This window comes from Neorhizobium sp. T25_13 (assembly GCF_002968675.1).
Lineage (GTDB): Bacteria > Pseudomonadota > Alphaproteobacteria > Rhizobiales > Rhizobiaceae > Neorhizobium > Neorhizobium tomejilense.
Window position 1 is genome coordinate 334,897 of record NZ_PVBI01000002.1, and the last position, 54,462, is coordinate 389,358.

Consider the following 54,462-nt stretch of genomic DNA (forward strand, 5'->3'; position numbering starts at 1 on the left):
GCATCAATGGCGTCAAGGCCATGGAGCAACAGCTCAACGACAATATCGAGCTCATCGAACTCGGTGAGGAAGAGGGCGACGAAGCGATCGTCAAGGAAGCCGAGGAGGCGCTGAAGGCGCTGATGGCGGAATCCGGCCGGCGCCAGGTCGAGGCCATGCTGTCGGGCGAAGCGGATGGCAACGACACCTATGTCGAAGTCCATTCCGGCGCCGGCGGCACGGAAAGCCAGGACTGGGCGAACATGCTTTTGCGCATGTATACCCGCTGGGCCGAACGCCAGCGTTTCAAGGTCGAGCTTCTGGAAGTGCATGACGGCGAAGAAGCGGGCATCAAGTCGGCGACCATCCTCGTCAAGGGCCACAATGCCTATGGCTGGCTGAAGACCGAATCGGGCGTCCATCGCCTGGTCCGCATTTCGCCCTATGACAGCAACGCCCGCCGCCACACGTCCTTCTCGTCCATCTGGGTCTATCCGGTCATCGACGACTCGATCAACATTGAGATCAACGAAAGCGACTGCCGCATCGACACCTACCGTTCGTCGGGCGCCGGCGGCCAGCACGTCAACACGACCGACTCGGCGGTGCGCATCACGCACATGCCGTCGGGCATCGTCGTGCAGTGCCAGCAGGAACGCTCGCAGCACAAGAACAAGGCCAAGGCCTGGGACATGCTGCGTGCGCGGCTCTACGAAGCGGAATTGAAGAAGCGCGAGGACGCGGCGAACGCCGAGGCGGCTTCCAAGTCCGAGATCGGCTGGGGCCACCAGATCCGCTCCTACGTGCTGCAGCCCTACCAGATGGTCAAGGACCTGCGCACAGGCGTGACCAGCACTGCGCCGGACGACGTGCTGGACGGAGATATCAATCCGTTCATGGAAGCTGCCCTGGCGCATCGTATCAGCGGCAAGCCGGATGTGGATGTCGCTGACGTCGATTGACGATCCGTGGAAGAATCACAAACGAAAGCGGCCGGACTTGGCAAAGTCCGGCCGCTTTTTTGTTGGGTGGATAGGCTGGTTATTCCGCCGCGGCCGCCATGGCGCCTTGGCGGCTGCGCAGCACCACGAGCGACAGCAGGAAGACCACCACCGAGCACAACGCGATGACCGTGACCATCGGCAGCGAAGTTCCGTCGACGAACATGCCGCCGAGGCCGATCACGACCGCCGAGGTCACGAACTGGATCGTGCCCATCATCGCCGACGCCGTGCCGGCGATCCGGCCGTGATGTTCGAGCGCCAGCACCGCCGCCGTCGGGATGACCATGCCGAGGAAGCCGTAGCCGCCGAACAGGAAGGCGGCCATCACATCGAGGCGGTCGATGCCGAGCGAGGTGACGAGCGCCAGAAGGACCATCATCGTGGAATACCCGAACACCGCGCCGCGGATCACTTTCCGCAGCCCGATCTTGCGGGAGAGCCAGCCGTTCAGCTGCGACATGCCGATGAAGGCAACCGCATTGCACGAGAAGACGATGCTGTAGAACGTCGGCGACAGGCCGTAATGCTCGATCAGGACGAAGGACGAATTTGCCACGTAGATCATGTAGCTCGACATGCCGAAGGAGGCGATCAGCACCAGCCCGAGATAATAAGGATCCCGGAGCAGCGTACCATAGGACCTGAGCGCGCCGGCGAGACTGCTTTCGCTGCGTGCAGCCGGCAGGCGGGTTTCCTCGAGGAAGAACACCGCAACGACGGCCCCGACGGCACCGGCGCCGACCATGACCCAGAAGATCAGCCGCCAGTCGCCGAACACGGTGACGATGCTGCCGGCAAGCGGAGCGAGGATCGGCGAGACGCTGAACACCAGCATCAGCCGCGACATCAGCTGGGCTGCGGCCGGACCGGTATGCAGGTCGCGGACGATGGCGCGGGAGATGACGACGCCGGCGCAGGCGCCCATGCCCTGCAGGAACCGGAAGGCGATCAGCCACTCGATCGACGGCGACAGCGCGCAGCCGATCGCCCCGATGGCATAAAGTGCGAGACCGACATAGAGCGGCTTCTTGCGCCCGAACATGTCGGAGACCGGGCCGTAGACGATCTGCGAAACTGCCATGGCGACGAAGAAGGAGATCAGGCTCGCCTGCACCTCATGGCTGTCGGCATTGAGGTTTACGCTGATGGTCGGCAATGCTGGGAGATACATGTCGAGGGCAAAAAGCCCGATAGCGGAGAGCAGCCCGAGCGAAAGGGCATGCGAAGGAGCTCTGCTTTGCATTTGGAAAAAACCTTTCCCGTCACCACATCTGCCGTGGTAACGGCAGGGCGAAGACGATTATGGGAGATGAATATGAGAGCCGGCCGCGTTTGGGAGGATGGACCTAAGCAATCATGTAAAATATTCTGGACACAATTGTCCAATTCATCAAGCCCCGCTATAGTGATGTCATGAAAAATTCGTCTGCCGAACTTCCGCGCGATTACGACACCTGGCCGCCGGCGCAGAACAAGCGCCAGGCGATCCTCAACGCTGCAGCCGATGTTTTTGCCCAGGAAGGCTTCGGGGGAGCCAGCATCGATGCGATCGCGGCAAGGGCAGGGGTGTCGCGCCAGACGATCTACAATCAGCTGGGCGACAAGGATAATCTTTTCAAGGTCGTGGTCGCCGAAATCACCGACCGCTCCAGCGCCGGTTTCTTTCGCGTGCTCGACACTTTCCCCGTGGCGCCGCAGGATATCGAGACGGAACTGACGCAGTTTTCGGCCCAGCTGCTGCGCAAGGCGATCTGTGACCCGAACGGCCGCTGGCTGCGCAAGGTGGTCGAAACCGAAGGCGCCCGCTTCCCCGAGCTTTTCGAAACCTGGAAGGAATACGGGCCCGGCAAGAAATATCCGGCGATTGCGGCCCGCCTGGCGCAACTCGCCCATGGGGGGCATCTCGAGATCGATGACCCGGCGCTTGCCGCCCGCCAGTATATGGCGCTTCTGGCGGCCGACCTTCGCTACGACCAGCAGATGGGCCGCCAGACGCCGGAGTCGGAAATCGACCAGATGGCGGCGAACGCCACCCGCACTTTTCTGCGCGCCTTTAGCCCGAAGCGCTGAGCCTCACGCGAGGGCAACAGGTTTCATCTGCGTGAGCTGACGCTGAGTCAGTTGTTGAACTGCTCGGCGAGAATCCGGTCGGACCAGGAATGGTTGGGATCGGACAGGATGCGGGCGGTGATTTCAGTCGATTGTGCCACCCGCACCTTCAGCACCGACTTTACCTCGGTATTGTCGGCAACCGCGTTGACCGGCCGCTTTTCCGGTTCGAGGATGTGGATATCGACGCAGACGTGGTTCGGCAGCAGCGCGCCGCGCCAGCGCCGCGGGCGAAATGCCGAAACCGGCGTCATGGCGAGCAACGGCGCCTCCAGCGGCAGGATCGGCCCGTGCGCCGAGAGATTGTAGGCGGTCGAACCGGCGGGCGTGGCGATCATCAGCCCGTCGCAGATCAATTCCTCCAGCCTTACATGGCCGTCGATCTCCACCCTGAGCTTGGCCGCCTGATAGGATTGCCGGAAGAGATAGACCTCGTTGATGGCGAGGGCCACCGACGTCGAGCCATCCTCGTTGACCGTCGTCATCTTGAGCGGATGAAATTCGTTCTCGATCGATTCGGCCACCCGCTCATGGAGTTTCTGGGCGCGATAATCGTTCATCAGGAAGCCGACCGAACCGCAGTTCATGCCATAGACGCTTTTGCCCGTATTGATCGTGTCGTGCAGTGTCTGCAGCATGAAGCCGTCGCCGCCGAGCGCGACGATCACGTCGGCTTCCGCAGTGGGCACGTTGCCGTAGAGCCTCACGAGTTCCTCCAGCGCGGATTGTGCTTCCGGGGCCGTCGAGGCGATGATGGAGAGCTTGTTCGTCTGAGACGACATGAACGGGCCTTTAAGGATGCCGCCGCCCGAGGGGCCGCGCAAGGGACGCTGAAACCATTTGAGCTAACACGAGCCTATGACAGGACCATGCCGGCCGGACGGCATTAAGTACAGGAAAAACAGGCTTTTGGACAAGCGCCTTGCGCCATCGCCGGTGAGCGAAACAACGCAGCTCGAATGCAGGCTATCTCATGTTGCAGCGATTTTCTCTTTACAGGAGGGGAAAATCTGGTAACTCCGCACTCGAAAGTGCCCTTGTAGCTCAGTTGGTAGAGCACCTGATTTGTAATCAGGGGGTCCCGGGTTCGAACCCTGGCGGGGGCACCATTCCTTTCCTGGCATCTGGCATCAATTTCTCCTCATCGAGGTCTCCGTGGCGTCTGCGGCGGACCTGGCCGATGCCTGCGGCAGCGCCGGCTTTTTGCCCCGCCATCGTCAGCAAGCCTGAGAGGTCTGCGCAGAACGTTGGAAACCTTCTGCGGTCGGCGGGGTTAGACGGCCGTAGGGCATGTTTGGAAAGTCCCACGAGAGGAAACCCAATGTTTGTAAAGATATTCACCGTTGGCGCATTGTCGCTCGGTCTCGCCACTGCCGCAGTCGCCCAGTCGGGCTCGGGAACCGGATCAGGATCCGGCGGCGCTACTGGCTCAGGTTCTGCGGGAACCAGTGGAGCCGTTCCGGGTTCGGGCGCCAGCGGCTCCGGTTCCGGCTCCGGCACGCTCAACGGCAATACCACGACTCCGCTGAATGGCGGCGGATCAGGCGCGCTTGATTCCAATACGACCGGCAGCACGACCGGCGATTCCGGCGGTTCGAAATGCCCGCCCGGCACTCTGCCGCAGGGTACCGGCTCCGCCACGACCAACAATCTGCCGCAGGGTCAGGGTACCGGCTCCGCAACGCCCAATGCGGACGGAACTCTGGCGCCCGGGCAGGCACAAAACTGCTGATCGGGAATCATGTGCGGCGAGCGGAAGGCCTGCCTTCGCTTGCCGCATGCCGCTTCAGTTTCTGAAAACCGTGCAGGGCACCGCGTGTGCCCTGATCTTCGTACACAAATCGGTCGCCTCGGCTCTAGTGGCGCGGCCGATCCGCGCCGCATAGCGCGGGCGATAGCCGAAATTGCCTCGTTTCTGCCGCACGACGAGCGCCCGTTCCGCGTTGAGCGGCGCCGGCAGCCGGCTGATCGTGTTGGCAAACAGCTGGCTGGCGATATTCGGATTGTAGTGCGCGGAAAGCTGCACGCCCCATGGCGCCCAATCCGCCGATGCGATCAGCACGGTCTCGTTGAGACGCCTCGTGGCGGCGAGCTGTATGCATCCGTCGATGAAGTTTTTTTGCGGTACGAGGGCCTGAGCCGCCGTTTTCGGCGGATTGTCCCTCCATGTCTCCGCCGAGTGACCGGTGATCGCAAACACGTAGTCGCGCGTCTCGATCGGCAGCCGGCCGGCCTTCAGGAATGTTTCGAGCCCTGCTTCGCCGGCATTATAGGCCGCGGCGGCGAGGCCGAGATTGCCGAAACGGTTGCTCAGGTCTCTCAAATAGAGCGAGGAGGCGGCAAGGGCTTCGATGACATCGAAGCTGTTTTGCAGGCCGCGGATCTTCGCGGTCGCCGGCATGAACTGGGCGATACCCTGCGCGCCTTTCGGGCTCACCGCGTTCGGCCGAAACAGGCTTTCCCGCCAGATCAGGCGCGCGAAGAATTCCGGCGGCAGCCCGTTCGTTACCGCCAGCTGCTCCATGACGTGGCAGAGATCCTCGTTGTAGGCGTCGGGACGGATGCACAATCGGCCGATCTCATCCGACGCCGCACGCTCATATCGGCATTCGGGGGCGGCCGTCTCTTCCGCGGCATGGATGCTCCCGCCAAAGGGAGCGACGGCCAAAGACAAGCCCAAACCTGTTTGGCCCAAACCTGTTTGCATGAGACGGCGAAACATCATCGACATGCAATATGCCCAATCCCGTCGCGGCTTGAAAGCCTTCGGCGGTCGGAACAGGCGACCGGAACGCCTATCGCCTGGATTGCTCCAGTAGAGATTGGCAGGACTGATCCAGCGCGACGAAATCCGCTTCCGCCATCGCTTGCGTCTTTTCCAGCATCTGCTGCGTCGGTCTCTCGAAAAGCGCCGTCGTTTCGTTCCGCGGATAGTGATTGTCCTGCAGGATCACCAGCGCGGCATGCATATGCTCTTCGTCGCGGGAAACGGTGCCCTGGGCCGTGTCGCTCTTGCCGAACTCCTTGGCCATGATCTTGCGCATCGAATAGAAGGCCGAACACGATATGTGTTGTTCGGCAGAGCGTACCGGCTGGGACTGGGTCTGGGTCTGGGCCAGCGCCGCCGGCGATGCGGTCAGCACCGCGGTCATGGCCCAGATGATTTTCGCTTGCGTGGTCATGCGACACAATCCTTGGGCTGAGCCCGAGGTTCCCGCCGGCCCGCCGTCTTGGCGGCTATTCTAGCGCAGTTTTCCGACGCCGGAATAGGCAAAGCCGTGCGCTTCGACTTCCGGTGCTCGATAGACATTGCGCAGATCGACAAGGACGGGGCTCTTCATGACGGACTTCAGGCGTTCGAGATCGAGCGCGCGAAACTCGTTCCATTCGGTCACCAGAACCGCCACGTCCGCACCCTCCGCTGCCTGGTAGGGGCCGCTGGCGAATTCGATATCCATCATCTGCCTGGCGTTTGCCATGCCTTCCGGATCGTAGCCGGACACGATCGCGCCTGCATCCTGCAGCGTCTGGATGACGGCGATCGCCGGGCTGTCGCGCATGTCGTCGGTGTTCGGCTTGAAGGTCAACCCGAAGACGGCGACCTTCTTGCCGCGCACATCGCCGCCGGCAGCCGCGATCACCTTGCGGCCCATGGCGCGCTTGCGGGTATCGTTGACGGCGATGGTGGTTTCAATGAGGCGGACAGGGCTGTCATAGTCCTGGGCGGTCTTTGCGAGCGCCAGTGTGTCCTTGGGAAAGCAGGAGCCGCCATAGCCGGGGCCGGCATGCAGGAATTTCGAGCCGATGCGCCCGTCGAGGCCGATGCCGCGCGAAACGTCCTGGACGTCGGCGCCGACGCGCTCGCAGAGGTCGGCCATCTCGTTGATGAAGGTGATCTTCATCGCCAGGAAGGCGTTTGCGGCGTATTTGATCAATTCGGATGTGCGGCGGCTGGTGAAGAGGAGCGGCGACTGGTTGAGATAGAGCGGACGGTAGACTTCCGTCATCACGCCGCGGGCGCGCTCGTCGGAAAGGCCGACCACGATCCGGTCAGGACGCTTGAAGTCCTCGATAGCAGCGCCTTCGCGCAAAAATTCCGGGTTGGAGACGACGGCGAAATCCGCATCCGGATTGGTTTCGCGGATGATCCGCTCCACCTCGTCGCCGGTGCCGACCGGAACGGTCGACTTGGTGACGATGACGGTGAAGCCGGTCAGCGCTTCGGCGATTTCGCGTGCTGCGGCATGGACATAACCGAGATCGGCATGGCCGTCGCCGCGGCGCGAGGGCGTGCCGACCGCGATGAAGACGACATCGGCATCGGCCACTGCGGGGCCAAGCTCGGTGGTGAAGGAAAGGCGCCGGGATTTGACGTTCGATTCGACCAGCGCCTCGAGGCCCGGCTCGAAGATCGGGATGACGCCTTGTTTCAGCGCCTCGATCTTTTCGGCGGCCTTGTCGACGCAGATCACGTCATGTCCGAAATCCGCAAAGCAGGCTCCCGACACGAGGCCGACATAACCCGATCCAACCATCACAATACGCATCAATAATCCTCATCCTTATCCGGCAATCTCACGCGCAGCGGTTTCCTAGGCGCATCCGAAAGGGAATGCAACGCGTCGGCTTGGCTGCCTGTCACGACTTGGGTCGGGCTTACCCCCGGCAGTCCGCCGTGGCTGACCAATGTTACCGGGTGATGACAATAGGACGACGGCTAGGAGTTTCCAGGCCGCGCCCCCCAGGCGATGAAATCGGGGTTGGCGAAATCCAGCATGTCCGCGCGGCCGGTCTTGCCATAGGTAAGCCGCGCCCCGTCGAGCGTGACCGTGCTGCCGCCGGCGGCACGGAGCACGGCGTCACCAGCGGCCGTGTCCCATTCCATGGTCCGGCCAAAGCGGGGATAGAGGTCGGCGGCACCCTCCGCCAGCAGGCAGAATTTCAACGAGGAACCAATGCTGCGGATGTCGGCGGCGCCTGATTTTTCGAGGAAGGCCTCGGTCTCGGCGGAATTGTGTGAGCGGCTGGCGACGCAGATCGGCCGGCTCCCGACCGGCCTTGCGACGATCGGCTCCCGGCTCGTCACCGCGAAATCGTCGTTGACGACGAGTTTTTCCGCCCGTCCGCCGCCGCCGAGATAGGCGACCTTAAGGGCGGGGGCATAAACGGCCCCGAGGATCGGGACGCCACCCTCGATCAGCGCGATGTTGACCGTGAAATCCTCGCGGTTGTTGATGAACTCCTTGGTACCGTCCAGGGGGTCGACGAGGATGAAGGAGCGCCCTTCGATCGACGGGATGCGTCCCATCGCCACCGATTCTTCCGCGATGACAGGAAGCTCCGGAAAGGCTCGGGCGAGTTCGGCGAGGATGATCTCCTCAGCCCGCTCGTCCGCCTCCGTGACCGGGGACCGATCGGCCTTGTAGCTGGTGCTCGGCCCAGCCCTGTAGATGTCCAGGATGGCCTTGCCTGCGAGCAGCGCGGCTTTTTCGAATGTAGCGAGCATGAATTCCATGGCGGCTGGTCACGTCGGTTGCGTAAGACTTCCCATGACACGTTTGCCCCGCGCTTGGGAGTCTTAAACGGCGCAGGTCAACCGACCTTGGCGAGATGCTGCTGTGTCGCGTAGAGCGCGATCGCGGCGGCGTTCGAGACGTTGAGCGACTTGATGGCGCCCGGCATGTCGAGACGGGCAAGCGCGTTGACCGTCTCGCGGGTCTTCTGCCGCAGGCCCTTGCCTTCCGAACCGAGCACCAAAGCGATCCGGCCGCCGGCAAACGTGCCTTCGAGCGGGGCGGGGCCTTCCGAATCGAGCCCGATCGTCTGGAAGCCGAGCCGGTGCAATTCCTCGATCGCATCGGCGAGATTGGTAATCTGTATATAAGGTATCAGTTCCAGCGCCCCGGAGGCGGATTTGGCGAGCACGCCGGATTCGGTCGGGCTATGTCTCTGGGTGGTGATCACCGCGCCGGCGCCGAAAGCGACCGCCGAACGCATGATCGCCCCGACATTGTGGGGATCGGTCACCTGGTCGAGGACGAGGAGAAGCGGGCTCTCTTTCAGGCCTTCCAGCCGGCGGACGGGCAGGGGGCGTGTTTCCAGCATCACGCCCTGATGGATGGCCTCGGGGCCGAGCACCTTGTCGATATCCTGCGGCGAGACGAATTCGACCGGAAAGGACAGCGTCTCCGGTTCGCCGATATCGAGCCGCGCGAAGGCGTTCTGGGTCACCGACAGCTTGATGAGCTTGCGCTCGGGATTGTCGAGGGCGGCGCGCACCGTGTGCAGGCCATAAAGGAAGACCTGTTCCGGCTGAAGCTGCGGCGGCTTCCAGTCCTTGTTGGATTTCGGCCGTTTCAAGGGCGGCGTCGGAATTTCTCCGCGCTCGCGCTTGGAGTCGCGCACCGCGCGCCGAAGCGTCGCATAATGGGTGTCGCGGGTGGATTTGTCTTGTTTGTCGTCCTTGCTCATCAGGCCTTATAGCCATCCTCGCTCTCCGGGCAAAGCCCTCGACGGGGAGGCGGATCGAAAGAGCGACTGATTTATTTTCGTCATTTTTGCTTCTTCCTCGTGTTGACAGACGAGAACGAGGCGGTCATATACGCGGCGCAGATCAAGGGGCGGCAAGCTTCAAGGTCTGACGAACTTGGTCTCACGATCCGGACGAAAAACTGGAGAGATGCCCGAGTGGTTAAAGGGGACGGACTGTAAATCCGTTGGCTCAGCCTACGTTGGTTCAAATCCAACTCTCTCCACCATTCGTCTCTGATCGGACACCACACCGCGGGTATAGCTCAATGGTAGAGCAGCAGCCTTCCAAGCTGAATACGCGGGTTCGATTCCCGCTACCCGCTCCATAATCTCAACGATTTACAATAACGGTGTGCCAGTTGGTGCAACGCTTTCCTGTATCCCTGTCGAAGCGGGTCCGGCGATCGCGCGGCTTGCGCGATGCTGTAAGACACCAGAAGCTTCCATCGACCGGAACGAGGCATGTTTCCCCGCATCGTTTTGAGCCGCGCATCCGGTGCGAGGGGCCGCCGGTAGGTACGGCAGCTGACAAACGATCCCGGAACAAACTTCTATGTTATACTGGCGTCATCAAGGCGGACCTGGAGCCCCGCGGCCTTACCCGGCCGCGGGGCTTTTTTGCGCCTTCGGCGCTCGTCAATTCGCTGCAGCCCGAAGTCAGGGCCGGTCTGGATCTTGAACTGAGCGCGTGCTGAACGGGCCGCCCCGGGGCATTTTCAAGCCGATTTCGCCTGCTCCCCTTGTCCGGGCGCGCGTCGTAATTATGTCTTGCGCATTCTAGTGGAAAGCCTTAAACGGCGACACCAAACCCGGTCGCCGGGTCCACCCTTATGTTCACAGGAAGCATTCAATGGCAAAGAGCAAGTTTGAGCGCAACAAGCCGCACGTCAACATTGGCACGATCGGTCACGTTGACCATGGCAAGACGTCGCTGACGGCCGCGATCACGAAGTACTTCGGCGAGTACAAGGCCTATGACCAGATCGACGCGGCTCCTGAAGAAAAGGCTCGCGGCATCACCATTTCGACGGCGCACGTCGAATATGAGACGCCGGCCCGCCATTATGCCCACGTCGACTGCCCCGGCCACGCCGACTACGTCAAGAACATGATCACCGGTGCAGCGCAGATGGACGGCGCGATCCTGGTTTGCTCGGCAGCCGACGGCCCGATGCCGCAGACCCGCGAGCACATCCTGCTCGCCCGTCAGGTCGGCGTTCCGGCGATCGTTGTGTTCCTGAACAAGGTCGACCAGGTCGACGACGCCGAGCTTCTCGAGCTCGTCGAGCTGGAAGTGCGCGAACTTCTGTCGTCCTACGACTTCCCGGGCGACGACATTCCGATCGTCAAGGGTTCGGCGCTGGCCGCTCTTGAAGATTCCGACAAGAAGATCGGCGAAGATTCGATCCGCGAGCTGATGGCCGCCGTCGACGCCTACATCCCGACGCCTGAGCGTCCGATCAACATGCCGTTCCTGATGCCGATCGAAGACGTGTTCTCGATCTCGGGTCGTGGCACGGTCGTGACCGGCCGCGTCGAGCGCGGCATCGTCAAGGTTGGCGAAGAAGTCGAGATCGTCGGCATCCGCCCGACCTCGAAGACGACGGTGACCGGCGTTGAAATGTTCCGCAAGCTGCTCGACCAGGGTCAGGCCGGCGACAACATCGGCGCTCTCGTTCGCGGCGTGAACCGTGACGGCGTCGAGCGTGGCCAGATCCTCTGCAAGCCGGGTTCGGTCAAGCCGCACAAGAAGTTCATGGCCGAAGCCTACATCCTGACGAAGGAAGAAGGCGGCCGTCATACGCCGTTCTTCACCAACTACCGTCCGCAGTTCTACTTCCGCACGACGGACGTGACGGGCATCGTCTCGCTGCCGGAAGGCACGGAAATGGTCATGCCGGGCGACAACGTCACCGTTGAAGTCGAGCTGATCGTTCCGATCGCGATGGAAGAAAAGCTGCGCTTCGCCATCCGCGAAGGCGGCCGTACCGTCGGCGCCGGCATCGTCGCCTCGATCATCGAGTAATCGATAGCGGCATCAAATAGCAAAGGCCCTGCCGGCAACGGCGGGGCCTTTTGCTTTCAAGCCCTGACCTTGAGTCAATCTGGTGGCTCACCCTGAGTCAGTTTTTGAAAAAGCTCGCTCTCGCAACGGAAACGACTTTTGCCGCGGGGCATGCACATCGCAGACTGCCGAGCCTCACGCAATGCCAGGCGCGCTGCAGCCAGACGCTTGTCAGGGCCCCCACGGCATTGGCGGGCGCCGGCAGGGGAGGTGGGCAAACATCCACCTCAGCCTACAAGTCTCCGCAAGGTGACTCATTGCGGAAGAAGCGTAAATGCGCGTCCGCGATTGATTCTACTGGTGTAAGCGCGGCGCCATCGATTGTTTCCTGTCGCGAATCGCTTCCCGACCGACCCCGGGGAGGAGCCTCTGTCGATCAACCGGAAGCCATCGCGGATCGGTCGTCCGGGCAAGGAAATCAGCGCAGGTGGCGCCGGAACGGCGCTTTCGGGCGCTCGCCTTGCCGAAGCGCCTGACGGGTCCGGCCGAAAGCTCGGGTAGAACGGTCCGGATATCAAAAATGCTCTTGCAAAGCGCAGCGCATCCCCTTAAAGGGAGCGCCTAGCCAGTTGGCGGCGAGGCCGAGTTTCCGGTTTTACGTTCCGCCAAGGTTGAAGGGGTGTAGCTCAGTTGGTAGAGCGGCGGTCTCCAAAACCGCAGGTCGTCGGTTCAAGCCCGGCCGCCCCTGCCACTTTCAGATGATTGGCGCGAGATTATCCGCAGCGGAATTGTCGGGAAATGGCCGCCGTGCAAAACGGCGAAATTTCATCGAACACTGTTTTCCCTCTTGTGTAAAGGGGAAGGGGTGTTTATGTAGGTCAAAACAGACACGCGGTGCGTGGGGCTGAGCAAGTTCAGCTTTACGCGCCGTAATTGCGTGGGCAATCAATGGCATCCAAGACCAATCCAGTTACGTTTCTGCGCCAGGTTCGATCCGAAGCGCTGAAAATCCATTGGCCGTCGCGTCGCGAGACCATGATCTCCACGGCCATGGTTCTGGTTATGGTTGTGTTCGCTGCGCTGTTTTTCTTCGCTGCAGACCAGCTCATGGGATGGTTACTCCGTCTCGTACTGAACGTCAGCGTTTGATTTCTGGAGAATAAAGATGGCGGCGCGTTGGTACATCGTCCACGCATATTCTAATTTTGAGAAGAAGGTGGCTGAGGACATCGAGAACAAGGCTCGCCAGAAGGGGCTTGAGCATCTGTTCGAGAAGATCCTCGTGCCGACCGAAAAGGTGGTCGAAGTGCGTCGCGGCCGCAAGGTCGATTCCGAGCGCAAGTTCTTTCCGGGTTACGTCATGGTCCGGGCCAACCTGACCGACGAAGCCTACCACCTGATCAAGAACACGCCGAAGGTCACCGGCTTTCTCGGTTCCGACAACAAGCCGGTTCCGATTCCGGACTTCGAGGCCGAGCGTATCCTCGGTCAGGTGCAGGAAGGCGTCGAGCGGCCGAAGTCGTCGATCACTTTCGAGATCGGCGAGCAGGTTCGCGTATCGGACGGTCCGTTCGCGTCCTTCAATGGCACCGTTCAGGACGTCGACGAGGAGCGTTCGCGCCTCAAGGTCGAGGTTTCGATCTTCGGTCGTGCGACCCCGGTCGAGCTGGAATACGCTCAGGTCGAAAAGGTCTGATCAGTTTCGAATTGAGGCCTGCCGTTTATTCGGTGGGTCTCGCGCGGCGTTTGCCGCAAGCGCGTGGGAGGAATGGTGCCTTAGCCGGGCATTCTGACCGAACCACGCAACCGCAGCCGCCGGCGAAAGCCGGCATATCGGACCGGGAAACCGGTCTCTAATGAGCCGGGTAACCGGTCTCTCGAAAGGCAGAGAGTTATGGCTAAGAAAGTTATGGGCCACCTCAAGCTGCAGGTAAAGGCAGGGTCGGCCAATCCGTCCCCGCCGATCGGTCCTGCACTTGGTCAGCGCGGCATCAACATCATGGAATTCTGCAAGGCATTCAACGCCGCCACGCAGGAAATGGAAAAGGGCATGCCGATCCCGGTCGTCATCACCTATTTCCAGGACAAGTCCTTCACCTTCGCGATGAAGCAGCCTCCGGTCAGCTACTGGCTGAAGAAGGAAGCGAAGATCACCTCGGGTTCCAAGACCCCGGGCAAGGGCGCCAAGGCTGGCACCCTGACCAAGGCTCAGATCCAGACCATCGCCCAGGCGAAGATGAAGGATCTGAACGCGGCCGATCTCGAAGGCGCAATGGCCATGATCGAGGGCTCTGCCCGCGCCATGGGCCTGGAAGTGGTGGCTTAACATGGTAAAGCTTGCAAAGCGTATTCAGAAGATCCGTGAAGGCGTGGATCCGACCAAGCTCGTAGCGCTCACCGACGCCATCTCGATGGTCAAGGAACGTGCGATCGCCAAGTTCGACGAAACCGTTGAAATCGCGATGAACCTCGGCGTCGATCCGCGTCATGCAGACCAGATGGTCCGCGGCGTGGTCAATCTGCCGAACGGTACCGGCCGTGACGTTCGCGTTGCCGTTTTCGCACGTGGCGTCAAGGCTGACGAAGCCAAGGCAGCCGGTGCGGATATCGTCGGTGCTGAAGAACTCGTCGAAATCGTCCAGGGCGGCAAGATCGACTTCGATCGCTGCATCGCCACCCCGGACATGATGCCGCTCGTCGGCCGTCTCGGTAAGGTTCTCGGCCCGCGTGGCATGATGCCGAACCCGAAGGTCGGAACCGTCACCATGGACGTCGCGGGTGCCGTCAAGGCTTCCAAGGGCGGCGCTGTCGAGTTCCGCGTCGAAAAGGCCGGCATCATCCACGCCGGTATCGGCAAGGCCTCCTTCGAAGCCAAGGCTCTCGAAGAGAACATCAAGGCCTTCGCTGACGCAGTCATCAAGGCCAAGCCGGCTGGCGCCAAGGGTAACTACCTCAAGCGGGTAGCGATCTCCTCGACCATGGGTCCGGGCGTCAAGATCGATCCGTCGACGGTGACGATCTAAAAGTTTCGTCCGGAGCCTTCGGGTTCCGGACTGCATGAATTCCCGGTCCTTCGGGGCCGGGAGTTTCCCAGGGAAACCTGGGAATTCCTGTCCGAGATTGCGGGTGGTTTCGACCTTAATCACTTGATGCCTGCATGAGACGGGTAAGACCCGAGATTTATAAAGTGCCTCGCACTTTTGAGTTCGGTTCGAGCCTAGTGTGCCTTGTGCCTGGAGCCCCTGTGGCGACAGTGCGAGGGGACAGGATCCTCAAGCGTCGCTTGGGGTCCTAATCAAGGGATCCCTTGAGGCAAAGGCAACCCGATGGGGCCTGCAGGATTGCGGTCCCGTCAACTGGAGACAGACAGTGGAAAGAGCGGAAAAGCGCGAATTTGTCACGGAGCTGAACGAAGTCTTCAAGGCTTCTGGTTCGGTTGTCGTGGCCCACTATGCTGGTGTCACAGTTGCGCAGATGAACGATTTTCGTTCGAAGATGCGCGCTGCTGGCGGCACCGTCAAAGTCGCGAAGAACCGTCTGGCCAAGATCGCTCTTCAGGGTACGGAGTCGGAAGGGATGTCGAATCTCTTCAAGGGTCAGACGCTGATCGCATTCAGCGAAGACCCGGTAACGGCTCCGAAGGTCGTCATGGATTTCGCCAAGACCAATGACAAGATCATTGTTCTGGGCGGTTCCATGGGTGCAACCACGCTCACTGCGGATGCGGTCAAGTCGCTTGCGACCCTGCCTTCGCTGGACGAGCTTCGCGCCAAGCTGCTGGGCCTCTTGAATGCCCCGGCTACCCGCGTCGCTACGGTTGTTGCAGCACCGGCAAGCCAGCTTGCCCGCGTGTTTGCGGCCTACGCCAAGAAGGACGAGGAAGCCGCTTAAGGCGGTTTTTCGCTGTTCATACCCAAATCAAGTTCGAACCGAATATAAGGAACTATCAAAATGGCTGATCTCGCAAAGATCGTTGAAGACCTCTCTGCTCTGACCGTTCTGGAAGCTGCTGAGCTTTCCAAGCTGCTCGAAGAGAAGTGGGGCGTATCTGCAGCTGCTCCCGTAGCCGTTGCTGCTGCTGGCGGTGGCGCTGCTGCTGCTGTCGTTGAAGAAGAAAAGACCGAGTTCGACGTCATCCTCGCTGATGCCGGCGCCAACAAGATCAACGTCATCAAGGAAGTCCGCGCCATCACCGGCCTGGGCCTCAAGGAAGCCAAGGATCTCGTTGAAGCCGCTCCGAAGGCTGTCAAGGAAGGCGTCAACAAGGCTGAAGCCGCTGACCTCAAGAAGAAGCTTGAGGACGCCGGCGCCAAGGTCGACGTTAAGTAATATCGGAATGCGGCGGGAGGGGTCTCCTCTCCCGCCCATTTCCTCCGAACGTATTACCCAGGAACCGTCAAAACGGTTCCTGGGTAATGGGTTCTCAAGAGGATGGTCCCGAATCGAACAGAAAAGGCAATCCGGCCTGGCGTGTTCGAGAGGTGGGACGAGATTGAGAATACCCATTGATCGACGGGATCGACTGGCCAGCGAACCCCGTCCGTTGCAGGCCCGGATGCAATTTTGAAGGAGCGACGATGGCTCAGACCCTTTCCTTTAATGGTCGCAGGCGCGTACGCAAGTTTTTTGGAAAAATCCCCGAAGTCACAGAGATGCCGAACCTCATCGAGGTTCAGAAGGCATCCTATGACCAGTTCCTGATGGTTGATGAACCGAAGGGCGGTCGTCCGGACGAAGGTCTGAACGCTGTCTTCCGGTCGGTCTTCCCGATCACCGATTTTTCCGGCGCCTCCATGCTCGAATTCGTGTCCTACGAATTCGAACTGCCGAAGTTCGACGTGGAAGAATGCCGTCAGCGCGATCTGACCTATGCAGCGCCGCTGAAGGTGACGCTGCGTCTCATCGTGTTCGATATCGATGAGGATACGGGCGCCAAGTCCATCAAGGACATCAAGGAACAGTCCGTCTACATGGGCGACATGCCGCTCATGACCGACAACGGTACGTTCATCGTGAACGGCACCGAACGCGTGATCGTGTCCCAGATGCACCGTTCGCCGGGCGTCTTCTTCGACCACGACAAGGGCAAGAGCCACTCTTCCGGCAAGCTGCTCTTCGCAGCCCGCGTCATCCCGTATCGCGGTTCCTGGCTCGACATCGAATTCGACGCCAAGGATATCGTTTACGCCCGTATCGACCGCCGCCGTAAGATCCCCGTGACCTCGCTGCTGATGGCGCTCGGCATGGACGGCGAAGAAATCCTGTCGACCTTCTACACGAAGTCGTCCTACCAGCGCGACGGCGAAGGCTGGCGGATTCCGTTCCAGCCGGAAACCCTGAAGGGTGCGAAGACCCTTTCCGACATGATCGACGCCGATACCGGCGAAGTGGTTGTCGAATCCGGCAAGAAGCTCAACCCGCGTCTTCTCCGTCAGCTGACGGAGAAGGGCTTGAAGGCCTTGAAGGCGACCAATGACGACATCTACGGCAATTATCTTGCCGAAGACATCGTCAACGCGGCAACCGGCGAGATCTACCTCGAAGCCGGCGACGAAATCGACGAAAAGACCCTGCCGATCATCCTGAGCGCCGGTTTCGACGAGATCCCGGTTCTCGGCATCGACCATATCAATGTCGGCGCCTACATCCGCAATACGCTTTCCGCCGACAAGAACGAGAACCGTCAGGACGCTCTGTTCGACATCTACCGCGTCATGCGCCCGGGTGAACCGCCGACGATGGAATCGGCCGAAGCCATGTTCAACTCGCTGTTCTTCGATGCGGAGCGTTACGACCTCTCCGCCGTCGGCCGCGTCAAGATGAACATGCGTCTCGACCTCGAAGTCGCCGATACCGTTCGCACGCTCCGCAAGGACGACATCCTGGCCGTGGTCCGGATGCTGGTCGAGCTGCGCGACGGCAAGGGCGAAATCGACGACATCGACAACCTCGGCAACCGCCGCGTCCGTTCTGTCGGCGAACTGATGGAAAATCAGTATCGTCTCGGCCTGCTCCGCATGGAGCGCGCCATCAAGGAACGCATGTCGTCGATCGAAATCGACACCGTCATGCCGCAGGACCTGATCAACGCGAAGCCGGCAGCTGCCGCGGTTCGCGAATTCTTCGGCTCCTCGCAGCTGTCGCAGTTCATGGACCAGGTGAACCCGCTTTCGGAAATCACCCACAAGCGCCGTCTTTCGGCACTTGGCCCGGGTGGTCTGACCCGCGAGCGCGCAGGCTTCGAAGTCCGCGACGTTCACCCGACCCATTACGGCCGTATTTGCCCGATCGAGACGCCGGAAGGCCCGAACATCGGTCTGATCAACTCGCTTGCCACCTTCGCCCGCGTCAACAAGTACGGCTTCATCGAAAGCCCGTACCGCAAGATCATCGACGGCGTCGTGACGAAGGAAGTGCTTTACCTTTCCGCTATGGAAGAGGCGAAGTATTACGTGGCACAGGCGAACGCCGAGCTGGATAAGAACGGCTCTTTCGTGGAAGAGTTCGTTGTTTGCCGTCATGCCGGCGAAGTCATGCTGTCCCCGCGCGACACCATCAACCTGATGGACGTCTCGCCGAAGCAGCTCGTTTCGGTCGCGGCCGCTCTGATCCCGTTCCTGGAAAACGACGACGCCAACCGCGCTCTCATGGGCTCGAACATGCAGCGTCAGGCCGTGCCGCTGGTGCGTGCTGAAGCTCCGTTCGTCGGCACCGGCATGGAACCGGTCGTCGCCCGCGACTCCGGTGCGGCTATCGCTGCCCGCCGTGGCGGTGTGGTCGACCAAGTCGACGCGACCCGTATCGTTATCCGCGCCACCGAAGACCTCGATCCGTCGAAGTCGGGTGTCGATATCTATCGTCTGCAGAAGTTCCAGCGTTCGAACCAGAACACCTGCGTCAACCAGCGCCCGCTGGTCGCTGTCGGTGATATCCTGAACAAGGGCGACATCATCGCCGACGGTCCGTCGACGGACCTTGGTGACTTGGCGCTCGGCCGCAACGCGCTCGTCGCGTTCATGCCCTGGAACGGTTACAACTACGAAGACTCGATCCTGCTCTCCGAGCGCATCGTGTCGGACGACGTGTTCACTTCCATCCACATCGAGGAATTCGAAGTGATGGCGCGTGACACCAAGCTTGGTCCGGAAGAAATCACGCGCGACATTCCGAACGTTTCGGAAGAAGCGCTGAAGAACCTCGACGAAGCCGGCATCGTCTACATCGGCGCCGAAGTCCAGCCGGGCGACATCCTCGTCGGCAAGATCACCCCGAAGGGCGAAAGCCCGATGACGCCGGAAGAAAAGCTTCTGCGCGCCATCTTCGGTGAAAAGGCCTCCGACGTCCGCGACACCTCCATGCGCATGCCTCCGGGCACGTTCGGCACGGTCGTCGAAGTCCGCGTCTTCAACCGTCACGGTGTGGAGAAGGACGAACGCGCCATGGCGATCGAGCGTGAGGAAATCGAACGCCTCGCCAAGGACCGCGACGACGAACAGGCAATTCTTGACCGCAACGTCTATGGCCGTCTGACGGACATGCTGCGCGGCCAGATGTCGGTTGCCGGTCCGAAGGGCTTCAAGAAGGGCATCGAGCTCACCAACGCCGTCATCTCCGAATATCCCCGCTCGCAGTGGTGGATGTTCGCAGTCGAGGACGAAAAGGTGCAGGGCGAAATCGAAGCGCTCCGCGGTCAGTACGACGAATCCAAGTCGCGCCTTGAACAGCGCTTCATGGACAAGGTCGAAAAGGTCCAGCGCGGCGACGAAATGCCTCCGGGCGTCATGAAGATGGTCAAGGTCTTCGTCGCTGTGAAGCGCAAGATCCAGCCGGGCGACAAGATGGCCGGCCGTCACGGCAACAAGGGCGTCGTGTCGCGCATCGTTCCGGTCGAGGACATGCCGTTCCTCGAAGACGGCACGCATGTCGACATCGTTCTGAACCCGCTCGGCGTGCCTTCGCGCATGAACGTCGGTCAGATCCTCGAGACGCACCTGGCCTGGGCTTGCGCAGGCATGGGCAAGCGTATCGGTGCGCTGCTCGAAGATTACCGCAGGTCGAACGATATCACCGACTTGAAGAAAGAGCTGACGGAAGCCTATCAGAGTGAGGCAAACGCCGAAGTTGCAAGCTTCGACGACGACTCTCTCGTTCGTCTGGCCGAGCAGTCCAAGCGCGGCCTTTCGATCGCAACGCCGGTCTTCGACGGTGCGCATGAGCCGGACGTCGCAGCGATGCTGACCAGGGCAGGCCTCGATCCGTCCGGTCAGTCGGTCCTCTACGACGGCCGTACCGGCGAACAGTTCGACCGCAAGGTGACTGTCGGCTACATGTACATGATCAAGCTGAACCACCTCGTGGACGACAAGATCCACGCGCGTTCGATTGGTCCGTACTCGCTGGTTACCCAGCAGCCGCTCGGTGGCAAGGCGCAGTTCGGCGGCCAGCGCTTCGGCGAAATGGAAGTCTGGGCGCTCGAAGCCTACGGCGCCGCCTACACGCTGCAGGAAATGCTGACCGTGAAGTCGGACGACGTAGCTGGCCGTACCAAGGTCTACGAAGCGATCGTGCGCGGCGACGACACGTTCGAGGCAGGCATTCCGGAGAGCTTCAACGTTCTCGTCAAGGAAATGCGCTCTCTCGGCCTGTCCGTCGAACTCGAGAACTCGAAGATCGAGGACGCGAACGCCGGCCAGCTGCCCGACGCAGCCGAATGATCATAACAAGGCGCGCGCCGTTTGAAGGCGCGCGCCGCTCCCTCCGCCGGTATCCGCCGGCAGGATAGGGAAACTTTCGCCGCATTTCGCGGCTAATACCGTTTTAAAGCATCGGACGGTCCGTCCCGGGAATTTGGACTGTTCCGATCGCAAGCCGAGGGCTTCCGCCCCTAAAGGAGATAGGCATGAACCAAGAGGTCATGAATCTTTTCAATCCGCAGGTGCCTGCACAGCACTTCGACTCGATCCGTATCTCGATCGCGTCTCCGGAGAAGATTCTCTCCTGGTCCTACGGCGAGATCAAAAAGCCGGAGACCATCAACTACCGTACCTTCAAGCCTGAACGCGACGGCCTTTTCTGCGCCCGCATCTTCGGGCCGATCAAGGACTACGAGTGCCTGTGCGGCAAGTACAAGCGCATGAAGTACAAGGGCATCATCTGCGAAAAGTGCGGCGTCGAAGTCACGCTGTCGCGCGTTCGCCGTGAGCGCATGGGCCATATCGAGCTCGCAGCTCCCGTCGCCCATATCTGGTTCCTGAAGTCGCTTCCGTCGCGCATCTCGACCCTTCTCGACATGACGCTGAAGGATGTCGAGCGCGTTCTCTATTTCGAGAACTACATCGTCACTGAGCCGGGTCTCACCTCGCTCAAGGAAAACCAGCTTCTTTCCGAAGAAGAATACATGATCGCCGTCGACGAGTTCGGCGAAGATCAGTTCACGGCGATGATCGGCGCCGAGGCCATCTACGAGATGCTGGCCTCGATGAATCTCGAAAAGATCGCCGGCGACCTGCGTTCGGAACTTGCCGACACCACGTCGGATCTGAAGCAGAAGAAGCTGATGAAGCGCCTGAAGATCGTCGAGAACTTCATGGAGTCGGGCAACCGTCCGGAATGGATGATCATGAAGGTCGTCCCGGTCATCCCGCCGGACCTGCGCCCGCTGGTTCCGCTCGATGGTGGCCGCTTTGCGACCTCGGACCTCAACGATCTCTATCGTCGCGTCATCAACCGTAACAACCGTCTGAAGCGCCTGATCGAACTGCGCGCTCCGGGCATCATCATCCGCAACGAAAAGCGCATGCTGCAGGAATCTGTGGACGCGCTGTTCGACAACGGCCGTCGTGGCCGCGTCATCACCGGTGCCAACAAGCGTCCGCTGAAGTCGCTGTCCGACATGCTGAAGGGCAAGCAGGGCCGCTTCCGCCAGAACCTTCTCGGCAAGCGCGTCGACTATTCCGGCCGTTCGGTCATCGTGACCGGTCCGGAACTGAAGCTGCACCAGTGCGGCCTGCCGAAGAAGATGGCGCTCGAACTGTTCAAGCCGTTCATCTACGCCCGCCTCGACGCCAAGGGTTACTCCTCGACCGTCAAGCAGGCCAAGAAGCTGGTTGAAAAGGAAAAGCCGGAAGTCTGGGATATCCTCGACGAGGTCATCCGCGAGCATCCGGTTCTCCTGAACCGTGCGCCGACGCTGCATCGCCTGGGCATCCAGGCCTTCGAACCGATCCTGGTCGAAGGCAAGGCTATCCAGCTGCATCCGCTCGTCTGCACGGCCTTCAATGCCGACTTCGACGGCGACCAGATGGCCGTTCACGTGCCGCTGTCGCTCGAAGCCCAGCTCGAAGCCCGCGTGCTGATGATGTCGACGAACAACATCCTGCATCCGGCAAACGGCGCACCGATCATCGTTCCGTCGCAGGACATGGTTCTCGGTCTCTACTATCTGGCGATCATGAACCAGAACGAGCCGGGCGAAGGCATGGCCTTCTCCGACATGGGCGAACTGCACCACGCTCTGGAAAACAAGATCGTCACCCTGCATGCCAAGATCCGCGGCCGCTTCAAGACCGTGGACGCCGAAGGCAAGCCGGTTTCCAAGATCTATGAGACGACCCCCGGCCGCATGATCATCGGCGAACTTCTGCCGAAGAACGTCAACGTGCCGTTCGAGACCTGCAATCAGGAAATGACCAAGAAGAACATCTCCAAGATGATCGACACGGTCTACCGTCACTGCGGTCAGAAGGACACGGTGATCTTCTGCGACCGCATCATGCAGCTCGGCTTCACGCATGCGTGCAAGGCCGGCATTTCGTTCGGCAAGGACGACATGATCATTCCTGAAACCAAGGCCAAGATCGTTGGCGACACCGAAACCCTGGTGAAGGAATACGAGCAGCAGTACAACGACGGCCTGATCACTCAGGGCGAGAAGTACAACAAGGTCGTCGACGCCTGGGGCAAGGCCACCGAAAAGGTTGCAGAAGACATGATGGCCCGCATTAAGGCCGTCGAGTTCGATCCGGAAACCGGTCGCCAGAAGCAGATGAACGCCATCTACATGATGTCCCACTCGGGTGCCCGTGGTTCTCCGAACCAGATGCGCCAGCTGGGCGGCATGCGTGGCCTGATGGCCAAGCCGTCGGGTGAGATCATCGAAACGCCGATCATCTCGAACTTCAAGGAAGGCCTGACCGTTAACGAGTACTTCAACTCGACCCACGGTGCCCGTAAGGGTCTCGCAGACACCGCCTTGAAGACCGCGAACTCCGGCTACCTGACCCGTCGTCTCGTCGACGTGGCGCAGGACTGCATCGTCAACCTGGTCGATTGCGGCACCGAAAGCGGCCTCACCATGACGGCGATCGTTGACGCCGGCCAGGTCGTGGCTTCCATCGGCGCTCGTGTGCTTGGCCGTACCGCACTCGACGATATCGATCACCCGGTCACGGGTGCCCGCATCGTCGATGCCGGCAAGATGATCCTCGAGCCGGATGTCATCGAGATCGAAAAGGCTGGTATCCAGTCGATCCGCATCCGTTCGGCACTGACATGCGAAGTTCAGACGGGCGTCTGCTCGGTCTGCTACGGCCGAGATCTGGCCCGTGGTACTCCGGTCAACATGGGCGAAGCCGTCGGCGTCATCGCGGCTCAGTCGATCGGCGAGCCGGGAACCCAGCTCACCATGCGTACCTTCCACTTGGGCGGTACGGCAAACGTGGTCGACCAGTCGTTCCTGGAAGCATCGTACGAAGGCACGATCCAGATCAAGAACCGCAACATGCTGCGGAACTCCGAAGGCGTTCTCGTCGCGATGGGCCGCAACATGGCGGTCACCATCCTTGACGAGCGCGGCGTCGAGCGTTCCTCGCAGCGCGTCGCTTACGGTTCGAAGCTGTTCGTGGATGATGGCGACAAGGTTCGTCGCGGTCAGCGTCTGGCAGAGTGGGATCCCTACACACGCCCGATGATGACGGAAGTGGAAGGTACGGTTTACTTCGAAGACGTGGTCGACTCGATCTCGGTTTCGGAATCCACCGACGAATCCACCGGCATCACCAAGCGTCAGGTTATCGACTGGCGTTCGACGCCGCGTGGCATCGACCTCAAGCCGGCGATCGTCATCAAGGACGCTTCGGGCACCATCCTGAAGCTTGCCCGCGGTGGCGAAGCCCGCTTCAACCTGTCGGTCGACGCCATCCTGTCGGTCGAGCCGGGCAGCAAGGTATCGCAGGGCGACGTTCTCGCCCGCGTTCCGCTGGAAAGCGCCAAGACCAAGGACATCACCGGTGGTCTGCCGCGCGTCGCCGAGCTCTTCGAAGCCCGTCGTCCGAAGGATCACGCCATCATCGCTGAGATCGATGGTACGATCCGCCTCGGCCGCGACTACAAGAACAAGCGTCGCGTCATGATCGAGCCGGCGGAAGACGGTGTCGAACCGGTCGAATACCTGATCCCGAAGGGCAAGCCCTTCCATCTTCAGGAAGGCGACTACATCGAAAAGGGCGACTACATCCTCGACGGCAATCCTGCGCCGCACGACATCCTGGCGATCAAGGGCGTGGAAGCACTCGCTTCCTACCTCGTCAACGAAATCCAGGAAGTCTACCGCCTGCAGGGCGTTGTCATCAACGACAAGCACATCGAGGTGATTGTCCGTCAGATGCTTCAGAAGGTCGAGATCACCGATGCCGGCGACAGCCAGTATATCGTCGGTGACAATGTCGACCGGATCGAACTGGACGAAGCCAACGAGCGTCTTGCCGAAGAAGGCAAGAAGCCCGCTTACGGCGAACCGGTTCTGCTCGGCATCACCAAGGCGTCGCTGCAGACCCCGTCCTTCATCTCGGCCGCTTCCTTCCAGGAAACGACCAAGGTGCTGACGGAAGCTGCGATCGCCGGCAAGACCGACACGCTGCAGGGCCTCAAGGAAAACGTCATCGTCGGCCGTCTCATCCCGGCCGGTACGGGCGGCACCATGACCCAGATCCGCCGTATCGCCACCTCGCGCGACGAGCTGATCCTGGAAGAACGCAAGAAGGGTTCGGGCGCATCGTCCGCCACCCCGATGCTTCAGAACCTGAACCCCGAGAACACGCCTGCGGAGTGATCCGCCGGCACGTCGGTCAGAACGAAAAAACCGCCCGGAGCGATCCGGGCGGTTTTTCCGTTTCAGGCGGCGAGAGGTGAGCGGACATTAAAAAAGCCGCCGAAACTGTTCGGCGGCTCGTGCATGGTTTGGTGAAGTGCTCAAAGACCGGGCGCGCAGCTCTACTGGTGAGGTGGGGAGGGACAAGCCGGGAGCGGAAGGACGGCATTCCTGCAGCCGCCGGCGGGAGGAGGCGAGGGCGGTCAGGCCTCTTCCAAGATCGAGACTACTCGAACCGGATGATCGCCACTTCGCCTTCGAGCGCGCCCTGGTAGGCCGAGGCGTGCGGTTCCTCGGTGGGTTCGTCGGTCAGGACCCCGATCTGGTCGAGGTCGGCCTCGATGAAGCCTTCTTCCGAGAGGGCGTTGAGCGCCTCGCGGACGGCGGAATCGTCGTCGGGCGCGCGCAGCATGATATGCAGCTCGATGCCTTCGGTGCCCTTCGTCTCATAGCCCTTGCCGATGATGATGAAGACCATCGGCCCGTCGAGGTTGTTGTCATTGTCGGGTGTGGCGATCATGGTCATCTCCGCGAGCGAATCCCTAGTATCGTCCGAAGACGAGGCGGAACGGAAGGTTCCCGCACTCTTTAGTGCGATCAGCGGTGATTCCCAAACATTATCCGCGAGGGTATCTCATATTTCTGGAAACCCTGTCCCGAAACCCTCCGTTTGGCCCCGAAACCAAGGGTTTGGGGCAATAATTTAGGATTTGGTCTTGACGGGCAGGGGGGAAAACAGTAAACGCCCCGCATCGGAAGCGATGTGAGGCTTGCCCGTTCGGAACGACTCGTTCCGGAGTACGCCTCAGACACGGTTCCATACGCACGTTGAAGACACGAATGCTGCACGCACGACGCATGAGGAATGCGTCCTCTGCTTTTTGTGGTCCATCCGAAAAGCGGATCGGGCCACGTTTTGCGCATGAGGAAATGTGTGTGCCGCCGCCGGAAACGGCATCAGATCGGCCCGAAAGGGTACTGAGAAAAACGTAAGGGATGGTTGAATGCCTACCGTAAACCAGCTGATCCGCAAGCCTCGCCAGGCGAACGTAAAGCGTAACAAGGTTCCTGCTCTGCAGGAAAACCCCCAGAAGCGCGGCGTTTGCACCCGCGTTTACACGACGACCCCGAAGAAGCCGAACTCGGCTCTGCGTAAGGTTGCCAAGATCCGCCTGACCAACGGCTTCGAAGTCATCGGCTATATCCCGGGTGAAGGCCACAACCTGCAGGAACACTCCGTCGTGATGATCCGCGGCGGCCGCGTCAAGGACTTGCCGGGCGTTCGCTACCACATCATCCGCGGCGTTCTCGACACCCAGGGCGTCAAGAACCGCAAGCAGCGCCGTTCCAAGTACGGCGCGAAGCGTCCGAAGTAATTCGGCATTCTGATTATCCGGCGCTGCGCGAGGTTCTCCGCGTGGTAAAGCGCCCGCAACAATTGAGAGACGAGAAGTATGTCCCGACGCCATAGTGCAGAGAAGCGTGAGATCAACCCGGACCCGAAGTTCGGCGATCTGGTCGTCACGAAGTTCATGAATGCGATCATGCTCCACGGCAAGAAGTCCGTAGCTGAAAACATCGTTTACGGCGCGTTCGACGTCGTGCAGGGCAAGGCCAAGGCCGACCCGCTGGGTATCTTCCATTCGGCGCTCGACAATGTCGCGCCGCATGTCGAAGTTCGTTCGCGCCGCGTTGGTGGTGCGACCTACCAGGTTCCGGTCGACGTTCGTCCTGAGCGCCGTCAGGCTCTCGCGATCCGTTGGGTGATCGCTGCTGCCCGCAAGCGCAACGAAACGACGATGGTCGATCGCCTTTCCGGTGAACTTATGGATGCTGCAAACAACCGTGGCAGCGCCGTCAAGAAGCGTGAAGACACGCACAAGATGGCCGACGCCAACCGCGCATTCTCGCATTACCGTTGGTAATCTTCACTCGATCGAATTTCGAAAGGCAGTCCTATGGCTCGCGAATATAAAATCGAAGACTACCGCAATTTCGGTATCATGGCGCATATCGACGCCGGCAAGACCACGACCACCGAGCGTATTCTTTATTACACCGGCAAGTCGCACAAGATCGGCGAAGTTCACGACGGCGCAGCCACGATGGACTGGATGGAGCAGGAGCAGGAGCGTGGCATCACGATCACTTCCGCTGCGACCACGACCTTCTGGAAGGGCCGCGACGGCAAGATGCGCCGCTTCAACATCATCGACACCCCCGGCCACGTCGACTTCACCATCGAAGTCGAACGTTCGCTGCGCGTGCTCGACGGTGCAGTTGCTCTTCTCGACGCCAATGCCGGCGTTGAGCCGCAGACGGAAACCGTCTGGCGTCAGGCCGACAAGTACAACGTCCCGCGCCTGATCTTCTGCAACAAGATGGACAAGACCGGCGCCGATTTCTATCGCTCGGTCGAGATGATCAAGACGCGCCTCGGCGCGACTGCGGTTGTCTGCCAGTTGCCGATCGGTGCCGAAACCGAGTTCAAGGGCATCGTCGACCTGATCGAGATGAACGCTCTCGTCTGGCGCGACGAATCGCTCGGCGCTATGTGGGACGTCGTCGAAATCCCGGAAGACCTGAAGGCTCGTGCCGAAGAATTCCGCGAAAAGATGATCGAAACGGTTGTCGACATCGACGAAGAAGCCATGGAAAACTATCTGAACGGCGTCATGCCGGACAACGATAAGATCCGTGCGCTCATCCGTCGCGGCACCATCGACGTCAAGTTCTTCCCGATGTTCTGCGGTTCTGCTTTCAAGAACAAGGGCGTTCAGCCGCTCCTCGACGCGGTTGTCGAATTCCTGCCGTCCCCGGCAGATATTCCGGCGATCAAGGGCATCGACGTCAAGACCGAAGCCGAAATCGACCGTCATCCCGATGACACCGAGCCGCTTTCCATGCTGGCGTTCAAGATCATGAACGACCCCTTCGTCGGTTCGCTGACCTTCTGCCGTATCTATTCGGGCAAGCTCGAAAAGGGTTCTGCACTGCTGAACACGGTCAAGGAAAAGCGCGAGCGCGTCGGCCGCATGCTGCAGATGCACTCGAACTCCCGTGAAGACATCGAAGAAGCCTTCGCTGGCGACATCGTCGCTCTCGCAGGCCTCAAGGAAACCACCACGGGCGACACGCTCTGCGATCCGCTGAAGCCGGTCATCCTCGAGCGCATGGAATTCCCCGAGCCGGTCATCCAGATCGCCATCGAGCCGAAGTCCAAGGGCGACCAGGAAAAGATGGGCCTCGCGCTCAACCGCCTGGCTGCTGAAGACCCGTCCTTCCGCGTCAAGACCGACGAGGAATCCGGCCAGACGATCATCGCCGGCATGGGTGAACTTCACCTCGACATTCTCGTCGACCGCATGCGTCGCGAGTTCAAGGTCGAAGCCACCGTCGGTGCTCCGCAGGTTGCTTACCGCGAAACCATCACGCGCAAGCACGAAGAAGACTACACGCACAAGAAGCAGTCCGGTGGTACCGGTCAGTTCGCGCGCGTCAAGATCGTCTTCGAACCGAACCCGGACGGCGACGACTTCAAGTTCGAGTCCAAGATCGTCGGTGGTTCTGTTCCGAAGGAATATATCCCGGGCGTCCAGAAGGGCATCGAAAGCGTTCTGTCTTCCGGCCCGCTGGCTGGCTTCCCGATGCTGGGCGTCAAGGCGACCCTCATCGACGGCGCCTTCCACGACGTCGACTCGTCGGTTCTGGCATTCGAAATCGCCTCCCGCGCCTGCTTCCGTGAAGCAGCCAAGAAGGCCGGTGCCCAGCTCCTCGAGCCGATGATGAAGGTCGAAGTCGTCACTCCGGAAGATTACGTCGGTGACGTCATCGGCGACCTGAACTCCCGCCGCGGTCAGATCCAGGGCCAGGAATCGCGCGGCATCGCCGTCGTGATCAACGCCCACGTGCCGCTCGCGAACATGTTCAAGTACGTCGACAACCTGCGCTCCATGTCCCAGGGCCGCGCGCAGTACTCGATGACCTTCGATCACTACGCACCGGTTCCGACCAACGTCGCAAACGAAATCCAGGCTAAGTACTCCGGTCAGAAGTGACCGGGGTAACCCGCCCAATCAATTAGAGAATAACCCCTGACGGGGATAAGAACGGAGAAGCCGGAAATGGCAAAGAGCAAGTTTGAGCGCAACAAGCCGCACGTCAACATTGGCACGATCGGTCACGTTGACCATGGCAAGACGTCGCTGACGGCCGCGATCACGAAGTACTTCGGCGAGTACAAGGCCTATGACCAGATCGACGCGGCTCCTGAAGAAAAGGCTCGCGGCATCACCATTTCGACGGCACACGTCGAATATGAGACGCCGGCCCGCCATTATGCCCACGTCGACTGCCCCGGCCACGCCGACTACGTCAAGAACATGATCACCGGTGCAGCGCAGATGGACGGCGCGATCCTGGTTTGCTCGGCAGCCGACGGCCCGATGCCGCAGACCCGCGAGCACATCCTGCTCGCCCGTCAGGTCGGCGTTCCGGCGATCGTCGTGTTCCTCAACAAGGTCGACCAGGTCGACGACGCCGAGCTTCTCGAACTCGTCGAGCTGGAAGTGCGCGAACTTCTGTCGTCCTACGACTTCCCGGGCGACGACATTCCGATCGTCAAGGGTTCGGCGCTGGCCGCTCTTGAAGATTCGGACAAGAAGATCGGCGAAGATTCGATCCGCGAGCTGATGGCCGCCGTCGACGCCTACATCCCGACGCCTGAACGTCCGATCAACATGCCGTTCCTGATGCCGATCGAAGACGTGTTCTCGATCTCGGGTCGTGGCACGGTCGTGACCGGCCGCGTCGAGCGCGGCATCGTCAAGGTCGGCGAAGAAGTCGAGATCGTCGGCATCCGCCCGACCTCGAAGACGACGGTGACCGGCGTTGAAATGTTCCGCAAGCTGCTCGACCAGGGCCAGGCCGGCGACAACATCGGCGCTCTGGTTCGCGGCGTGAACCGTGACGGCGTCGAGCGTGGCCAGATTCTCTGCAAGCCGGGTTCGGTCAAGCCGCACAAGAAGTTCATGGCTGAAGCCTACATCCTGACGAAGGAAGAAGGCGGCCGTCATACGCCGTTCTTCACCAACTACCGTCCGCAGTTCTACTTCCGTACGACGGACGTGACGGGCATCGTGTCGCTGCCGGAAGGCACGGAAATGGTCATGCCGGGCGACAACGTCACCGTTGAAGTCGAGCTGATCGTTCCGATCGCGATGGAAGAAAAGCTGCGCTTCGCGATCCGCGAAGGCGGCCGCACCGTCGGCGCCGGCATCGTCGCCTCGATCATCGAGTAAGTTTTAACGCAAGCGGCCCTGGCCGCTTGCGTATGACACAAAAATGTAGCAAATGGCGCGCGAGCGTGATTTGCCGTCTGCTTCGGGTTCGAGGCGGGCAATGAACAGACAAGGTGGGCCAAAGGCCCGAAGACTGGAAAGGGACGCCGTATTTCGGTGTCCCCTTCGATCTTTGAAACCGGTGGTCCGCCTTAAGGTTAAGAGAACAACCCGTGCCCTATTGGGTTGGCACGTGGATAAACAGACAACAAGGATAACGTCGAATGAACGGCCAAAATATCCGCATTCGCCTGAAGGCGTTCGATCACCGCATTCTCGACGCGTCGACGCGCGAGATCGTGTCGACGGCGAAGCGCACCGGCGCAAGCGTCCGGGGCCCCGTTCCGCTTCCGACCCGCATCGAGAAGTTTACGGTTAACAGGTCCCCCCACATCGACAAGAAGAGCCGCGAGCAGTTCGAGATGCGCACGCATAAGCGCCTTCTCGATATCGTTGACCCGACACCGCAGACGGTGGACGCGCTGATGAAGCTCGACCTCGCCGCTGGTGTCGATGTTGAGATCAAGCTCTGAGACTTCTGTCTCGGGCTGAGTGAGAAGGATTGAACCGATGCGTTCAGGTGTAATTGCACAGAAGGTGGGAATGACGCGCGTCTACAACGACGCAGGCGAGCATGTCCCTGTAACCGTATTGCGGTTGGAAAACTGCCAGGTCGTGGCTCAGCGCACCGTAGACAAGAATGGCTACACTGCCGTTCAGCTGGGTGCCGGCACTGCCAAGGTAAAGAACACGACCAAGGCGCTGCGCGGCCATTTCGCCGTTGCCGAAGTCGAGCCGAAGGCGAAGCTCGTCGAGTTTCGCGTTTCCGAAGACAATCTGATCGACGTCGGCACCGAGCTGACGGCAGGTCACTTCACGGCGGGTCAGCTGGTGGACGTCACCGGTACCTCGATCGGTAAGGGTTTCGCCGGCGCCATGAAGCGCCATAACTTCGGTGGTCTCCGCGCCACGCACGGTGTGTCCGTTTCGCACCGTTCGCATGGTTCGACTGGTAACAACCAGGATCCGGGCAAGGTCTGGAAGGGCAAGCGCATGGCTGGTCACATGGGCCAGACGCGTATCACCACCCAGAACCTCGAAGTCGTTTCCACCGACGAGAACCGTGGCCTGATCCTCGTCAAGGGTGCCGTTCCCGGCTCCAAGGGCGCTTGGATCGTCGTTCGCGATGCCGTCAAGTCGGCCGCGAAGTAAGGGAGCCAAGCACATGGAATTTAACGTCAAGACCCTCGAGGGAAAAGACGCCGGCAAGGTAGCCCTGTCGGACGAGATTTTCGGCCTCGATCCCCGCGAAGACATTCTGGCCCGTATGGTTCGTTGGCAGCTCGCCAAGAAGCAGCAGGGCACGCACAAGACCAAGGGTCGTGCTGAAGTCTCCCGCACCGGCGCCAAGATGTACAAGCAGAAGGGTACGGGCCGCGCTCGTCACCATTCGGCTCGCGCTCCGCAGTTCCGCGGCGGCGGCAAGGCTCACGGCCCGGTCGTTCGCAGCCACGAGCATGATCTTCCGAAGAAGGTTCGCGCACTGGCTCTCCGTCACGCCCTCTCTGCAAAGATGAAGGCTGAAGACATCATCATCGTCGACAACCTGGTTGCCGCCGAAGCAAAGACCAAGGCGCTTGCCGGTTCGTTCGCTTCGCTCGGCCTCACCAACGTGTTGTTCATCGGCGGCGTTGAGCTCGACAGCAACTTCAAGCTCGCAGCCCAGAACATCCCGAACGTCGATGTTCTGCCGGTTCAGGGCATCAATGTTTACGACATCCTGCGTCGCGGCAAGCTGGTGCTTTCCAAGGCCGCGGTGGAAGCTCTAGAGGAGCGTTTCAAGTGACCGACATCCGCCACTATGATGTGATCGTATCTCCCTCGATCACCGAAAAGTCGACCATGGCATCTGAACAGAACCAGGTCGTCTTCAACGTTGCCAAGACTGCTTCCAAGCCGGAAATCAAGGCTGCCGTAGAGGCGCTTTTCGGTGTGAAGGTCACGGCCGTCAACACGCTTGTCCGTAAGGGCAAGGTGAAGCGGTTCCGCGGCTTCATCGGCAAGCAGAAGGACGTCAAGAAGGCTGTCGTCACCCTGGCCGAAGGTCAGACGATCGACGTCTCCACCGGTCTCTGAGGTATAAGATAATGGCATTGAAAAGCTACAACCCGACGACCCCGAGCCAGCGTCAGCTGGTCATCGTCGACCGGTCCGGCCTCTGGAAGGGTAAGCCCGTCAAGAAGCTCACCGAGGGTCTCTCCAAGAGCGGCGGTCGCAACAACTACGGCCGCATCACCGCCCGCTTTATCGGCGGCGGTCACAAGCGTACCTATCGCCTGGTCGACTTCAAGCGTCGCAAGTTCGACGTCGAAGGTACGGTCGAGCGTCTGGAATACGACCCGAACCGTACGGCCTTCATCGCTCTCGTCACCTATACCGACGGTGAGCAGGCCTACATCCTGGCTCCGCAGCGTCTTGCTGCCGGCGACAAGGTGATCGCGTCCGAAAAGGCTGTCGACGTAAAGCCCGGCAACACCATGCCGCTGCAGTACATCCCGGTCGGCTCGATCGTTCACAACGTCGAAATGAAGCCGGGCAAGGGCGGCCAGATGGCTCGCTCCGCAGGCACCTACGTTCAGCTCGTCGGCCGCGATGCCGGCATGGCGATCCTGCGCCTGAATTCCGGCGAACAGCGCCTCGTACCGGGCTCCTGCCTGGCTTCGATCGGTGCTGTATCCAACCCGGATCACGGCAACATCAACGACGGCAAGGCCGGTCGTACCGTCTGGCGCGGCAAGCGTCCGCATAACCGCGGCGTCGTCATGAACCCGGTCGACCATCCGCACGGCGGTGGTGAAGGCCGCACCTCGGGTGGCCGTCATCCGGTCAGCCCCTGGGGCAAGCCGACCAAGGGCAAGCGCACACGTTCGAACAAGTCCACGGACAAGTTCATCATGCGTTCGCGCCACCAGCGCAAGAAGTAAGAGAGGAAGTCACTAATGGCTCGTTCAGTATGGAAAGGTCCGTTTGTTGACGGCTATCTTCTCAAGAAGGCTGAGAAGGTGCGCGAAGGCGGACGGAGTGAAGTAATCAAGATGTGGACCCGTCGGTCCACCATCCTGCCGCAGTTCGTTGGTTTGACGTTTGGCGTCTACAACGGCAGCAAGCACATTCCGGTCAGCGTCAACGAAGACATGGTCGGACACAAGTTCGGTGAATTCGCTCCCACCCGTACCTATTACGGTCACGGCGCGGACAAGAAGGCGAAGAGGAAGTAATCATGGCGAAGGCTAAGACCGAACGCCGGCTGAAGGATAACGAGGCGCAGGCAGTTGCGCGTACGCTCCGCGTCAGCCCCCAGAAGCTGAACCTCGTTGCCGCCATGATCCGCGGCAAGAAGGTAGAACGCGCGCTTGCAGAACTCGAATTCTCCCGCAAGCGCATCGCCGGCACCGTGAAGAAGACCCTCGAGTCTGCAATCGCCAATGCCGAAAACAACCATGACCTCGACGTCGACGCGTTGATCGTTTCGGAAGCCTATGTAGGCAAGTCGATCGTGATGAAGCGCTTCCACGCTCGCGGCCGCGGCCGTGCATCGCGGATCGAGAAGCCTTTCTCGCATCTGACGATCGTCGTTCGCGAAGTCGAGGAAAAAGGGGAGGCTGCATAATGGGCCAGAAAATTAATCCGATCGGTTTCCGCCTCGGCATTAACCGCACCTGGGACAGCCGTTGGTTCGCCGACAACGCGGAATACGGTCAGCTCCTCCATGAGGACCTGAAGATCCGCGCCTACCTGATGTCGGAACTGAAGCAGGCCGGTATCGCCAAGGTGGTCATCGAGCGTCCGCACAAGAAGTGCCGCGTCACGATCCACTCGGCTCGCCCGGGCCTGATCATCGGCAAGAAGGGCGCTGACATCGAGAAGCTTCGCAAGAAGATCGCGACGATGACCAATTCGGAAACGCATCTCAACATCGTTGAAGTGCGCAAGCCGGAAATCGACTCGACGCTCGTCGCCCAGTCGATCGCCCAGCAGCTCGAGCGTCGCGTGGCCTTCCGCCGTGCGATGAAGCGTGCCGTTCAGTCGGCCATGCGTCTCGGTGCCGAAGGCATCAAGATCACCTGCGCCGGCCGTCTCGGCGGTGCTGAAATCGCCCGTACCGAATGGTATCGCGAAGGTCGCGTTCCGCTTCATACGCTGCGTGCAGACATCGATTACGGTACGGCGGAAGCCGAAACCGCATTCGGCATCTGCGGTATCAAGGTCTGGATCTTCAAGGGCGAAATCCTTGAGCACGATCCGATGGCTTCTGAACGTCGCGCCATGGAAGGCGATGCCCAGGGTCCCGCAAGCCGCGAACGCGGCGATCGTGGTGACCGTGGCGATCGCCGCCGCGAAAACGCTTGATCAACGCTGGCGAAAGATAAGCTCGGAGAAGTAAGAAAATGTTGCAGCCAAAGCGTACCAAGTACCGCAAGCAGTTCAAGGGTCGCATCAAGGGTGTGGCCAAGGGCGGCTTCGACCTGGCCTTCGGTGAATTTGGTCTGAAGTCCCAGGAACCCAACCGCGTCAACGCCCGCGAGATCGAAGCGGCCCGCCGCGCGATCACCCGCGCGATGAAGCGCGCCGGCCGTGTCTGGATCCGCGTGTTCCCGGACGTTCCGGTCACCGCAAAGCCGACCGAAGTCCGCATGGGTAAGGGTAAGGGCGGCGTCGAATACTGGGCCTGCAAGGTCAAGCCCGGTCGCATGATGTTCGAGATCGACGGTGTTTCCGAGGAGCTCGCCCGCGAGGCGCTTCGTCTCGGTGCTGCCAAGCTCTCGGTCAAGACGCGCTTCGTACAGCGCATCGCAGAGTAAGGAGCAAGGCACATGAAAGCCGAAGACGTTCGCGGCCTCACGGCCGATCAGCTCAAGGACAAGCTCGCCGACCTGAAGAAGGAGCAGTTCAACCTGCGCTTCCAGAAGGCAACCGGCCAGCTCGAGAAGTCCTCGCGCATCACCGAAGTCCGCAAGGACATCGCCCGCGTGAAAACCATTGCCCGCCAGAAGGCGGCAGAAGCCAAGGCCTAAGGAAAAATAATATGCCGAAACGCATTCTGCAGGGCGTCGTAGTTTCCGACAAGAACGAGAAGACCGTTGTTGTCCGGGTCGAGCGCCGCTTCGCGCATCCGCTGCTTCAGAAGACGGTCCGCCGTTCCAAGAAGTACAAGGCGCATGACGAGAACAACCAGTACAAGGTAGGTGACGTCGTTTCCATCGAGGAATGCGCGCCGATCTCCAAGGACAAAACCTGGACGGTCATTTCCGCCCAGGCTTAATTTGCTTCGGATCCGCGTCTGGGCCTTGCGCCCGGCGCAGAATCCTGTAAGAAGCACCCCACTGGCGCAGGACGCTCGGAAACGAGCGTTCTTTTGCTTTGAGCGCAGGGAAGGTCCTTTTAAGGAAACCACCTTGGCAAGACCCCACCCGCGCACAACGAGATTCTGTCCATAAGCCGAAACGGGGCGTTTTTAACGCCCGGTCGTTTCGGTCATTAGAAAAAGGCGACCTGACATGATTCAGATGCAAACAAACCTCGACGTGGCGGATAATTCCGGCGCACGTCGTGTCATGTGCATCAAGGTGCTGGGCGGCTCCAAGCGCAAGTACGCTTCCATCGGCGACATCATTGTCGTTTCGATCAAGGAAGCCATCCCGCGCGGCCGCGTCAAGAAGGGTGACGTGATGAAGGCGGTTGTTGTGCGTACCGCCAAGGACATCCGTCGTCCGGACGGCAGCGTCATCCGCTTCGACAACAACGCAGCGGTCCTCATCGACAACAAGAAAGAGCCGATCGGCACCCGTATCTTCGGACCGGTTCCGCGCGAACTTCGCGCCAAGAACCATATGAAGATCATCTCGCTGGCTCCGGAAGTACTGTAAGGAGCTCATGCGATGAACAAGATCAAGAAGGGCGACAGCGTCGTCGTACTCGCCGGCAAGGACAAGGGCCGCTCCGGCGAAGTCCTCCAGGTTATGCCGAAGGAAGACCGCGCCGTCGTGCGTGGCATCAACATGGTGAAGCGCCACCAGCGTCAGTCTCAGACGCAGGAAGCCGGCATCATCAACAAGGAAGCGTCCATTCACCTGTCGAACATCGCGATCGTCGCGAAAGACGGCAAGCCGACCCGCGTTGGCTTCTCCGTCATCGACGGCAAGAAGGTGCGTGTAGCCAAGCGTACGGGAGATGTGATCGATGGCTGAGGCAAAGTATGAGCCGCGGCTCAAGGTGGAATACAATTCCCGTATCCGCGCCGCGCTGAAGGAACAGTTCTCCTTCGCAAACGACATGATGATCCCCAAGCTGGACAAGATCGTCATCAACATGGGTGTCGGCGAAGCGACGGCTGACTCGAAGAAGCCTTCCGTGGCTGCCGCCGACTTGGCCGCCATTGCCGGCCAGAAGCCGATCATCACCAAGGCACGGAATTCCATCGCGGGCTTCAAGGTTCGCGAATTCATGCCGATCGGTGCAAAGGTCACGCTTCGCGGCGCCCGCATGTACGAATTCATGGACCGTCTGATCAACATCGCGCTTCCGCGCGTTCGCGACTTTCGTGGCTTGAACCCGAAAAGCTTTGACGGCCGTGGCAACTTCGCCATGGGCATCAAGGAGCACATTGTGTTCCCAGAGATCAACTACGACAAGGTTGATCAGATGTGGGGCATGGACATCATCGTTTGCACGACGGCTACCAAGGACGACGAAGCACGGGCTCTCTTGAAAGAGTTCAACTTCCCGTTCCGCCAGTAACCGTAACGACGAGCGTTTAGAAGGAACTCCCATATGGCGAAAACCAGCGCAGTTGAAAAGAACAAGCGCCGCCGCAAGACAGTTGCCAACCAGGCCGCCAAGCGTGCGACCCTGAAGGCAACCATCATGAACCAGGAACTTTCGATCGAAGAACGTTTCAAGGCAACCCTGAAGCTCGCTTCTCTGCCGCGCGATGGCTCGAAGACGCGTATCCGCAACCGTTGCGAAGTCACCGGTCGCCCGCGCGCTTTCTATCGCAAGCTCAGGATGTCGCGTATCGCGCTTCGTGAGCTCGGCAATCTCGGCAAGGTGCCGGGCATCGTCAAGTCGAGCTGGTAAGGAGATCGTTAGATGACCATGACTGATCCCTTGGGCGATATGCTCACCCGTATCCGCAACGGCGCAGCCCGCCGCAAGTCGACCGTTTCCACGCCTGCTTCCAAGCTGCGTGCCCGCGTCCTCGACGTTCTGCAGGCTGAAGGCTATATCCGCGGTTATTCGGAAATCGACTTCGGTAACGGCAAGGCCGAGATCGAAATCGAACTCAAGTACTACGAAGGCGCGTCGGTGATCCGTGAGATCGGCCGCGTGTCCAAGCCGGGCCGCCGGGTCTATGTCTCGGTAAAGTCCATTCCGCAGGTCGCGAACGGCCTCGGCATCACCATCCTTTCGACTCCGAAGGGCGTGATGGCCGATCACCAGGCTCGCGAACAGAACGTTGGTGGTGAGGTTCTCTGCTCTGTCTTCTAAGACAGGGTAGGGGAACTCCATAGCGAACAGACAGGATTGAAACATGTCTCGTATCGGTAAAAAGCCCGTTCAGGTTCCTGCAGGGATCACGGCCACTGTTGATGGCCAGAAAGTGACTGCCAAGGGCCCGAAGGGTGAGCTTTTCTTCGTCGCAAACGACGAAATCAAGCTGGAACTCGAAAACAACGCTGTCTCGGTGACCCCGGTCAACGACAGCAAGGATGCTCGTTCGAAGTGGGGCATGTCCCGCACGATGATCGAAAACATCTTCAAGGGTGTGAAGGACGGTTTTGAGCGTAAGCTTGAAATCAACGGCGTTGGTTACCGCGCATCTCTGCAGGGCAAGAACCTGCAGCTGGCTCTCGGTTTTTCCCACGACGTGGTCTATCAGACCCCGGAAGGCATCACCATTGCCGTGCCGAAGCCGACGGAAATCATCGTCACCGGCATCAATAAGCAGCAGGTCGGTCAGGTTGCCGCGGAGATCCGTGAATACCGCGGTCCAGAGCCTTACAAGGGCAAAGGCGTCAAGTACGCTGAGGAACGGATCGTCCGCAAGGAAGGCAAGAAGAAGTAAGGACGACGGATCATGGCAACCAGAAAAGAAGCACTCACCAAGCGTGCGAGCCGTGTTCGCCGCCAGATCAAGAAGGTCGCAAACGGCCGTCCGCGTCTGTCGGTTCATCGCTCGTCCAAGAACATCTATGTCCAGGTCATCGACGACGTGGCCGGCCGCACGCTTGCTGCCGCCTCCACGCTCGACGCTGGTCTGCGCGCATCGCTGAAGACCGGCGCTGACGTTGCGGCTGCTGCCGCTGTCGGCAAGCTGGTTGCAGAACGCGCCACCAAGGCCGGCGTGACGGAAGTCGTGTTCGATCGCGGCGCCTTCATCTATCACGGCCGCATCAAGGCCCTGGCCGAAGCTGCCCGCGAAGGCGGCCTGAGCTTCTAAGAATTTTCGCCCGCATCCCTGAATAGGGGAGGCGGGCGAAATGCGGTTCGCCGCACTCATAAGTCGTTCCATCCTAGTCCTTCGTGGGCAGGGGATGGTTGGCTCCCGGAAATTGCCCATTGCACCCGGAAAAGAAAAAGGAAAAGAACAATGGCACAAGAAAGAAGAGGCCAGCGCGAAGATCGCCAGAGCCGCGAAGAGCGCGATAGCGAATTCGTAGACAAGCTGGTCGCGATCAACCGCGTCGCCAAGGTCGTCAAGGGCGGCCGTCGTTTTGGTTTTGCAGCTCTCGTCGTCGTCGGCGACCAGAAGGGCCGCGTCGGCTTCGGCCATGGCAAGGCACGCGAAGTGCCGGAAGCCATCCGCAAGGCGACCGAAAGCGCAAAGCGCGATCTGATCTTCGTTCCCCTGCGTGATGGCCGTACGCTGCATCACGATGTCAACGGCCGTCACGGCGCCGGCAAGGTTCTGCTGCGCTCGGCCAAGGCTGGTACCGGCATCATCGCCGGCGGCCCGATGCGCGCCGTATTCGAAACGCTCGGCGTCCACGACGTCGTTGCCAAGTCGACCGGTTCGTCGAACCCTTACAACATGGTTCGCGCCACGTTCGACGCCCTGAAGCATCAGGTGCATCCGAAGGACGTAGCAGCTCAGCGCGGCATCAAGTATGCAACGCTGCAGACTCGCCGCGCCGCTTCCGGCAATGCGCAGGAAGAATAAGGAGAGCGATAATGGCCAAGAAAGCCACTCAGGCAGAAGCCAAGAAGACGGTTACGGTCGAGCAGACCGGTAGCCCCATCCGCCGCCCGGCCGTGCAGCGTCAGACGCTGATCGGTCTCGGCCTCAACAAGATGCACCGGACCCGTACGTTGGAAGATACTCCTTCCGTTCGTGGCATGATCCGGGCTGTCCAGCATCTCGTTCGCGTCGTCGACGAGAAGTGAGACGGAGGAAACGACCATGAAACTGAATGAGATCAAGGACAACGAAGGCTCTTCCAAGGACCGTATCCGCGTAGGTCGCGGTATCGGTTCGGGCAAGGGCAAGACCGGTGGTCGCGGCGTGAAGGGTCAGAAGGCCCGTTCCGGCGTCGCCATCAAGGGCTTCGAAGGCGGCCAGATGCCGATCTATCGTCGCCTGCCGAAGCGCGGCTTCACCAACATCTTCAAGACTGACTACGCCGTCGTTTCGCTCGGCCGTATCCAGACCGCGATTGATGCCAAGAAGCTCGACCCGAAGGCAACGATCGATGCTGCTGCCCTCAAGGCTGCCGGCGTCATCCGTCGCCCCAAGGACGGCGTTCGTCTCCTCGCCGACGGCGAACTGACGGCGAAGGTTTCGATCGAAGTTGCCGGCGCCTCCAAGGCTGCCGTCGAGAAGATCGAAAAGGCTGGCGCTTCGATCAAGCTGCTCGTCGTAGCCGAAGCAGCGGCCGAATAAATCGTTTTGAAATCGCCCGGTTTGTGCTTCACACCGGGCGATTTTATCTCCATATGTGAGCCTCACGATCCCGAAGCGATCCTGTTGGTCGCCTGACCGGGATCATACGGAAAACAGGGTGAGGCATCCGATTGCATTGGCAATCTCGCGCGCCCGGTTTTTTGAACCAGAATTTTTAGACTGCTTTCCGGACCCGGCATTTCCCCCGCCGCCGGAGAATTGGTCAGGCGGAGAATTGCATGGCTTCTGCAGCGGAACAACTTGCCTCCAATCTGAATTTTGCGACTTTCGCAAAAGCGGAGGATCTCAAGAAGCGGCTTTGGTTTACCCTCGCGGCACTTCTCGTGTATCGCCTCGGTACCCACATTCCGCTTCCGGGCTTGAACCCCGAAGCCTATGCGCAGGCCTTCCGCGGCCAGGCCGGTGGCATCCTCGGACTTTTCAACATGTTTTCGGGCGGTGCAGTGGAGCGCATGGCGATCTTCGCGCTCGGCATCATGCCCTATATTTCCGCATCGATCATCGTGCAGCTGATGACCTCGGTCGTCCCCTCGCTTGAAAACCTCAAGAAGGAAGGCGAAGCCGGCCGCAAGATCATCAACCAGTACACCCGTTACGGCACAGTGCTGCTCGGTACGCTGCAGGCCTATGGCATTGCAGCCGGCCTCGAGAGCGGCCAGGGCCTGGTGCTGGATCCGGGTTGGTTCTTCAAGATTTCGACGGTCGTGACGCTGCTCGGCGGCACCATGTTCCTGATGTGGCTTGGTGAGCAGATCACCTCGCGCGGTATCGGCAACGGCATTTCGCTGATCATCTTCGCAGGTATCGCCGCAGGTCTTCCGACCGCGCTGGCCGGTACGTTGGAGCTTGGCCGCACCGGTGCGCTTCCGACTGCGCTGATTCTCACCGTTATCGTGGTGGCCATCGGCGTCATCGCCCTCATCGTTTTCGTCGAGCGCGCCCAGCGCCGCCTTCTGATCCAGTATCCGAAGCGCCAGGTCGGCAACCGCATGTTCCAGGGCGATACGTCGCACCTGCCGCTGAAGCTCAACACTTCGGGCGTCATCCCGGCGATCTTCGCCTCGTCGCTGCTGCTTCTGCCGGCGACCGCTGCGGGCTTTGCCGGCAATGCCGGGCTGCCGGACTGGGCGACGATGATCATCTCGGCGCTCGGCCACGGCCAGCCGCTCTTCATGCTGCTCTACGGCCTGCTGATTGCCTTCTTCGCCTTCTTCTACACGGCGATCGTCTTCAATCCGAAGGACACCGCCGACAATCTGAAGAAGCATGGCGGCTTCATTCCGGGCATTCGTCCGGGCGAACGCACGGCCGAATACATCGATTACGTGCTGACCCGAATCACGGTCGTCGGCGCTATCTACCTTGTCTTCGTCTGCATCCTGCCGGAATTCCTCGTGGCCCGCAGCGGCGTGCCATTAGCCCTTGGTGGGACTTCGCTTTTGATTGTTGTCAGTGTAACCCTCGATACGGTAGCACAGATTCAAGGGCACCTCATTGCGCAGCAGTATGAGGGTCTGATCAAGAAGTCGAAACTGCGCGGAGGAAAGAGGGGACGATGAGACTGATTCTTTTAGGGCCGCCGGGCGCGGGTAAGGGGACCCAGGCCCAGCGGATCGTGGAGAAGCACGGTATCCCGCAGCTCTCCACGGGCGACATGCTGCGTGCAGCGGTCGCCGCCGAGACGGAAGTTGGCAAGCGCGCCAAGGCCGTCATGGATGCCGGCAATCTGGTCTCCGACGAGATCGTCAATGCGATCGTCTCCGAGCGTATCGACCAGCCCGATTGCGCCAACGGCTTCATCCTCGATGGTTTCCCCCGCACCCTGGTGCAGGCGGATGCGACCGAGGCGATGCTGAAGGCGAAGGGTCTCGATCTTTCCGTCGTCATCGAACTGCGTGTCGACGACAAGGAACTCGTGCGTCGCGTTTCGGGGCGTTATTCCTGCGCCCAGTGCGGCACGGTCTACCACGACACTGACAAGAAGCCGTCCCAGGAAGGCGTCTGCGACAAGTGCGGTTCGACGCATTTTAAGCGCCGTCCCGACGACAATGCCGAGACCATGACCAAGCGCCTCGAGGTCTACTACAAGGAAACCTCGCCGCTGATCGGTTATTACCACGCCAAGGGCAAGCTCAAGGCTGTGGACGGCATGGCCGATATGGACAAGGTCACGGCGGATATCGAAAATATCCTGGCGGCTCTTTGAGCCGTCATCTATCTGTTAAAGAATCTTGGGCGGAGCGGTTGCATTTCAGCGCTGATTCCGTTAAACACCGCGCCAACTCGCGACAGCTTTAGCGATCGGCGCGGATTTCCCGCAAGGACATCCGAGACCGGTCGTTTTGACCTGTTCCGTATGGTGTTTGAACTGGCGGCCATAGATCTGGCTGCTTTCATGGAAGAAGTACCACTTGCCGGATGGCAACTGGAACAAGGAGAATAGGCGTGGCACGTATCGCTGGCGTCAACATCCCGACTGCGAAGCGCGTTGTCATCGCGCTGACCTACATTCACGGGATCGGCCCGAAATTCGCATCGGAAATCATGGAGAAGGTCGGTCTTCCGGCTGAAAAGCGCGTCCATCAGTTGACGGACTCGGAAATCCTGCAGATCCGCGAAACCATCGACCGCGACTACCAGGTCGAAGGTGACCTTCGTCGCGATACCGCGATGAACATCAAGCGTTTGATGGACCTCGGCTGCTACCGCGGCCTGCGTCATCGCCGCGGCCTCCCGGTCCGCGGTCAGCGCACGCACACCAATGCCCGCACCCGCAAGGGTCCGGCAAAGGCGATCGCCGGCAAGAAGAAGTAATTTTCAAGTGAGCGGTGATTAGTGAGCAGTGATTAGTCCTGCTCACTAACGACTAACGACTGCTTACTTGAGGTGGAGCCGCTGGAATTACGGCGGTGCAGAGATCAACGAAAGGGATAAAATGGCCAAGGAAGCCACCCGCGTCCGTAGACGCGAGCGTAAAAATATCACGTCGGGCGTTGCCCACGTCAATTCTACCTTCAACAACACGATGATCACCATCACCGACGCGCAGGGCAATGCGATTGCCTGGTCGTCCGCCGGTGCAAAGGGCTTCAAGGGTTCGCGCAAGTCGACCCCGTTCGCAGCCCAGATCGCTGCCGAAGATTGCGCCAAGAAGGCGCAGGAGCATGGCATGAAGTCGCTGGAAGTCGAAGTCTGCGGCCCGGGTTCCGGCCGTGAATCGGCTCTGCGCGCTCTGCAGGCTGCCGGCTTCATGATCACCTCCATCCGTGACGTGACCCCGATCCCGCACAACGGCTGCCGCCCGCGCAAGAAGCGCCGCGTCTGATCGTCGGAAATTGAAGGGGCTGCCGAATCTCGCATCGAGAATGGGCGGCCTCTGTCTGAACTCGGGAATAGCCGCCTGACCCTCTGCGGAGGTTCGGCGGCTTTACCCATATCGCCGATGGACATGGTTCCGATCGGTGCCCCTCATGCTCGGTTGCCACGATTGGATGGTGGCAACGAACGGAAGGTATTTAGTGATGATCCAGAAGAACTGGCAGGAACTGATCAAGCCGAACAAGGTGGAATTCTCCTCCTCCGGCCGTACCAAGGTAACCCTGGTTGCCGAACCCCTCGAGCGCGGCTTCGGCCTGACGCTCGGCAACGCGCTTCGTCGCGTGCTTCTGTCTTCTCTGCGCGGTGCGGCTGTGACCGCCGTGCAGATCGATGGCGTATTGCATGAGTTCTCCTCCATCCCGGGCGTCCGGGAAGATGTGACGGACATCGTGCTCAACATCAAGGAAATCGCCATCAAGATGGATGGCGACGACGCAAAGCGCATGGTCGTGCGCAAGCAGGGCCCGGGCTCGGTAACCGCCGGCGACATTCAGACGGTTGGCGATATCGAGATCCTCAACCCGCACCATGTCATCTGCACCCTCGACGAGGGCGCCGAGATCCGTATGGAATTCACGGTCAACAACGGCAAGGGTTACGTCCCGGCCGATCGTAACCGTGCCGAAGACGCTCCGATCGGCCTCATCCCGGTCGACAGCCTCTATTCGCCGGTCAAGAAAGTGTCCTACAAGGTGGAAAACACCCGCGAAGGTCAGGTTCTCGACTACGACAAGCTGACCATGACCATCGAAACCGATGGCTCGGTCACGGGTGAAGACGCCGTTGCCTTCGCCGCTCGCATCCTTCAGGACCAGCTCTCGGTCTTCGTCAACTTCGACGAACCGCAGAAGGACGTCGAAGAGGAGTCGGTTACCGAACTCGCGTTCAACCCGGCGCTTCTCAAGAAGGTGGACGAACTGGAACTTTCGGTCCGTTCGGCCAACTGCCTGAAGAACGACAACATCGTTTACATCGGCGATCTCATCCAGAAGACCGAGGCGGAAATGCTGCGCACTCCGAATTTCGGTCGCAAGTCGCTGAACGAGATCAAGGAAGTTCTGGCATCCATGGGCCTCCATCTTGGTATGGAAGTTCCCGCCTGGCCGCCGGAAAACATCGAAGATCTCGCCAAGCGTTACGAAGACCAGTACTGAAATCAACAAAGGCAGGTTTTGACTGCCTTTCCCCGTCAAACAGCGGGCCTCTGATCGAAAGAGATGAGTGCCCGTATGTGCCAGGAAACGGCAGGCCCTAAGAAGAATGGGTACCTGCATTAAAGGAGAATAGCCATGCGCCACGGAGTAGCCGGCCGCAAGCTCAATCGTACCGCCAGCCACCGCAAGGCGATGTTCGCCAACATGGCGGCTTCGCTCATCACCCACGAGCAGATCGTCACGACCCTTCCGAAGGCGAAGGAAATCCGTCCGATCGTTGAAAAGCTCGTCACTCTCGGCAAGCGCGGCGACCTGCACGCTCGTCGTCAGGCGATCTCGCAGATCCAGGACCAGGACGCGGTCAAGAAGCTGTTCGACGCCATCGCTTCGCGTTACGCAACCCGCAACGGCGGTTACCTGCGTATCATGAAGGCCGGCTTCCGCCAGGGCGACAACGCTGCCATGGCCGTCATCGAGTTCGTTGAACGCGATGTCGACGCCAAGGGCGCAGCCGACAAGGCTCGTGTTGCCGCTGAAGCAGACGCTGCAGAAGCCGCATAATCCTGTCCGCATCGTCGGAATAAAAGGCCGGGTGGAAACGCCCGGCTTTTTCGCGTTTGGTGACCTTGGGCGAAGGATGGATGATGAGTGAGCGGGCTTCGGGGCGCATCCTGCGGATTGCCGGGACGGTGGCGGTGATTGCCGCCGGCCTCGCCCTGCGCCGGTTCGGCTACGATCTCGGCCTGCCGTTCCTCGTGGTGAAATATGGAGGCTCGATTCTTTGGGGCGCGATGGTCTACCTGACCCTTGCCGCTCTCCTGAACTCCACCCGGGCCGTTCCGGTCGTCGCCTTCGCTGTCGTGATCGCCGCCAGCGTGGAGTTCTCCCGGCTCTATCACACGCCATGGCTGAACGAATTCCGGCTGACGACCGCCGGTGCGCTCCTGCTCGGCCGCGTGTTTTCGCCCTGGAATATACTCGCCTACGTCGCCGGTATCGTGACGGCGGCGTTCATCGATCGCCGCCTCGCGAATCGAAGGTCCGCTGACCCGCGTCTATGAGCCACTCCGGTTCTGAGTTGACTGGCGTCTGGCTGATTTCTACGGCCTACTGCCTCACCACCTGCGCCACTTTGGTTTTACCGCGTTTCCAGTTCATGAATGGCCGCCTGACGGCCCGGTAGGCGAGGAGAAGGGCAATCAACCCGATGTGGATGAACGGCACCAGCGTCACCGATTTGACCGCCAGCACGTAATGAAGCGCCCCGCCGGCGGCGATGATGTAGATCAGCCTGTGCAGTCTGTTCCAGCCTTGCGCGAGCTTGCGGATCGACCAGCTGTTGGAGGTGACGGCAAGCGGGATCAGCATCAGCAGGCAAGCAAACCCGATGGTGATATAGGGCCGCTTGGCGATATCGCCGCCGACTGCGCCGAAATCGAAGCGCAGGTCGAGCGTCAGATAGACCGAGAAGTGCATCAGCACGTAATAGAAGGCGATCAGCCCGAGCGCACGGCGATAACGTATCCAGTTGATGCCGGCGAGATCGCGCAGCGGCGTGATCGCGAGCGTCGCGATGATGAACCGCAGCGCCCATATGCCGAGCTGATGTTCGAACTCCTTGACCGGATTAAAGCCGAGGCCACCGGTCAGCCCGAGGTAAAAGTACCAGACAGCCGGAACGAGCCCGATCAAGTAGAGCGCCCAGACGCTGGCCTTGTGATAGCGGCGGGGCAGGGAGGGGAGGCTCGCCATTCTCAATAGTTCGCCTTCAGGTCCAGGCCGTCATAGAGGCTCGCCACCTGGTCCGCGTAACCGTTGAAAGGCAGGGTCGGCCGGCGGTTGGCGCCGAAGAAGCCGCCTTCGCCGATCCGCTGTTCCGTCGCCTGGCTCCAGCGCGGATGATCGACCGCCGGATTGACGTTGGAATAGAAGCCGTATTCGCGGGCGTTGGCGTTCTTCCAGGTGGTTTCCGGCTGCTTCTCGACCAGCGAAATCTTGACGATCGACTTGATGCTCTTGAAGCCGTATTTCCACGGCACGACGAGCCGGATCGGCGCGCCGTTCGGGTTCGGCAGCGTCTCGCCGTAAAGGCCGACCGCGAGGATCGCCAGGGGATGGCGGGCCTCGTCGAGACGCAGGCCTTCGATATAGGGCCAGGGCAGCGGCTGGAAGAAGCCCTTCTGGCCCGGCATTTCCTCCGGCCGCACCACGGTTTCGAACGACACGTATTTGGCGCTGCCGAGCACGTCCACCTGATCCAGAAGAGCCGAAAGCGGGAAGCCGATCCATGGGATCACCATCGACCAGCCCTCGACGCAGCGCATCCGGTAGGTGCGGTCCTCGAGGTTCATCTTCATGAGCTCCTCAAGCCCGAATTCCTTCGGCTTGCCGACCATTCCATCCACCTTCACCGACCACGGGGTTGGTTTGAAGTCGCCGGAATTGGCGGCCGGATCGTCCTTGTTGACGCCGAATTCGTAGAAGTTGTTGTAGGTGGTGACCGCCTCCTTCGGCGTCAGCGTCTCGTCCAGCTTGAAGGCGCTGGGCTTGGCCGACAGCGGCGCGGCAAACGCGCTGTCTGCGCCCGCAAAGGCTAGTCCGGCGGCGGCCGCCGCACCCATAAAATTCCGGCGCGACATGTAGATATCGCGGGGGGTGATTTCGGAAGCCACGATATGCGGCGGACGATAAGCGGGCATGTCGAAAATCTCCTCTGCGGCAACGAGTGCCTTCTTGCTCCTATACGTAACGCGGAACCAAAAGGTTTCACAGCGGCGCGAAGATTGGTTCGGACCACGTTTGCGTGAAAAACCGGAGGTTTGCGGATGGAAATGCGATCGATGGAACCCCATTTTTGGTTCTTCAGTTCTCATCGCAGGGCCATTCGCCCGACAGGAGGAGATTGCAGATGACGGCACGCACGTGGGAGGCCGGAAGCAACGAGACCCTCGCCGACCGCACTGAGAGATTACGGCGCCTGCGCCGCCTTTCGGGTATTGCGCGGTTGATGGACACGGCAATCGGCATTCCAGGCACCCGCATCCGTTTTGGCGCCGATTCCGTGTTCGGCCTCATCCCGCTCGTGGGGGATGCGGGCGGTGCGCTGGTCGGCCTTTACATCGTCAACGAAGCCCGAAAGCTCGGCCTGCCGCCCGCAAAGCTCACCCGGATGCTCGGCAATGTTGCCGCCGACTCCGTGCTCGGCAGCGTGCCGCTGGCCGGCGATGTCTTCGACCTATTCTTCAAATCGCACCGCCGCAACGTCAAGATGATCCTCGACCATTTCGACATCCATCCGGATGAACTGCGGAAGAGGTGAGGGCCGATCAGAACGCTTTCGGAAGTCCGGCTTGCTTGAGCGTGGCATTGGCGGTGTGACGGGATTTCACGCCGTGGTCCACCGTGAAATAGCGTTTGGTGATCGGGCTATACCAGATTTCGTGATCACCCTTGCCGGGCCGGTGGTAATGACAGCCGGCCTTTTCCAGCATCTCCTTCAATTCCCGAAGGTAGCCGGCCATTGTTCAGGCGCGTCGTGGGTTGGGAATGCGGGAGAGCTGCTCCGACATGATGTAGACAGGAATTTCCTGAAGCGGAGATGAGGTGCCGTTGAGCTCAATCAAGTCGGAGAGCGCGGCTTTCACCCTTGGTTCGAGCTCTTCCATGGTATCGGCTTCAACGGCCAACCCCTCGATATCGTTGCTCGTCGCGACCCACACGGAGGCTTCCTCGTCCCAGGTGGCGTGAACGATGATCGACATGATGGAGGTCATTGCTTTCTCCGGGCGGGCTTGAAAGCAATATAGAGGTTCGAGGCCCGGAACACAATTTCGGTTTCTGCAGGTATCCCAACCGTACCGCTTTGGCCTGTCGTGATAGTGACACTCCGGGCGCTTTGCGCTAGGAAAGCCGCAAAACCACGGGCTTTTGCGCGCGTCTCCCGAAAGCGGTAGACTGTGCCGGCCCGCAAGAAGAGATCGAGGACAACACCATGCCAGCATACCGCTCGAGAACCACGACCCATGGCCGCAACATGGCAGGCGCGCGCGGGCTTTGGCGTGCGACCGGCATGAAGGACAGCGACTTCGGCAAGCCGATCATCGCGGTGGTGAACTCCTTCACCCAGTTCGTGCCCGGCCACGTGCACCTAAAGGATTTGGGCCAGCTCGTCGCCCGCGAGATCGAAGCGGCCGGCGGCGTCGCCAAGGAATTCAATACGATCGCCGTCGACGACGGTATCGCCATGGGCCATGACGGCATGCTTTATTCGCTGCCTTCGCGCGAAATCATCGCCGACTCGGTCGAATACATGGTCAACGCCCACTGCGCCGACGCCATGGTCTGCATCTCCAATTGCGACAAGATCACCCCCGGCATGCTCAATGCAGCAATGCGCCTCAACATCCCGGCCGTCTTCGTCTCGGGCGGCCCGATGGAGGCCGGCAAGGTGGTCCTGAAGGGCAAGACCCATTCGCTCGACCTGATCGACGCCATGGTCGCCGCCGCCGACGACAAGATGAGCGACGAGGACGTCAAGGTCATCGAGCGCTCGGCCTGTCCGACCTGCGGCTCGTGCTCGGGCATGTTCACAGCCAATTCGATGAACTGCCTCACCGAAGCGCTCGGCTTGTCTCTGCCCGGCAATGGCTCGGTTCTGGCAACCCATGCCGACCGCAAGCGCCTGTTCGTCGAGGCCGGTCACTTGATCGTCGATATCGCTCGCCGCCACTACGAGCAGGAAGACTATTCCGTCCTGCCGCGTTCGATCGCCACCAAGCAGGCTTTCGAGAACGCCATGACGCTCGACATCGCCATGGGCGGCTCCACCAACACCGTGCTGCACATCCTTGCCGCGGCTTACGAAGGCGAAGTCGATTTCAACCTCGACGACATCGACCAGCTCTCGCGCCGCGTCCCGTGCCTCTCCAAGGTGGCGCCGGCCAAGGCAGACGTGCATATGGAAGACGTCCACCGTGCCGGCGGTATCATGTCTATCCTCGGCGAGCTGGACAAGGGCGGGTTGCTCAACCGCGAGTGTTTCACCGTCCATGCCGAAACGCTCGGCGACGCGATCGACCGTTGGGATATCACCCGCACCAACAGCGAGATGGTGCGCAACTTCTTCCGCGCAGCACCTGGCGGCATCCCGACCCAGGTAGCATTCAGCCAGGAAGCCCGCTGGGACGAACTCGACACCGACCGTGAGGCGGGCGTCATCCGCTCCGTCGAGCATCCGTTCTCGAAGGACGGCGGCCTTGCGGTCCTCAAGGGCAATATCGCTGTCGACGGCTGCATCGTGAAGACGGCCGGCGTCGACGACTCGATCCTGAAGTTCACCGGTCCGGCCCGCGTCTTCGAAAGCCAGGATGCGGCCGTCAAGGCGATCCTGTCCAACGAGATCGTCGCGGGCGACGTCGTGGTCATCATCTACGAAGGCCCCAAGGGCGGCCCTGGCATGCAGGAGATGCTCTATCCGACCAGCTATCTGAAGTCGAAGGGCCTCGGAAAGGCCTGTGCTCTGATCACCGACGGTCGTTTCTCCGGCGGCACCTCGGGCCTGTCGATCGGCCACGCCTCGCCGGAAGCGGCCAATGGCGGCACGATCGGTCTGGTGCGGGAAGGGGACAAGATCGAGATCGACATCCCGAACCGCACGATCAACCTCGCCGTTTCGGACGCCGAACTCGCCGAGCGCCGCAGAGAGCAGGACGCCTCCGGCTGGAAGCCGTCGCAGCCCCGCAAGCGCAACGTCACCACCGCACTGAAGGCCTACGCCGCATTTGCTGCGAGTGCCGACAAGGGCGCTGTGCGGATTCTTCCGGAATAAGGGTCTCGTTGCCCGATTCACTTGTTCGCGGCTGGAGTCGCATCGCGTTTTGAGACGATGAGGCTGACGGGCGCATGGTCGCTCGTCTTCGCCTTTTCGCTCAGAAGCGCGTTAATCCGCTCATGGATCTCATGTTCCACCAGCCCCGCCTTTGCATGCACGATAAGCGACCCGAGGCCGAGGCGGCTCAGCGCTTCCGTGAACGTGATATGGTCGAGCAGTATATTGGGCGAGCGGGCCGGATCCAGCTTGTCTTGAAATTGTGACGTCCAGCGTAAATTCTGCGGGTAATCGAAAAGTGCATGGTTGAGAAATTTCCGTGCGAAGAAGATGTCGCCCTGCAGGACGCCGATCAGGTCGTGCAGCAGATATTCCCGCTCGATTAGCTCCTTGCCCGGGCCATCGTTGAGATCGCCGATGACGAAGATGATCGGCGACTCCTCCTGCTCGAAGCGCTTGTCGATATAGTAACGGACATCCGTCGCCTCAGTCGTCAGCTTGATGCGGGCAAGATGGGCATTGGCCATGAACCAGTTGACGTCGGCTCGCGCGTAATATGTCTTGTCCGTTTCACCGGCAGCTCGCCCCGGTACTTCCATGCCGATATGCTTGCTCTTGAAATGCGCTCCGATGATCTCGACCCGACGTCCTTCCCAGGTCATCACCAGCACCTGCGGGTGGCGATAGTGAGAATGTTGCTGGCGGATATTGCTTCCGACTGTCTGGCTGGACTTAATCAGCTGGGGTGCGGAAAACACCCATTTGCCGTCGGCCTGCGGGCGGAAGGCTACCGCGGCGGTATAGGATTTCCAGACCGTAAGATCGAGCAGGTGGGCTTCCGTCGCCGCAGCCAATTCCGGCTTGACGAGAAACCACATCCATTGCTCGCCCAGAATGCCGTACGCCCTATCGTCTCCGGCAGGATGGACGATGAGCTGGTATTCGGGAAGATAGGTCCTGCAGAATTCCGACATCGCATCGGCGCCTCGGATCGCTTCGATCAGGAAAAGCACGTCCGCGTCGATCGCCAATATCTCGCTGCGGAGAGCCTGCAGCTTTGCCTGCGCGTCGACCATTGACGGGCGACGGCCGGAGAACGTTTTCGACTTTTCCTTCGCCTTTCCAGTCACGACACTGAAAGAATCGATCAGCCACTCGACATTCCACGATGTGATCTTGAAAGCCTTCATGATGGCCCCCCGCGTCTATAGGCGGGCGAACAATAGCACGGATGCATCCTTCGGGTGTGTCGGTTTCGTAAATTCAACGATCCGCCCTGGGTGCCCTCAAAGCGGCCGGTTCAAATTCTTGTAGGCCTCATCCAACTGCTTCAGCCTCTCGCCATAGGCCGCCCGGAGGCATTCGACATCCTCGCCGCAGGCCTGCCGCCTCTTCAGCCAGGCGCTCTGTTCGTCTTGCAGTTTGCCGCGGTTTCCCATCGCCATCAGGCTGGTTAGGATGTCGAAGGTGGTGACCATTTTCACGTCGGCATCGTTGAGCGTGCGGGTGTCGCAGATCACCTTCTCGTCGGCCGCAAGGTTTGCCCGCTCGCAGTCGAAACTCGCGGCAGTTGCAGTTCGGGGCGAGCCTGAGAGCGTCAGGCCGAGAAGGCTCGTCAAGGCGATGGCGATGGTAAAACGTCTCATGGCTGCACTCCTGATCTCCAGTCGCAACGCCTGGAGGTCAGCTCAGTTCCCAGAGGCTCCACAGAGCGAAGACGAGACAGGAGAACCAGATGAAAAGGACGAAGGCGAGGCCGCTGCGGCTGGTGGGGCGGTCGGCCCAACGTTCGGCCTGGCCACGGAACTCGCTCATCAGCGGCGCGGGGACCAGCCTGATGGCAAGCACGATGCCGAGCGGCACGATCAGCAGATCGTCGAGATAACCAAGAACGGGAATGAAATCGGGAATAAGGTCGATCGGCGACAGCGCGTAGGCCGCGACCGCGCCGGCGACCAGCTTGGCATGCCATGGCACGCGGCGGTCGCGCGCGGCGAGCCACAACGCCAGAACGTCGCGTTTCAGCCGTTTCGCCCAACCTTTCATGCCTGCCAGCCAGTTCAATGTTCTTCTCCCGATCTCGACCCTATATAGGGAGGAAAGCTTGACGGTTTTCGCCACAATCTCCGTTGTTCCGCCACCTTTCCTTTCTAGCGTGGCGCGCTACAAATCGATCCAGATTTTTCTCAAATGAGGACTTACATGCTGACCATGCCGAAACGCGTGTCGACCGGCCTTCTCGCTCTTGTTCTTCTGATGCCTGTTGCGGCACTCGCCCAGGAAAAGGTGGTGCCGCAGAGCCGCCAGGAAATGCAGCTCTCCTTCTCGCCACTGGTCAAGCAGACGGCCGGCGCCGTCGTCAACGTCTATGCCGAACGGGTCGTGCAGCGTCTCAATCCGTTTGCGGGGGACCCCTTCTTCGAGCAGTTCTTCGGCCAGCGCATGCCGAACCGTTCGGAAAAGCAGTCGTCGCTCGGCTCCGGCGTCATCCTTGCGGCAGATGGGCTCGTCGTTACCAACAACCACGTGATCGAAGGTGCCGACGATATCAAGATCGCGCTCGCCGACGGCCGCGAATTCCCCTGTGACGTGGTGCTGAAGGACGCGAGCATCGACCTGGCCGTGCTGCGCATCAAGTCGAAGGAGCCTTTTCCGGTTCTTGCCATCGGTGATTCCGATCGCACCGAAGTAGGCGATCTGGTGCTTGCGATCGGCAACCCGTTCGGCGTCGGCCAGACGGTGACGAGCGGCATCGTTTCCGCCCTTGCCCGCAACCAGGTCACCACCGGCGATTTCGGTTTCTTCATCCAGACCGACGCCTCCATCAACCCGGGCAATTCCGGCGGCGCGCTGATGAACATGAACGGCGAGCTGATCGGCATCAACACCGCGATCTTTTCGCGCGGTGGCGGCTCTAATGGCATCGGGTTCGCGATCCCCGCCAATCTCGTGAAAGTCTTCCTCGCCACGGCTGCCGCAGGCAAGACGAGCTTCGAACGCCCCTTCGTCGGCGCAAGCTTCGATGCCGTCAATTCGGATGTGGCCGAAGCGCTCGGCCTCAAGACCGCCCGCGGCGCGCTGGTGACACGCGTTGTCGAAGGCGGACCGGCGGACAAGGCCGGCCTGAAGCCCGGCGAAGTGGTAACTGCCGTCAACGGCATTTCGGTCGAGCATCCCGATGCTCTCGGTTACCGGCTGACCACCGCCGGTCTCGGCAGGCAGGCGGTGCTGACCATCCAGACCGCCGACGGCCAGCGGCAGGTGAACCTGGCGCTCAACACCGCCCCGGAAACAACGCCCCGCGACGAGCGGCTGATCGAGGGGCGCAATCCGTTTGCCGGCCTTCGCGTGGCCAACCTGTCGCCGAAGCTTGCGACCGAACTGCGCATCCCGGCTGAAAAGACCGGCGTGGTCGTAACCGACGTGACGCGCAACTCTCCCGCCGCCCGCCTCGGTTTCGAGCCAAAGGACATCCTGATCTCCCTGAACGGCACTGCCGTCACCAGCACCAAGGGCATGGAAACCATGCTCGACGACGATCCAGGCTTCTGGCGGGTGGAGATCGAGCGTGGCGGCCAGCGTATCAGGCAGTTCTTCCGATGAGCGGTGATCTCTTCGCGCCGAAGGTCCCGGAAGAGGTCGCCAACCGGCGGCCGCTTGCCGATCGCCTGCGGCCGAAGTCGCTTGCCGAAGTCACCGGCCAGCCGCACCTGACGGGCGAGGACGGTGCGCTGCGGCGGATGATCGATAGCGGCTCGCTCGGCTCGATGATTTTCTGGGGGCCGCCCGGCACCGGCAAGACCACGGTGGCGCGGCTGCTTTCCGGCGAGGCGGGTCTCGCCTTCGAGCAGATATCGGCGATCTTTTCCGGCGTCGCCGACTTGAAGAAGGTCTTCGAGACCGCACGCCTGCGCCGCATGGATGGGCGCCAGACGCTGCTCTTCGTCGATGAGATACATCGCTTCAACCGCGCCCAGCAGGACAGTTTCCTGCCCGTCATGGAGGATGGCACCGTCATCCTGGTTGGT

The 54,462-nt window shown here is 60.6% G+C and carries 63 protein-coding genes and 4 tRNA genes (2 of these 67 cut by a window edge); 52 read left to right on the top strand and 15 right to left on the bottom strand.

Translation table 11 applies throughout. The features are described from left to right. Positions 1-941 (top strand): peptide chain release factor 2 gene (gene prfB / locus C5J22_RS05085; protein WP_105401067.1) (it extends 191 nt beyond the left edge of the window). Within the gene, positions 1-941 belong to an annotated coding region that runs on past the window's edge; the region does not span the whole gene. Between the two features lie 79 nt (positions 942-1,020). On the opposite strand, the gene C5J22_RS05090 is transcribed toward prfB, so the two are convergent. Next, on the bottom strand, positions 1,021-2,226 hold the full coding sequence (locus C5J22_RS05090) for a multidrug effflux MFS transporter (protein WP_105437431.1): 1,206 nt from the start codon (positions 2,224-2,226) through the stop codon (positions 1,021-1,023). 170 nt (positions 2,227-2,396) lie between these two features. On the opposite strand from C5J22_RS05090, the gene C5J22_RS05095 reads away from it, so the two are divergent. Next, positions 2,397-3,053 carry a TetR/AcrR family transcriptional regulator gene (locus C5J22_RS05095; RefSeq protein ID WP_105437432.1) on the top strand — a complete coding sequence of 219 codons (657 nt, stop codon included), beginning with the start codon at positions 2,397-2,399 and terminating at the stop codon, positions 3,051-3,053. A 47-nt stretch (positions 3,054-3,100) separates the two neighbouring features. Here the strand turns inward: C5J22_RS05095 and C5J22_RS05100 are convergent, their stop codons facing one another. Then, complete coding sequence (locus C5J22_RS05100) at positions 3,101-3,874, bottom strand: NAD kinase (RefSeq protein ID WP_046636633.1); 774 nt, start codon at positions 3,872-3,874, stop codon at positions 3,101-3,103. 251 nt (positions 3,875-4,125) lie between these two features. Here C5J22_RS05100 and C5J22_RS05105 point away from each other — a divergent pair. Together C5J22_RS05105 and C5J22_RS05110 are read left to right on the top strand one after the other, a co-directional pair. Continuing rightward, positions 4,126-4,201 (top strand) — tRNA-Thr (locus tag C5J22_RS05105). A gap of 212 nt (positions 4,202-4,413) precedes the next feature. Further along, positions 4,414-4,824, top strand: a complete 411-nt coding sequence (locus C5J22_RS05110) for an oxidoreductase (protein ID WP_105437433.1) — start codon at positions 4,414-4,416, stop codon at positions 4,822-4,824. A gap of 54 nt (positions 4,825-4,878) precedes the next feature. Here the strand turns inward: C5J22_RS05110 and C5J22_RS05115 are convergent, their stop codons facing one another. From C5J22_RS05115 to rlmB, 5 genes are all read right to left on the bottom strand, one after another. Further along, positions 4,879-5,772, bottom strand: a complete 894-nt coding sequence (locus tag C5J22_RS05115) for a transglycosylase SLT domain-containing protein (protein WP_371412547.1) — start codon at positions 5,770-5,772, stop codon at positions 4,879-4,881. A 115-nt stretch (positions 5,773-5,887) separates the two neighbouring features. Then, positions 5,888-6,274, bottom strand: a complete 387-nt coding sequence (locus tag C5J22_RS05120; protein ID WP_105437434.1) for a hypothetical protein — start codon at positions 6,272-6,274, stop codon at positions 5,888-5,890. Between the two features lie 60 nt (positions 6,275-6,334). Further along, on the bottom strand, positions 6,335-7,639 hold the full coding sequence (locus C5J22_RS05125) for a UDP-glucose/GDP-mannose dehydrogenase family protein (protein WP_105419453.1): 1,305 nt from the start codon (positions 7,637-7,639) through the stop codon (positions 6,335-6,337). Positions 7,640-7,809: 170 nt separating this feature from the next. Then, positions 7,810-8,598 carry a 3'(2'),5'-bisphosphate nucleotidase CysQ gene (gene cysQ, locus C5J22_RS05130; RefSeq protein WP_105437645.1) on the bottom strand — a complete coding sequence of 263 codons (789 nt, stop codon included), beginning with the start codon at positions 8,596-8,598 and terminating at the stop codon, positions 7,810-7,812. Positions 8,599-8,684: 86 nt separating this feature from the next. Then, positions 8,685-9,563 (bottom strand): 23S rRNA (guanosine(2251)-2'-O)-methyltransferase RlmB, encoded by an 879-nt coding sequence (gene rlmB / locus C5J22_RS05135; protein WP_105437435.1) that lies wholly within the window; start codon positions 9,561-9,563, stop codon positions 8,685-8,687. A gap of 202 nt (positions 9,564-9,765) precedes the next feature. Between rlmB and C5J22_RS05140 the strand changes: the two genes are divergently transcribed. The 12 genes from C5J22_RS05140 to rpoC all read left to right on the top strand — a co-directional run bounded on the left by C5J22_RS05140 (position 9,766) and on the right by rpoC (position 24,736). Beyond that, positions 9,766-9,850: transfer RNA gene (locus C5J22_RS05140), tRNA-Tyr, on the top strand. Positions 9,851-9,875: 25 nt separating this feature from the next. Beyond that, a tRNA-Gly gene (locus C5J22_RS05145) sits at positions 9,876-9,949 on the top strand. Positions 9,950-10,473: 524 nt separating this feature from the next. Continuing rightward, positions 10,474-11,649, top strand: coding sequence for an elongation factor Tu (tuf, locus tag C5J22_RS05150; protein WP_105401075.1), 1,176 nt, complete (start codon positions 10,474-10,476; stop codon positions 11,647-11,649). 654 nt (positions 11,650-12,303) lie between these two features. Further along, positions 12,304-12,379 (top strand) — tRNA-Trp (locus C5J22_RS05155). Positions 12,380-12,576: 197 nt separating this feature from the next. After that, positions 12,577-12,777, top strand: coding sequence for a preprotein translocase subunit SecE (gene secE, locus C5J22_RS05160; RefSeq protein WP_046669638.1), 201 nt, complete (start codon positions 12,577-12,579; stop codon positions 12,775-12,777). Positions 12,778-12,793: 16 nt separating this feature from the next. Then, positions 12,794-13,324, top strand: coding sequence for a transcription termination/antitermination protein NusG (gene nusG, locus C5J22_RS05165; protein WP_007770615.1), 531 nt, complete (start codon positions 12,794-12,796; stop codon positions 13,322-13,324). Positions 13,325-13,522: 198 nt separating this feature from the next. Next, the gene (gene rplK, locus C5J22_RS05170) at positions 13,523-13,954 is read left to right on the top strand and encodes a 50S ribosomal protein L11 (protein ID WP_037088457.1); all 432 of its coding nucleotides are present in this window, start codon (positions 13,523-13,525) and stop codon (positions 13,952-13,954) included. Between the two features lies 1 nt (position 13,955). Next, positions 13,956-14,651, top strand: a complete 696-nt coding sequence (gene rplA / locus C5J22_RS05175; RefSeq protein ID WP_105401076.1) for a 50S ribosomal protein L1 — start codon at positions 13,956-13,958, stop codon at positions 14,649-14,651. 310 nt (positions 14,652-14,961) lie between these two features. After that, positions 14,962-15,519, top strand: a complete 558-nt coding sequence (gene rplJ / locus C5J22_RS05180; protein ID WP_284706807.1) for a 50S ribosomal protein L10 — start codon at positions 14,962-14,964, stop codon at positions 15,517-15,519. A 60-nt stretch (positions 15,520-15,579) separates the two neighbouring features. Next, the gene (rplL, locus tag C5J22_RS05185; protein WP_024164302.1) at positions 15,580-15,957 is read left to right on the top strand and encodes a 50S ribosomal protein L7/L12; all 378 of its coding nucleotides are present in this window, start codon (positions 15,580-15,582) and stop codon (positions 15,955-15,957) included. A 248-nt stretch (positions 15,958-16,205) separates the two neighbouring features. Further along, positions 16,206-20,342 carry a DNA-directed RNA polymerase subunit beta gene (gene rpoB, locus C5J22_RS05190; RefSeq protein WP_105437436.1) on the top strand — a complete coding sequence of 1,379 codons (4,137 nt, stop codon included), beginning with the start codon at positions 16,206-16,208 and terminating at the stop codon, positions 20,340-20,342. A gap of 185 nt (positions 20,343-20,527) precedes the next feature. Continuing rightward, positions 20,528-24,736: a DNA-directed RNA polymerase subunit beta' gene (rpoC, locus tag C5J22_RS05195; RefSeq protein WP_105437437.1), complete on the top strand. Its 4,209-nt coding sequence runs from the start codon at positions 20,528-20,530 to the stop codon at positions 24,734-24,736. Between the two features lie 265 nt (positions 24,737-25,001). Here rpoC and C5J22_RS05200 read toward each other — a convergent pair whose 3' ends face one another. Continuing rightward, positions 25,002-25,295 carry a hypothetical protein gene (locus C5J22_RS05200; protein ID WP_046605717.1) on the bottom strand — a complete coding sequence of 98 codons (294 nt, stop codon included), beginning with the start codon at positions 25,293-25,295 and terminating at the stop codon, positions 25,002-25,004. A gap of 484 nt (positions 25,296-25,779) precedes the next feature. Here C5J22_RS05200 and rpsL point away from each other — a divergent pair, with 484 nt between their 5' ends. The 32 genes from rpsL (at position 25,780) to C5J22_RS05360 (ending at position 45,668) form a co-directional block, all read left to right on the top strand. Further along, positions 25,780-26,151 (top strand): 30S ribosomal protein S12, encoded by a 372-nt coding sequence (gene rpsL, locus C5J22_RS05205; protein WP_003547537.1) that lies wholly within the window; start codon positions 25,780-25,782, stop codon positions 26,149-26,151. 78 nt (positions 26,152-26,229) lie between these two features. Next, positions 26,230-26,700 (top strand): 30S ribosomal protein S7, encoded by a 471-nt coding sequence (rpsG, locus tag C5J22_RS05210; protein WP_007755828.1) that lies wholly within the window; start codon positions 26,230-26,232, stop codon positions 26,698-26,700. 33 nt (positions 26,701-26,733) lie between these two features. After that, positions 26,734-28,833 (top strand): elongation factor G, encoded by a 2,100-nt coding sequence (gene fusA / locus C5J22_RS05215; protein ID WP_105419445.1) that lies wholly within the window; start codon positions 26,734-26,736, stop codon positions 28,831-28,833. Positions 28,834-28,899: 66 nt separating this feature from the next. After that, positions 28,900-30,075: an elongation factor Tu gene (gene tuf, locus C5J22_RS05220; protein ID WP_105401075.1), complete on the top strand. Its 1,176-nt coding sequence runs from the start codon at positions 28,900-28,902 to the stop codon at positions 30,073-30,075. Positions 30,076-30,338: 263 nt separating this feature from the next. Further along, complete coding sequence (gene rpsJ / locus C5J22_RS05225; protein ID WP_003547547.1) at positions 30,339-30,647, top strand: 30S ribosomal protein S10; 309 nt, start codon at positions 30,339-30,341, stop codon at positions 30,645-30,647. A gap of 37 nt (positions 30,648-30,684) precedes the next feature. Continuing rightward, positions 30,685-31,326: a 50S ribosomal protein L3 gene (gene rplC, locus C5J22_RS05230; protein WP_037084734.1), complete on the top strand. Its 642-nt coding sequence runs from the start codon at positions 30,685-30,687 to the stop codon at positions 31,324-31,326. 13 nt (positions 31,327-31,339) lie between these two features. Then, positions 31,340-31,960 carry a 50S ribosomal protein L4 gene (rplD, locus tag C5J22_RS05235; protein WP_037084733.1) on the top strand — a complete coding sequence of 207 codons (621 nt, stop codon included), beginning with the start codon at positions 31,340-31,342 and terminating at the stop codon, positions 31,958-31,960. Continuing rightward, positions 31,957-32,250, top strand: a complete 294-nt coding sequence (locus C5J22_RS05240) for a 50S ribosomal protein L23 (RefSeq protein WP_037084732.1) — start codon at positions 31,957-31,959, stop codon at positions 32,248-32,250. The genes rplD and C5J22_RS05240 overlap by 4 nt, the downstream gene beginning before the upstream one ends. Positions 32,251-32,261: 11 nt before the next feature. Then, positions 32,262-33,098 (top strand): 50S ribosomal protein L2, encoded by an 837-nt coding sequence (rplB, locus tag C5J22_RS05245; RefSeq protein WP_046636975.1) that lies wholly within the window; start codon positions 32,262-32,264, stop codon positions 33,096-33,098. Between the two features lie 15 nt (positions 33,099-33,113). After that, positions 33,114-33,392 carry a 30S ribosomal protein S19 gene (rpsS, locus tag C5J22_RS05250; RefSeq protein WP_007770151.1) on the top strand — a complete coding sequence of 93 codons (279 nt, stop codon included), beginning with the start codon at positions 33,114-33,116 and terminating at the stop codon, positions 33,390-33,392. A gap of 2 nt (positions 33,393-33,394) precedes the next feature. After that, the gene (rplV, locus tag C5J22_RS05255) at positions 33,395-33,784 is read left to right on the top strand and encodes a 50S ribosomal protein L22 (RefSeq protein WP_007770149.1); all 390 of its coding nucleotides are present in this window, start codon (positions 33,395-33,397) and stop codon (positions 33,782-33,784) included. Then, on the top strand, positions 33,784-34,524 hold the full coding sequence (gene rpsC / locus C5J22_RS05260) for a 30S ribosomal protein S3 (RefSeq protein WP_007770147.1): 741 nt from the start codon (positions 33,784-33,786) through the stop codon (positions 34,522-34,524). Before rplV ends, rpsC begins: the two co-directional genes overlap by 1 nt. Positions 34,525-34,562: 38 nt before the next feature. Continuing rightward, positions 34,563-34,976, top strand: coding sequence for a 50S ribosomal protein L16 (rplP, locus tag C5J22_RS05265; protein WP_007770145.1), 414 nt, complete (start codon positions 34,563-34,565; stop codon positions 34,974-34,976). 12 nt (positions 34,977-34,988) lie between these two features. Next, positions 34,989-35,189: a 50S ribosomal protein L29 gene (gene rpmC, locus C5J22_RS05270; RefSeq protein WP_007770142.1), complete on the top strand. Its 201-nt coding sequence runs from the start codon at positions 34,989-34,991 to the stop codon at positions 35,187-35,189. An 11-nt stretch (positions 35,190-35,200) separates the two neighbouring features. After that, positions 35,201-35,437 (top strand): 30S ribosomal protein S17, encoded by a 237-nt coding sequence (gene rpsQ / locus C5J22_RS05275; RefSeq protein WP_038585841.1) that lies wholly within the window; start codon positions 35,201-35,203, stop codon positions 35,435-35,437. 235 nt (positions 35,438-35,672) lie between these two features. Next, a complete protein-coding gene (gene rplN / locus C5J22_RS05280) occupies positions 35,673-36,041 on the top strand; it encodes a 50S ribosomal protein L14 (RefSeq protein ID WP_007770138.1) in 369 nt (122 codons plus the stop codon). 12 nt (positions 36,042-36,053) lie between these two features. Beyond that, positions 36,054-36,362: a 50S ribosomal protein L24 gene (gene rplX, locus C5J22_RS05285; RefSeq protein ID WP_105419443.1), complete on the top strand. Its 309-nt coding sequence runs from the start codon at positions 36,054-36,056 to the stop codon at positions 36,360-36,362. Beyond that, on the top strand, positions 36,355-36,912 hold the full coding sequence (gene rplE, locus C5J22_RS05290; protein ID WP_046605440.1) for a 50S ribosomal protein L5: 558 nt from the start codon (positions 36,355-36,357) through the stop codon (positions 36,910-36,912). The genes rplX and rplE overlap by 8 nt, the downstream gene beginning before the upstream one ends. Positions 36,913-36,945: 33 nt before the next feature. After that, a complete protein-coding gene (gene rpsN, locus C5J22_RS05295) occupies positions 36,946-37,251 on the top strand; it encodes a 30S ribosomal protein S14 (RefSeq protein WP_007770129.1) in 306 nt (101 codons plus the stop codon). Between the two features lie 12 nt (positions 37,252-37,263). Continuing rightward, on the top strand, positions 37,264-37,662 hold the full coding sequence (gene rpsH, locus C5J22_RS05300; protein WP_038542158.1) for a 30S ribosomal protein S8: 399 nt from the start codon (positions 37,264-37,266) through the stop codon (positions 37,660-37,662). Positions 37,663-37,705: 43 nt separating this feature from the next. Beyond that, positions 37,706-38,239 (top strand): 50S ribosomal protein L6, encoded by a 534-nt coding sequence (gene rplF / locus C5J22_RS05305; protein WP_038585850.1) that lies wholly within the window; start codon positions 37,706-37,708, stop codon positions 38,237-38,239. A 12-nt stretch (positions 38,240-38,251) separates the two neighbouring features. Beyond that, the gene (gene rplR / locus C5J22_RS05310) at positions 38,252-38,614 is read left to right on the top strand and encodes a 50S ribosomal protein L18 (RefSeq protein WP_037084721.1); all 363 of its coding nucleotides are present in this window, start codon (positions 38,252-38,254) and stop codon (positions 38,612-38,614) included. 150 nt (positions 38,615-38,764) lie between these two features. Beyond that, the gene (gene rpsE / locus C5J22_RS05315; RefSeq protein WP_038542164.1) at positions 38,765-39,334 is read left to right on the top strand and encodes a 30S ribosomal protein S5; all 570 of its coding nucleotides are present in this window, start codon (positions 38,765-38,767) and stop codon (positions 39,332-39,334) included. Positions 39,335-39,345: 11 nt separating this feature from the next. After that, positions 39,346-39,558, top strand: a complete 213-nt coding sequence (gene rpmD / locus C5J22_RS05320; RefSeq protein WP_037084714.1) for a 50S ribosomal protein L30 — start codon at positions 39,346-39,348, stop codon at positions 39,556-39,558. A gap of 16 nt (positions 39,559-39,574) precedes the next feature. Then, on the top strand, positions 39,575-40,054 hold the full coding sequence (gene rplO / locus C5J22_RS05325; protein WP_046605439.1) for a 50S ribosomal protein L15: 480 nt from the start codon (positions 39,575-39,577) through the stop codon (positions 40,052-40,054). A 239-nt stretch (positions 40,055-40,293) separates the two neighbouring features. After that, complete coding sequence (secY, locus tag C5J22_RS05330; RefSeq protein WP_046605438.1) at positions 40,294-41,634, top strand: preprotein translocase subunit SecY; 1,341 nt, start codon at positions 40,294-40,296, stop codon at positions 41,632-41,634. Continuing rightward, entirely contained in the window at positions 41,631-42,281 is a 651-nt protein-coding gene (locus C5J22_RS05335) for an adenylate kinase (protein WP_046605437.1), read from the top strand. The genes secY and C5J22_RS05335 overlap by 4 nt, the downstream gene beginning before the upstream one ends. A 239-nt stretch (positions 42,282-42,520) precedes the next feature. Continuing rightward, the gene (gene rpsM, locus C5J22_RS05340; protein ID WP_024164297.1) at positions 42,521-42,889 is read left to right on the top strand and encodes a 30S ribosomal protein S13; all 369 of its coding nucleotides are present in this window, start codon (positions 42,521-42,523) and stop codon (positions 42,887-42,889) included. Between the two features lie 121 nt (positions 42,890-43,010). Next, complete coding sequence (gene rpsK, locus C5J22_RS05345) at positions 43,011-43,400, top strand: 30S ribosomal protein S11 (protein ID WP_007766864.1); 390 nt, start codon at positions 43,011-43,013, stop codon at positions 43,398-43,400. A 196-nt stretch (positions 43,401-43,596) separates the two neighbouring features. Continuing rightward, on the top strand, positions 43,597-44,607 hold the full coding sequence (locus C5J22_RS05350; protein WP_007766867.1) for a DNA-directed RNA polymerase subunit alpha: 1,011 nt from the start codon (positions 43,597-43,599) through the stop codon (positions 44,605-44,607). A gap of 135 nt (positions 44,608-44,742) precedes the next feature. Then, a complete protein-coding gene (gene rplQ / locus C5J22_RS05355) occupies positions 44,743-45,168 on the top strand; it encodes a 50S ribosomal protein L17 (protein ID WP_007766870.1) in 426 nt (141 codons plus the stop codon). 83 nt (positions 45,169-45,251) lie between these two features. After that, the gene (locus C5J22_RS05360) at positions 45,252-45,668 is read left to right on the top strand and encodes a DUF2809 domain-containing protein (protein WP_245440294.1); all 417 of its coding nucleotides are present in this window, start codon (positions 45,252-45,254) and stop codon (positions 45,666-45,668) included. A gap of 46 nt (positions 45,669-45,714) precedes the next feature. Here C5J22_RS05360 and msrQ read toward each other — a convergent pair whose 3' ends face one another. After that, positions 45,715-46,359 (bottom strand): protein-methionine-sulfoxide reductase heme-binding subunit MsrQ, encoded by a 645-nt coding sequence (msrQ, locus tag C5J22_RS05365; RefSeq protein WP_105437438.1) that lies wholly within the window; start codon positions 46,357-46,359, stop codon positions 45,715-45,717. Positions 46,360-46,361: 2 nt separating this feature from the next. After that, the gene (gene msrP / locus C5J22_RS05370) at positions 46,362-47,306 is read right to left on the bottom strand and encodes a protein-methionine-sulfoxide reductase catalytic subunit MsrP (protein ID WP_105437647.1); all 945 of its coding nucleotides are present in this window, start codon (positions 47,304-47,306) and stop codon (positions 46,362-46,364) included. A 209-nt stretch (positions 47,307-47,515) separates the two neighbouring features. Between msrP and C5J22_RS05375 the strand changes: the two genes are divergently transcribed. Continuing rightward, entirely contained in the window at positions 47,516-47,926 is a 411-nt protein-coding gene (locus C5J22_RS05375; RefSeq protein ID WP_105401422.1) for a DUF4112 domain-containing protein, read from the top strand. Between the two features lie 7 nt (positions 47,927-47,933). Here C5J22_RS05375 and C5J22_RS05380 read toward each other — a convergent pair whose 3' ends face one another. Both C5J22_RS05380 and C5J22_RS05385 read right to left on the bottom strand, forming a co-directional pair. After that, positions 47,934-48,128 carry a type II toxin-antitoxin system HicA family toxin gene (locus tag C5J22_RS05380; protein ID WP_105401083.1) on the bottom strand — a complete coding sequence of 65 codons (195 nt, stop codon included), beginning with the start codon at positions 48,126-48,128 and terminating at the stop codon, positions 47,934-47,936. Positions 48,129-48,131: 3 nt separating this feature from the next. After that, entirely contained in the window at positions 48,132-48,380 is a 249-nt protein-coding gene (locus tag C5J22_RS05385) for a DUF1902 domain-containing protein (RefSeq protein WP_105437439.1), read from the bottom strand. A 218-nt stretch (positions 48,381-48,598) separates the two neighbouring features. Between C5J22_RS05385 and ilvD the strand changes: the two genes are divergently transcribed. Continuing rightward, the gene (gene ilvD / locus C5J22_RS05390) at positions 48,599-50,434 is read left to right on the top strand and encodes a dihydroxy-acid dehydratase (protein ID WP_105437440.1); all 1,836 of its coding nucleotides are present in this window, start codon (positions 48,599-48,601) and stop codon (positions 50,432-50,434) included. A gap of 17 nt (positions 50,435-50,451) precedes the next feature. On the opposite strand, the gene C5J22_RS05395 is transcribed toward ilvD, so the two are convergent. The 3 genes from C5J22_RS05395 to C5J22_RS05405 all read right to left on the bottom strand — a co-directional run bounded on the left by C5J22_RS05395 (position 50,452) and on the right by C5J22_RS05405 (position 52,498). Further along, positions 50,452-51,624, bottom strand: coding sequence for an endonuclease/exonuclease/phosphatase family protein (locus tag C5J22_RS05395; protein ID WP_105437441.1), 1,173 nt, complete (start codon positions 51,622-51,624; stop codon positions 50,452-50,454). A gap of 96 nt (positions 51,625-51,720) precedes the next feature. Next, positions 51,721-52,080, bottom strand: a complete 360-nt coding sequence (locus C5J22_RS05400; protein ID WP_105437442.1) for a lysozyme inhibitor LprI family protein — start codon at positions 52,078-52,080, stop codon at positions 51,721-51,723. 37 nt (positions 52,081-52,117) lie between these two features. Continuing rightward, the gene (locus tag C5J22_RS05405) at positions 52,118-52,498 is read right to left on the bottom strand and encodes a YkvA family protein (protein WP_371412548.1); all 381 of its coding nucleotides are present in this window, start codon (positions 52,496-52,498) and stop codon (positions 52,118-52,120) included. A gap of 138 nt (positions 52,499-52,636) precedes the next feature. Between C5J22_RS05405 and C5J22_RS05410 the strand changes: the two genes are divergently transcribed. Both C5J22_RS05410 and C5J22_RS05415 read left to right on the top strand, forming a co-directional pair. Further along, the gene (locus tag C5J22_RS05410; RefSeq protein ID WP_105437443.1) at positions 52,637-54,037 is read left to right on the top strand and encodes a DegQ family serine endoprotease; all 1,401 of its coding nucleotides are present in this window, start codon (positions 52,637-52,639) and stop codon (positions 54,035-54,037) included. Further along, a protein-coding gene (locus C5J22_RS05415) for a replication-associated recombination protein A (RefSeq protein ID WP_105401089.1) crosses the window boundary here: on the top strand, positions 54,034-54,462 show its 5' end (the start). 888 nt of this gene lie beyond the right edge of the window; the window shows 429 of its 1,317 coding nt (coding positions 1-429); it begins with the start codon at positions 54,034-54,036; the stop codon falls past the right edge of the window. The genes C5J22_RS05410 and C5J22_RS05415 overlap by 4 nt, the downstream gene beginning before the upstream one ends.

Coding starts and splice junctions, on each gene's coding strand:
- rplK (WP_037088457.1), top strand. CDS start 13,523: ATGGCTAAGAAAGTTATGGGCCACCTCAAGCTGCAGGTAAAGGCAGGG.
- msrP (WP_105437647.1), bottom strand. CDS start 47,306: ATGCCCGCTTATCGTCCGCCGCATATCGTGGCTTCCGAAATCACCCCC.
- rplX (WP_105419443.1), top strand. CDS start 36,054: ATGAACAAGATCAAGAAGGGCGACAGCGTCGTCGTACTCGCCGGCAAG.
- tuf (WP_105401075.1), top strand. CDS start 10,474: ATGGCAAAGAGCAAGTTTGAGCGCAACAAGCCGCACGTCAACATTGGC.
- rpsN (WP_007770129.1), top strand. CDS start 36,946: ATGGCGAAAACCAGCGCAGTTGAAAAGAACAAGCGCCGCCGCAAGACA.
- rplO (WP_046605439.1), top strand. CDS start 39,575: ATGAAACTGAATGAGATCAAGGACAACGAAGGCTCTTCCAAGGACCGT.
- C5J22_RS05375 (WP_105401422.1), top strand. CDS start 47,516: ATGACGGCACGCACGTGGGAGGCCGGAAGCAACGAGACCCTCGCCGAC.
- rplV (WP_007770149.1), top strand. CDS start 33,395: ATGGCGAAGGCTAAGACCGAACGCCGGCTGAAGGATAACGAGGCGCAG.
- rpsJ (WP_003547547.1), top strand. CDS start 30,339: ATGAACGGCCAAAATATCCGCATTCGCCTGAAGGCGTTCGATCACCGC.
- C5J22_RS05350 (WP_007766867.1), top strand. CDS start 43,597: ATGATCCAGAAGAACTGGCAGGAACTGATCAAGCCGAACAAGGTGGAA.
- secY (WP_046605438.1), top strand. CDS start 40,294: ATGGCTTCTGCAGCGGAACAACTTGCCTCCAATCTGAATTTTGCGACT.
- rplL (WP_024164302.1), top strand. CDS start 15,580: ATGGCTGATCTCGCAAAGATCGTTGAAGACCTCTCTGCTCTGACCGTT.
- rplQ (WP_007766870.1), top strand. CDS start 44,743: ATGCGCCACGGAGTAGCCGGCCGCAAGCTCAATCGTACCGCCAGCCAC.
- secE (WP_046669638.1), top strand. CDS start 12,577: ATGGCATCCAAGACCAATCCAGTTACGTTTCTGCGCCAGGTTCGATCC.
- C5J22_RS05380 (WP_105401083.1), bottom strand. CDS start 48,128: ATGGCCGGCTACCTTCGGGAATTGAAGGAGATGCTGGAAAAGGCCGGC.
- rpsQ (WP_038585841.1), top strand. CDS start 35,201: ATGCCGAAACGCATTCTGCAGGGCGTCGTAGTTTCCGACAAGAACGAG.
- rplC (WP_037084734.1), top strand. CDS start 30,685: ATGCGTTCAGGTGTAATTGCACAGAAGGTGGGAATGACGCGCGTCTAC.
- rpsG (WP_007755828.1), top strand. CDS start 26,230: ATGTCCCGACGCCATAGTGCAGAGAAGCGTGAGATCAACCCGGACCCG.
- rplN (WP_007770138.1), top strand. CDS start 35,673: ATGATTCAGATGCAAACAAACCTCGACGTGGCGGATAATTCCGGCGCA.
- rplP (WP_007770145.1), top strand. CDS start 34,563: ATGTTGCAGCCAAAGCGTACCAAGTACCGCAAGCAGTTCAAGGGTCGC.
- rplF (WP_038585850.1), top strand. CDS start 37,706: ATGTCTCGTATCGGTAAAAAGCCCGTTCAGGTTCCTGCAGGGATCACG.
- rpsC (WP_007770147.1), top strand. CDS start 33,784: ATGGGCCAGAAAATTAATCCGATCGGTTTCCGCCTCGGCATTAACCGC.
- C5J22_RS05410 (WP_105437443.1), top strand. CDS start 52,637: ATGCTGACCATGCCGAAACGCGTGTCGACCGGCCTTCTCGCTCTTGTT.
- tuf (WP_105401075.1), top strand. CDS start 28,900: ATGGCAAAGAGCAAGTTTGAGCGCAACAAGCCGCACGTCAACATTGGC.
- C5J22_RS05100 (WP_046636633.1), bottom strand. CDS start 3,874: ATGTCGTCTCAGACGAACAAGCTCTCCATCATCGCCTCGACGGCCCCG.
- C5J22_RS05385 (WP_105437439.1), bottom strand. CDS start 48,380: ATGACCTCCATCATGTCGATCATCGTTCACGCCACCTGGGACGAGGAA.
- rplB (WP_046636975.1), top strand. CDS start 32,262: ATGGCATTGAAAAGCTACAACCCGACGACCCCGAGCCAGCGTCAGCTG.
- rpoB (WP_105437436.1), top strand. CDS start 16,206: ATGGCTCAGACCCTTTCCTTTAATGGTCGCAGGCGCGTACGCAAGTTT.
- rpsK (WP_007766864.1), top strand. CDS start 43,011: ATGGCCAAGGAAGCCACCCGCGTCCGTAGACGCGAGCGTAAAAATATC.
- C5J22_RS05125 (WP_105419453.1), bottom strand. CDS start 7,639: ATGCGTATTGTGATGGTTGGATCGGGTTATGTCGGCCTCGTGTCGGGA.
- rlmB (WP_105437435.1), bottom strand. CDS start 9,563: ATGAGCAAGGACGACAAACAAGACAAATCCACCCGCGACACCCATTAT.
- rpmD (WP_037084714.1), top strand. CDS start 39,346: ATGGCCAAGAAAGCCACTCAGGCAGAAGCCAAGAAGACGGTTACGGTC.
- nusG (WP_007770615.1), top strand. CDS start 12,794: ATGGCGGCGCGTTGGTACATCGTCCACGCATATTCTAATTTTGAGAAG.
- rplA (WP_105401076.1), top strand. CDS start 13,956: ATGGTAAAGCTTGCAAAGCGTATTCAGAAGATCCGTGAAGGCGTGGAT.
- C5J22_RS05110 (WP_105437433.1), top strand. CDS start 4,414: ATGTTTGTAAAGATATTCACCGTTGGCGCATTGTCGCTCGGTCTCGCC.
- C5J22_RS05090 (WP_105437431.1), bottom strand. CDS start 2,226: ATGCAAAGCAGAGCTCCTTCGCATGCCCTTTCGCTCGGGCTGCTCTCC.
- C5J22_RS05200 (WP_046605717.1), bottom strand. CDS start 25,295: ATGATCGCCACACCCGACAATGACAACAACCTCGACGGGCCGATGGTC.
- rpmC (WP_007770142.1), top strand. CDS start 34,989: ATGAAAGCCGAAGACGTTCGCGGCCTCACGGCCGATCAGCTCAAGGAC.
- C5J22_RS05120 (WP_105437434.1), bottom strand. CDS start 6,274: ATGACCACGCAAGCGAAAATCATCTGGGCCATGACCGCGGTGCTGACC.
- rpsH (WP_038542158.1), top strand. CDS start 37,264: ATGACCATGACTGATCCCTTGGGCGATATGCTCACCCGTATCCGCAAC.
- rpsE (WP_038542164.1), top strand. CDS start 38,765: ATGGCACAAGAAAGAAGAGGCCAGCGCGAAGATCGCCAGAGCCGCGAA.
- rplR (WP_037084721.1), top strand. CDS start 38,252: ATGGCAACCAGAAAAGAAGCACTCACCAAGCGTGCGAGCCGTGTTCGC.
- msrQ (WP_105437438.1), bottom strand. CDS start 46,359: ATGGCGAGCCTCCCCTCCCTGCCCCGCCGCTATCACAAGGCCAGCGTC.
- rpsL (WP_003547537.1), top strand. CDS start 25,780: ATGCCTACCGTAAACCAGCTGATCCGCAAGCCTCGCCAGGCGAACGTA.
- rplD (WP_037084733.1), top strand. CDS start 31,340: ATGGAATTTAACGTCAAGACCCTCGAGGGAAAAGACGCCGGCAAGGTA.
- ilvD (WP_105437440.1), top strand. CDS start 48,599: ATGCCAGCATACCGCTCGAGAACCACGACCCATGGCCGCAACATGGCA.
- rpsS (WP_007770151.1), top strand. CDS start 33,114: ATGGCTCGTTCAGTATGGAAAGGTCCGTTTGTTGACGGCTATCTTCTC.
- rpoC (WP_105437437.1), top strand. CDS start 20,528: ATGAACCAAGAGGTCATGAATCTTTTCAATCCGCAGGTGCCTGCACAG.
- C5J22_RS05400 (WP_105437442.1), bottom strand. CDS start 52,080: ATGAGACGTTTTACCATCGCCATCGCCTTGACGAGCCTTCTCGGCCTG.
- C5J22_RS05395 (WP_105437441.1), bottom strand. CDS start 51,624: ATGAAGGCTTTCAAGATCACATCGTGGAATGTCGAGTGGCTGATCGAT.
- cysQ (WP_105437645.1), bottom strand. CDS start 8,598: ATGCTCGCTACATTCGAAAAAGCCGCGCTGCTCGCAGGCAAGGCCATC.
- C5J22_RS05360 (WP_245440294.1), top strand. CDS start 45,252: ATGAGTGAGCGGGCTTCGGGGCGCATCCTGCGGATTGCCGGGACGGTG.
- C5J22_RS05095 (WP_105437432.1), top strand. CDS start 2,397: ATGAAAAATTCGTCTGCCGAACTTCCGCGCGATTACGACACCTGGCCG.
- rplE (WP_046605440.1), top strand. CDS start 36,355: ATGGCTGAGGCAAAGTATGAGCCGCGGCTCAAGGTGGAATACAATTCC.
- C5J22_RS05335 (WP_046605437.1), top strand. CDS start 41,631: ATGAGACTGATTCTTTTAGGGCCGCCGGGCGCGGGTAAGGGGACCCAG.
- fusA (WP_105419445.1), top strand. CDS start 26,734: ATGGCTCGCGAATATAAAATCGAAGACTACCGCAATTTCGGTATCATG.